Annotated in this window: 56 protein-coding genes and 5 pseudogenes (2 of these 61 only partly in view); 19 read left to right on the top strand and 42 right to left on the bottom strand. The window is 69.4% G+C overall.

What is annotated here, in order from left to right:
* From F7Q99_RS31040 to F7Q99_RS41895, 3 genes are all read right to left on the bottom strand, one after another.
* Positions 1-2,607 carry the 5' portion of an ABC transporter permease gene (locus tag F7Q99_RS31040; protein WP_153467425.1) on the bottom strand. Its footprint begins 3 nt before the window's first position, so 2,607 of the gene's 2,610 nt are visible here — the first part of the coding sequence; the start codon lies at positions 2,605-2,607; its stop codon lies beyond the left edge, outside the window.
* A 74-nt stretch (positions 2,608-2,681) separates the two neighbouring features.
* Entirely contained in the window at positions 2,682-3,452 is a 771-nt protein-coding gene (locus F7Q99_RS31035; RefSeq protein ID WP_326847361.1) for an ABC transporter ATP-binding protein, read from the bottom strand.
* Between the two features lie 169 nt (positions 3,453-3,621).
* On the bottom strand, positions 3,622-3,738 hold the full coding sequence (locus F7Q99_RS41895) for a TerD family protein (protein WP_230211012.1): 117 nt from the start codon (positions 3,736-3,738) through the stop codon (positions 3,622-3,624).
* Between the two features lie 14 nt (positions 3,739-3,752).
* Here F7Q99_RS41895 and F7Q99_RS31030 point away from each other — a divergent pair, with 14 nt between their 5' ends.
* Positions 3,753-4,022, top strand: coding sequence for a hypothetical protein (locus tag F7Q99_RS31030; protein ID WP_153467422.1), 270 nt, complete (start codon positions 3,753-3,755; stop codon positions 4,020-4,022).
* A 307-nt stretch (positions 4,023-4,329) separates the two neighbouring features.
* Here the strand turns inward: F7Q99_RS31030 and F7Q99_RS31025 are convergent, their stop codons facing one another.
* A complete protein-coding gene (locus tag F7Q99_RS31025; protein WP_153467419.1) occupies positions 4,330-5,673 on the bottom strand; it encodes an LPXTG cell wall anchor domain-containing protein in 1,344 nt (447 codons plus the stop codon).
* A 260-nt stretch (positions 5,674-5,933) separates the two neighbouring features.
* Positions 5,934-6,158, bottom strand: a complete 225-nt coding sequence (locus F7Q99_RS31020) for a hypothetical protein (protein ID WP_230211011.1) — start codon at positions 6,156-6,158, stop codon at positions 5,934-5,936.
* Positions 6,159-6,776: 618 nt separating this feature from the next.
* Here F7Q99_RS31020 and F7Q99_RS31015 point away from each other — a divergent pair.
* Positions 6,777-7,367: a hypothetical protein gene (locus tag F7Q99_RS31015; protein ID WP_153467416.1), complete on the top strand. Its 591-nt coding sequence runs from the start codon at positions 6,777-6,779 to the stop codon at positions 7,365-7,367.
* Here the strand turns inward: F7Q99_RS31015 and F7Q99_RS31010 are convergent.
* The 8 genes and pseudogenes from F7Q99_RS31010 to F7Q99_RS41890 all read right to left on the bottom strand — a co-directional run.
* A complete protein-coding gene (locus F7Q99_RS31010; protein ID WP_195911321.1) occupies positions 7,285-8,115 on the bottom strand; it encodes an IS5 family transposase in 831 nt (276 codons plus the stop codon). The genes F7Q99_RS31015 and F7Q99_RS31010 overlap by 83 nt on opposite strands.
* Before the next feature lie 270 nt (positions 8,116-8,385).
* Complete coding sequence (locus tag F7Q99_RS31005; RefSeq protein ID WP_153467410.1) at positions 8,386-8,775, bottom strand: hypothetical protein; 390 nt, start codon at positions 8,773-8,775, stop codon at positions 8,386-8,388.
* Positions 8,768-9,397 (bottom strand): pentapeptide repeat-containing protein, encoded by a 630-nt coding sequence (locus tag F7Q99_RS31000; RefSeq protein WP_230211010.1) that lies wholly within the window; start codon positions 9,395-9,397, stop codon positions 8,768-8,770. The genes F7Q99_RS31005 and F7Q99_RS31000 overlap by 8 nt, the downstream gene beginning before the upstream one ends.
* Before the next feature lie 100 nt (positions 9,398-9,497).
* The gene (locus F7Q99_RS30995; protein WP_153467407.1) at positions 9,498-9,719 is read right to left on the bottom strand and encodes a helix-turn-helix domain-containing protein; all 222 of its coding nucleotides are present in this window, start codon (positions 9,717-9,719) and stop codon (positions 9,498-9,500) included.
* Positions 9,719-10,327 carry a DUF2975 domain-containing protein gene (locus tag F7Q99_RS30990; RefSeq protein WP_153467405.1) on the bottom strand — a complete coding sequence of 203 codons (609 nt, stop codon included), beginning with the start codon at positions 10,325-10,327 and terminating at the stop codon, positions 9,719-9,721. The genes F7Q99_RS30995 and F7Q99_RS30990 overlap by 1 nt, the downstream gene beginning before the upstream one ends.
* Before the next feature lie 296 nt (positions 10,328-10,623).
* Positions 10,624-10,839 (bottom strand): annotated as a pseudogene (locus tag F7Q99_RS30985) (IS5/IS1182 family transposase); the annotation flags it as partial.
* Between the two features lie 42 nt (positions 10,840-10,881).
* Complete coding sequence (locus F7Q99_RS30980) at positions 10,882-11,661, bottom strand: hypothetical protein (protein WP_153467402.1); 780 nt, start codon at positions 11,659-11,661, stop codon at positions 10,882-10,884.
* Positions 11,662-12,022: 361 nt separating this feature from the next.
* Positions 12,023-12,622, bottom strand: a pseudogene (locus F7Q99_RS41890) (IS5/IS1182 family transposase); the annotation flags it as partial.
* A 279-nt stretch (positions 12,623-12,901) separates the two neighbouring features.
* On the opposite strand from F7Q99_RS41890, the gene F7Q99_RS30965 reads away from it, so the two are divergent.
* The 5 genes from F7Q99_RS30965 to F7Q99_RS30945 all read left to right on the top strand — a co-directional run bounded on the left by F7Q99_RS30965 (position 12,902) and on the right by F7Q99_RS30945 (position 17,931).
* Positions 12,902-13,513 (top strand): thioredoxin family protein, encoded by a 612-nt coding sequence (locus tag F7Q99_RS30965; protein WP_153467393.1) that lies wholly within the window; start codon positions 12,902-12,904, stop codon positions 13,511-13,513.
* Positions 13,510-14,028 (top strand): hypothetical protein, encoded by a 519-nt coding sequence (locus F7Q99_RS30960; protein WP_153467390.1) that lies wholly within the window; start codon positions 13,510-13,512, stop codon positions 14,026-14,028. The genes F7Q99_RS30965 and F7Q99_RS30960 overlap by 4 nt, the downstream gene beginning before the upstream one ends.
* A gap of 607 nt (positions 14,029-14,635) precedes the next feature.
* Positions 14,636-14,905, top strand: coding sequence for a hypothetical protein (locus tag F7Q99_RS30955; protein ID WP_153467387.1), 270 nt, complete (start codon positions 14,636-14,638; stop codon positions 14,903-14,905).
* The gene (locus tag F7Q99_RS30950; RefSeq protein WP_153467384.1) at positions 14,898-15,527 is read left to right on the top strand and encodes a DUF6879 family protein; all 630 of its coding nucleotides are present in this window, start codon (positions 14,898-14,900) and stop codon (positions 15,525-15,527) included. The genes F7Q99_RS30955 and F7Q99_RS30950 overlap by 8 nt, the downstream gene beginning before the upstream one ends.
* A gap of 169 nt (positions 15,528-15,696) precedes the next feature.
* Entirely contained in the window at positions 15,697-17,931 is a 2,235-nt protein-coding gene (locus F7Q99_RS30945) for an ATP-binding protein (protein ID WP_326847360.1), read from the top strand.
* A gap of 345 nt (positions 17,932-18,276) precedes the next feature.
* On the opposite strand, the gene F7Q99_RS30940 is transcribed toward F7Q99_RS30945, so the two are convergent.
* Together F7Q99_RS30940 and F7Q99_RS30935 are read right to left on the bottom strand one after the other, a co-directional pair.
* Complete coding sequence (locus F7Q99_RS30940; protein WP_326847359.1) at positions 18,277-18,927, bottom strand: restriction endonuclease; 651 nt, start codon at positions 18,925-18,927, stop codon at positions 18,277-18,279.
* Between the two features lie 113 nt (positions 18,928-19,040).
* Positions 19,041-19,241: a hypothetical protein gene (locus F7Q99_RS30935; protein WP_153467378.1), complete on the bottom strand. Its 201-nt coding sequence runs from the start codon at positions 19,239-19,241 to the stop codon at positions 19,041-19,043.
* Between the two features lie 230 nt (positions 19,242-19,471).
* On the opposite strand from F7Q99_RS30935, the gene F7Q99_RS40595 reads away from it, so the two are divergent.
* Entirely contained in the window at positions 19,472-19,618 is a 147-nt protein-coding gene (locus F7Q99_RS40595; RefSeq protein ID WP_195911332.1) for a hypothetical protein, read from the top strand.
* A 118-nt stretch (positions 19,619-19,736) separates the two neighbouring features.
* Here F7Q99_RS40595 and F7Q99_RS30930 read toward each other — a convergent pair.
* Positions 19,737-20,011, bottom strand: a pseudogene (locus tag F7Q99_RS30930) (ADP-ribosylglycohydrolase family protein); the annotation flags it as partial.
* A 224-nt stretch (positions 20,012-20,235) separates the two neighbouring features.
* Here F7Q99_RS30930 and F7Q99_RS30925 point away from each other — a divergent pair.
* The 3 genes from F7Q99_RS30925 to F7Q99_RS30915 all read left to right on the top strand — a co-directional run bounded on the left by F7Q99_RS30925 (position 20,236) and on the right by F7Q99_RS30915 (position 21,224).
* On the top strand, positions 20,236-20,589 hold the full coding sequence (locus tag F7Q99_RS30925; RefSeq protein WP_230211009.1) for a hypothetical protein: 354 nt from the start codon (positions 20,236-20,238) through the stop codon (positions 20,587-20,589).
* 50 nt (positions 20,590-20,639) lie between these two features.
* The gene (locus F7Q99_RS30920; protein WP_153467375.1) at positions 20,640-20,906 is read left to right on the top strand and encodes a hypothetical protein; all 267 of its coding nucleotides are present in this window, start codon (positions 20,640-20,642) and stop codon (positions 20,904-20,906) included.
* A gap of 66 nt (positions 20,907-20,972) precedes the next feature.
* Positions 20,973-21,224, top strand: coding sequence for a hypothetical protein (locus F7Q99_RS30915; RefSeq protein WP_153467372.1), 252 nt, complete (start codon positions 20,973-20,975; stop codon positions 21,222-21,224).
* A 189-nt stretch (positions 21,225-21,413) separates the two neighbouring features.
* Here the strand turns inward: F7Q99_RS30915 and F7Q99_RS30910 are convergent, their stop codons facing one another.
* The 11 genes and pseudogenes from F7Q99_RS30910 to F7Q99_RS30865 all read right to left on the bottom strand — a co-directional run bounded on the left by F7Q99_RS30910 (position 21,414) and on the right by F7Q99_RS30865 (position 32,577).
* Complete coding sequence (locus tag F7Q99_RS30910; RefSeq protein ID WP_153467370.1) at positions 21,414-22,730, bottom strand: hypothetical protein; 1,317 nt, start codon at positions 22,728-22,730, stop codon at positions 21,414-21,416.
* On the bottom strand, positions 22,727-23,179 hold the full coding sequence (locus F7Q99_RS30905) for a hypothetical protein (RefSeq protein ID WP_153467367.1): 453 nt from the start codon (positions 23,177-23,179) through the stop codon (positions 22,727-22,729). The genes F7Q99_RS30910 and F7Q99_RS30905 overlap by 4 nt, the downstream gene beginning before the upstream one ends.
* 67 nt (positions 23,180-23,246) lie before the next feature.
* Positions 23,247-23,682, bottom strand: a pseudogene (locus F7Q99_RS41885) (IS701 family transposase); the annotation flags it as partial.
* Complete coding sequence (locus F7Q99_RS30900; RefSeq protein WP_153467364.1) at positions 23,651-24,202, bottom strand: hypothetical protein; 552 nt, start codon at positions 24,200-24,202, stop codon at positions 23,651-23,653. The gene F7Q99_RS30900 and the pseudogene F7Q99_RS41885, both read right to left, overlap by 32 nt.
* A gap of 214 nt (positions 24,203-24,416) precedes the next feature.
* Complete coding sequence (locus F7Q99_RS30895; protein ID WP_153467361.1) at positions 24,417-24,590, bottom strand: hypothetical protein; 174 nt, start codon at positions 24,588-24,590, stop codon at positions 24,417-24,419.
* A gap of 179 nt (positions 24,591-24,769) precedes the next feature.
* Entirely contained in the window at positions 24,770-28,852 is a 4,083-nt protein-coding gene (locus F7Q99_RS42810; RefSeq protein WP_153467358.1) for an RHS repeat-associated core domain-containing protein, read from the bottom strand.
* A 137-nt stretch (positions 28,853-28,989) separates the two neighbouring features.
* Entirely contained in the window at positions 28,990-29,718 is a 729-nt protein-coding gene (locus tag F7Q99_RS30885; RefSeq protein WP_195911320.1) for an ATP/GTP-binding protein, read from the bottom strand.
* A 230-nt stretch (positions 29,719-29,948) separates the two neighbouring features.
* Positions 29,949-30,563, bottom strand: a complete 615-nt coding sequence (locus tag F7Q99_RS30880) for a hypothetical protein (protein WP_153467352.1) — start codon at positions 30,561-30,563, stop codon at positions 29,949-29,951.
* Positions 30,564-30,666: 103 nt separating this feature from the next.
* Positions 30,667-31,596: a hypothetical protein gene (locus F7Q99_RS30875; protein ID WP_153467349.1), complete on the bottom strand. Its 930-nt coding sequence runs from the start codon at positions 31,594-31,596 to the stop codon at positions 30,667-30,669.
* Positions 31,597-31,990: 394 nt separating this feature from the next.
* The gene (locus F7Q99_RS30870; protein WP_153467345.1) at positions 31,991-32,212 is read right to left on the bottom strand and encodes a hypothetical protein; all 222 of its coding nucleotides are present in this window, start codon (positions 32,210-32,212) and stop codon (positions 31,991-31,993) included.
* Between the two features lie 62 nt (positions 32,213-32,274).
* Positions 32,275-32,577 carry a hypothetical protein gene (locus tag F7Q99_RS30865; RefSeq protein ID WP_153467342.1) on the bottom strand — a complete coding sequence of 101 codons (303 nt, stop codon included), beginning with the start codon at positions 32,575-32,577 and terminating at the stop codon, positions 32,275-32,277.
* Positions 32,578-33,029: 452 nt separating this feature from the next.
* Here F7Q99_RS30865 and F7Q99_RS30860 point away from each other — a divergent pair, with 452 nt between their 5' ends.
* On the top strand, positions 33,030-34,115 hold the full coding sequence (locus F7Q99_RS30860; protein WP_326846734.1) for an IS630 family transposase: 1,086 nt from the start codon (positions 33,030-33,032) through the stop codon (positions 34,113-34,115).
* Here F7Q99_RS30860 and F7Q99_RS30855 read toward each other — a convergent pair.
* The 13 genes from F7Q99_RS30855 to F7Q99_RS30795 form a co-directional block, all read right to left on the bottom strand.
* Positions 34,112-34,723, bottom strand: a complete 612-nt coding sequence (locus F7Q99_RS30855) for a prepilin peptidase (protein ID WP_153467339.1) — start codon at positions 34,721-34,723, stop codon at positions 34,112-34,114. The two genes, F7Q99_RS30860 and F7Q99_RS30855, sit on opposite strands and share 4 nt — an antisense overlap.
* Positions 34,720-38,256: a LysM peptidoglycan-binding domain-containing protein gene (locus F7Q99_RS42805; RefSeq protein ID WP_153467336.1), complete on the bottom strand. Its 3,537-nt coding sequence runs from the start codon at positions 38,254-38,256 to the stop codon at positions 34,720-34,722. The genes F7Q99_RS30855 and F7Q99_RS42805 overlap by 4 nt, the downstream gene beginning before the upstream one ends.
* Positions 38,256-38,732 carry a pilus assembly protein TadG-related protein gene (locus tag F7Q99_RS30845; RefSeq protein WP_153467333.1) on the bottom strand — a complete coding sequence of 159 codons (477 nt, stop codon included), beginning with the start codon at positions 38,730-38,732 and terminating at the stop codon, positions 38,256-38,258. The genes F7Q99_RS42805 and F7Q99_RS30845 overlap by 1 nt, the downstream gene beginning before the upstream one ends.
* Positions 38,729-39,166 (bottom strand): TadE family protein, encoded by a 438-nt coding sequence (locus tag F7Q99_RS30840; protein WP_230211008.1) that lies wholly within the window; start codon positions 39,164-39,166, stop codon positions 38,729-38,731. The genes F7Q99_RS30845 and F7Q99_RS30840 overlap by 4 nt, the downstream gene beginning before the upstream one ends.
* Complete coding sequence (locus F7Q99_RS30835; RefSeq protein ID WP_326847358.1) at positions 39,163-39,600, bottom strand: TadE/TadG family type IV pilus assembly protein; 438 nt, start codon at positions 39,598-39,600, stop codon at positions 39,163-39,165. The genes F7Q99_RS30840 and F7Q99_RS30835 overlap by 4 nt, the downstream gene beginning before the upstream one ends.
* Entirely contained in the window at positions 39,597-39,851 is a 255-nt protein-coding gene (locus F7Q99_RS30830) for a hypothetical protein (protein ID WP_230211007.1), read from the bottom strand. Before F7Q99_RS30830 ends, F7Q99_RS30835 begins: the two co-directional genes overlap by 4 nt.
* Positions 39,852-39,893: 42 nt before the next feature.
* A complete protein-coding gene (locus tag F7Q99_RS30825) occupies positions 39,894-40,778 on the bottom strand; it encodes a hypothetical protein (RefSeq protein ID WP_153467330.1) in 885 nt (294 codons plus the stop codon).
* Positions 40,775-41,725 carry a type II secretion system F family protein gene (locus tag F7Q99_RS30820; RefSeq protein ID WP_326847357.1) on the bottom strand — a complete coding sequence of 317 codons (951 nt, stop codon included), beginning with the start codon at positions 41,723-41,725 and terminating at the stop codon, positions 40,775-40,777. Before F7Q99_RS30820 ends, F7Q99_RS30825 begins: the two co-directional genes overlap by 4 nt.
* Complete coding sequence (locus tag F7Q99_RS30815) at positions 41,722-43,383, bottom strand: CpaF family protein (protein ID WP_153467325.1); 1,662 nt, start codon at positions 43,381-43,383, stop codon at positions 41,722-41,724. The genes F7Q99_RS30820 and F7Q99_RS30815 overlap by 4 nt, the downstream gene beginning before the upstream one ends.
* Positions 43,370-44,206 carry a hypothetical protein gene (locus F7Q99_RS30810; protein ID WP_153467322.1) on the bottom strand — a complete coding sequence of 279 codons (837 nt, stop codon included), beginning with the start codon at positions 44,204-44,206 and terminating at the stop codon, positions 43,370-43,372. Before F7Q99_RS30810 ends, F7Q99_RS30815 begins: the two co-directional genes overlap by 14 nt.
* Positions 44,206-44,916 (bottom strand): SAF domain-containing protein, encoded by a 711-nt coding sequence (locus tag F7Q99_RS30805; protein ID WP_153467319.1) that lies wholly within the window; start codon positions 44,914-44,916, stop codon positions 44,206-44,208. The genes F7Q99_RS30810 and F7Q99_RS30805 overlap by 1 nt, the downstream gene beginning before the upstream one ends.
* Positions 44,917-45,020: 104 nt before the next feature.
* Positions 45,021-45,962 (bottom strand): hypothetical protein, encoded by a 942-nt coding sequence (locus tag F7Q99_RS30800; RefSeq protein ID WP_153467318.1) that lies wholly within the window; start codon positions 45,960-45,962, stop codon positions 45,021-45,023.
* The gene (locus F7Q99_RS30795) at positions 45,956-46,561 is read right to left on the bottom strand and encodes a hypothetical protein (RefSeq protein WP_153467315.1); all 606 of its coding nucleotides are present in this window, start codon (positions 46,559-46,561) and stop codon (positions 45,956-45,958) included. The genes F7Q99_RS30800 and F7Q99_RS30795 overlap by 7 nt, the downstream gene beginning before the upstream one ends.
* A 763-nt stretch (positions 46,562-47,324) precedes the next feature.
* Here F7Q99_RS30795 and F7Q99_RS43415 point away from each other — a divergent pair.
* Positions 47,325-47,963 (top strand): ParA family protein, encoded by a 639-nt coding sequence (locus F7Q99_RS43415; RefSeq protein ID WP_326847356.1) that lies wholly within the window; start codon positions 47,325-47,327, stop codon positions 47,961-47,963.
* On the top strand, positions 47,963-49,066 hold the full coding sequence (locus F7Q99_RS30785) for a ParB N-terminal domain-containing protein (protein WP_153467312.1): 1,104 nt from the start codon (positions 47,963-47,965) through the stop codon (positions 49,064-49,066). Before F7Q99_RS43415 ends, F7Q99_RS30785 begins: the two co-directional genes overlap by 1 nt.
* Before the next feature lie 315 nt (positions 49,067-49,381).
* Here F7Q99_RS30785 and F7Q99_RS30780 read toward each other — a convergent pair whose 3' ends face one another.
* Together F7Q99_RS30780 and F7Q99_RS30775 are read right to left on the bottom strand one after the other, a co-directional pair.
* On the bottom strand, positions 49,382-49,606 hold the full coding sequence (locus F7Q99_RS30780) for an LAETG motif-containing sortase-dependent surface protein (RefSeq protein WP_153467309.1): 225 nt from the start codon (positions 49,604-49,606) through the stop codon (positions 49,382-49,384).
* Between the two features lie 216 nt (positions 49,607-49,822).
* A complete protein-coding gene (locus tag F7Q99_RS30775) occupies positions 49,823-50,539 on the bottom strand; it encodes an AAA family ATPase (RefSeq protein ID WP_326847355.1) in 717 nt (238 codons plus the stop codon).
* A 765-nt stretch (positions 50,540-51,304) separates the two neighbouring features.
* Between F7Q99_RS30775 and F7Q99_RS30770 the strand changes: the two genes are divergently transcribed.
* The 5 genes and pseudogenes from F7Q99_RS30770 to F7Q99_RS30750 all read left to right on the top strand — a co-directional run.
* Positions 51,305-52,408, top strand: coding sequence for a bifunctional DNA primase/polymerase (locus F7Q99_RS30770; RefSeq protein ID WP_326847354.1), 1,104 nt, complete (start codon positions 51,305-51,307; stop codon positions 52,406-52,408).
* Positions 52,405-54,000: a DNA primase family protein gene (locus F7Q99_RS30765; RefSeq protein ID WP_153467303.1), complete on the top strand. Its 1,596-nt coding sequence runs from the start codon at positions 52,405-52,407 to the stop codon at positions 53,998-54,000. Before F7Q99_RS30770 ends, F7Q99_RS30765 begins: the two co-directional genes overlap by 4 nt.
* Positions 53,997-54,401 (top strand): DUF6009 family protein, encoded by a 405-nt coding sequence (locus tag F7Q99_RS30760; RefSeq protein WP_326847353.1) that lies wholly within the window; start codon positions 53,997-53,999, stop codon positions 54,399-54,401. The genes F7Q99_RS30765 and F7Q99_RS30760 overlap by 4 nt, the downstream gene beginning before the upstream one ends.
* 191 nt (positions 54,402-54,592) lie before the next feature.
* Positions 54,593-55,058: pseudogene (locus tag F7Q99_RS43410) on the top strand (IS630 family transposase); the annotation flags it as partial.
* A gap of 72 nt (positions 55,059-55,130) precedes the next feature.
* Positions 55,131-55,492: the 5' portion of a DUF4241 domain-containing protein gene (locus tag F7Q99_RS30750; protein WP_153467300.1), read on the top strand. The gene runs 379 nt beyond the window's last position; only the first 362 of its 741 coding nucleotides appear in the window; its start codon is at positions 55,131-55,133; its stop codon lies beyond the right edge, outside the window.

Genomic DNA, 55,492 nt, shown 5'->3' with positions numbered 1-55,492 from the left:
CTCGCTCTTGATGGCGCCCAGGATGTCCATCTTCGCCGCCTTGTAGGCGGGCCAGAGGGCGGCCACCAGGCCGACCACGGCGGCCGCCAGCAGGAAGCCGAGGATCTGCAGCGGCGGTACCTCGGTGGTGATGCCCTTGAAGGTGTCCGCCAGGGTGCGCAGGCCCGCCCAGGCGACCACGATGCCGAGGACGACGCCGACCAGCCCGCCGAACAGCGCGATCAGCAGCGACTCCAGTCGGACCATCCGGCGGATGCCGAGCCGGTCCAGGCCGATCGCCCGCAGCATGCCGATCTCCCGGCGGCGCTCGAAGACCGACATCGCCATGGTGTTGACGACGCCGAGCACCGCGATCACCACGGACATCCCGAGCAGCCCGTACATCATGTTCAGGATGCCGGTGACGATCTGGCGGTTCTCCGCCTTGATGTCCTTCTCGCCCTTGACGGCGATCAGCGGGTTGCCGCCGGTCGCGTCGCGCAGCGCCTGCTTCAGCTTCTCGGTCGGGCCGTCGGTGCCCTTCACCAGGACCCGGTTCGGACCGGTGCCGGGTGCCGCGTGCGGGCCGACCACGGCGTCGGGGGCGACGATCCCGGTCAGCGAGGTGCTGGAATCCAGCACGCCGCCGACGGTCAGCGAGCCCTTGGTGCCGTCCGGGTAGGTGACGGCGAGCGTGTCGCCGACCTTGTAGCGGGTGCTCCCGTCGGAGCCGGAGTTGACCAGCAGCTTGCCCTGCTTGAGGGCGTCCGCGGCGCCCTCCTTGACCTTGACGGTGGCCAGCTGGTCGATGGTCGCGGCGTCCACCGCCGTCAGCCACTCGGTGTCCGAGCCATCCGGGCCGTCCGAGCCGTCCGCGCCGTGCGAACCGTTCGCGCCGTTCCCGCCCGTCGTCACCGGGACGGTGCGCTCCACGCTCATCGCGCTGACGCCGGGCGCCTTGGCGATCTGGGCGGCGACCTCGGGGGAGAGCATCGAGTAGTTCTGCATGGTGACCGTGAAGTCGGCCTTGAGGTCGCTCGCGGTCGCCTTGTCCACAGCCTTGTTCACCGAGGCGCCGACCACGGTCAGCGCGGTGATCAGGGTGACGCCGATGGTCAGCGCCGAGGCGGTGGTGGCGGTGCGGCGCGGGTTGCGGATCGCGTTCTCCTTGGCCAGCCGGCCCGGGGTGCCGTACAACCCGCGCAGCAGCGGGGCGAACAGGGCGATCAGCGGCCGTGACAGCAGCGGGGTCAGCACGAACACGCCGATCAGCAGCGCGCCCGCGCCCGCCCCGACCAGCTTGACCTCCTTGTTCGACGCACCCGCGGCCAGCCCGGCCGCGCCGGCCAGGGCGAACACCAGGCCGATGGTGTTGCGGACCACCAGGCTCTTCTGGGTGGCGGGCTGCTCGGCCGAGCTCATCGCCGCCACCGGGGCGATCCGGGAGGCGCGGCGGGCCGGGAGCCAGGCGGCGACCAGGGTCACCAGCACGCCGACCGCGAGCGCGGCGATGACGGTGCTCGGGGCGATCACCAGCGGGCCGTCCGGCAGGTTGGCCTCCAGCGGGCCGTTCAGCAGTGCCTGGAGCCCGGCGGCGATGCCGATGCCGGCCACCAGACCGGCCACCGACGCGGTCAGGCCGACCAGCGCCGCCTCGATCTTGACGGAGCGGGTGATCTGCTTGCGGCTGGCGCCGATGGCGCGGAGGAGGGCCAGTTCCTTGGTGCGCTGGGCGACCAGCATGGTGAAGGTGTTGGCGATGATGAAGATGCCGACGAAGAGCGCGATGCCCGCGAAGACCAGCAGGGCGGTGCTTATGCCCTTGGTGCCCTGCTGGATCATCCGGTCCTGCTTGTCGGCCAGTTCGCGGCCGGTCCTGGCGTCGAGGTTGTCACCGTGCGGGACGGTCTGCTTGACGGCGGCGAGCAGCGCGGAGTCGTCGGTGCCGGGCTTGGCCTTGACGTCCAGCTCGCCGAAGCGGCCCGGGCTCAGGTAGAGCTGCTGGGCGGTGGCGCTGTCGAACGCGGCCAGCGAGCCGCCGGCCACCACACGCGGGTCGTTGGTGCGCAGGGTGCCGGTGAGCTTGAGCTCCATCACCGGGCCGTTGACGGCCACCCGGACGGTGTCGCCGACCTTGTAGCCGCCCTTCTCGGCGGTTTTGGCGTCCAGTGCGATCTCGGTGGCGTTCTTCGGGCCGCGCCCCTCGACCAGCGGGTAGCGCGGGTCGGTGCCGTCGGCGGCCGGCACGTAGTTGGTGCCGGTGGTGGAGAAGCCGTTGCCGATCAGCGCGCCCTTCTTGTCGGCGATGCCGGCGAAGCCGCTGACCACCCCGCGCACGTCGGCCACGCCGGGCAGCGCCGCGACGGCCTTGCGGGTGTCCTCGGTGAGGGTCGGGCCGGTGTGGGCCTTGCTGCCGTGGTCGTAGCTGCGGGCGACGGCCTCCCGGTCGCTGACCGTGACGGCGATGTCGGTGTAGCTCTTGGAGTTCTGGGACCTGAGCGCGCTGGCGAGCGTGTCGGTGAAGACGAGCGTGCCGGCCACGAAGGCGGTGCCGAGCATGACGGCGAGCGTCGTCATCAGCAGTCGGCCCTTGTGGGCCAGCACGTTGCGTAGTGCGGTGCGGAACATGAGGAGGTGTCAGTCCTGGGGTTGCTCGTGGGCGGGTGGCTTCGGGGTTCCGGGGCTGCTGGGCTGCCTGGGTGTCAGCTGGTGCGGCCCTTGGCGTCGAAGCGGCGCATGCGGTCCAGGACGGTGTCGGCGGTGGGGGCCGTCAGTTCGTCGACGATGCGGCCGTCGGCGAGGAAGACGACGCGGTCGGCGTAGGAGGCGGCGACGGGGTCGTGGGTGACCATGACGACGGTCTGGCCGAGTTCGCGCACGGAGTTGCGGAGGAAGGAGAGGATTTCGGCGCCGGAGCGGGAGTCGAGGTTTCCGGTGGGTTCGTCAGCGAAGATGATGTCGGGCTTGCCGGCGAGGGCGCGGGCGCAGGCGACGCGCTGCTGCTGGCCGCCGGAGAGCTGGGACGGGCGGTGGCTGAGGCGGCCGGAGAGGCCGACGGTGTCGACGACGCGGTCGAGCCAGGCCTTGTCGACCTTGCGGCCGGCGATGTCCATCGGGAGGGTGATGTTCTCCAGCGCGGTGAGCGTGGGGAGCAGGTTGAAGGCCTGGAAGATGAAGCCGATGTGGTCGCGGCGCAGCTGGGTGAGCTGCTTGTCCTTCAGGCCGACGAGTTCGGTGTCGCCGATGGTGGAGGAGCCGGAGGAGACGGTGTCGAGGCCGGCCATGCAGTGCATGAGCGTGGACTTGCCGGAGCCGGAGGGGCCCATGATGGCGGTGAACTCGCCCTGGGGGAACGTGACGCTGACGTCGTCGAGGGCGACCACGCGGGTCTCCCCCTCCCCGTAGACCTTGTTGAGACCGGTGGCGCGGGCGGCCGCCCGGCCGGTGAGGACTGCGGTTGCGGGGAACGTCACGTGGACTCCTGGGATGAATCGGATCTTCCTACCGTTCCATCCTCCCAAGCCGTTCGAATGTGACGTGTATGCCGAGGAGGCGACCGACCCCCGCCGACCCGGCGGTGTGACGGGGGCCGTCTCCTCCTCAGGTATGACGCCTCTCCCTGAGGACCAAGTCCCCGGTGGGCTACTCCACCGCGACGCCGAAGGCGGTGGCCAGCCCGGCCAGACCGTTCGTCACCGCGCGGCCCGAGGGCGCGAACTGCCAGCCGTCGTCGGCCCGTCGGAACGCGCCCAGGAGCATCGCCGAGTCTGTGGTTGTACGAACACGTGCTGGTAGTGGAGGTGGATGGTCGCGACTTCGAGTGCCCGCTGCATGAGGTCTCGGTCCGTGACGAGTACTCGGACGGAAGCGGTCACGTCTACGTGGCGCTTCCAGACGGCCGTCGGCAGATGGTGTCCATCTCTCTGGAGGAGACGCCGGAGGCCGAGGTGCGCAGGTTTGTCGTGGCGGTGTTCAACGCCGCCGCCGACGAGAAGATGGCCAGGCTCGAGCGGCAGGCTCTCGTGCCACAGGCCGAGGCCTAGCTACGCGAGGCGAAAGCCGACACGGCCGGCCAAGAACAGGCCGGGGACCGGCTGGCTAAGGTGAAGACCCGTCAGAAATCGGACAAGCGCATCCCACGTGCGCGTCAAGGGCTGGACGCGGCATTCGACCGGTGGGAGCAGCTCACCGGCCACCGCCCGCAGTAGCACGCCCCGCCAGACCGGGTGGCCTGCCGAAACCGGTGACACCGAGGTGAATGCCGCCTCTCACAGTCCCCATCGGGCTGACCCTACGCACGAAGGCCCGTCCGCCCCCGCTGCCTGTCGGGGAACGGGCGGCCTTCCCCTCTCAGCTGCCCTGCGTACCCTTGCGACGACGTGCGACGACCAGGGCGCCCGCCCCGAGGGCGATCGCGGTGGCTCCGGTGATCGCCATCGGCGCGGCGCTCGAACCGCCGCCGGTGGACGCGAGCTGGGAGTCCGTCGCGGCGGCCGGGGCCGTGACCGCCTGAGCACTCGCCGCCTGGCTCGGCGCCGACACGGCGGCCTGTGCGACCGGAACGACCGGAACGGCGGACGGCGTGACCGAGGGCGCACCCGGTGTCGGAGTGGTGACGGTCGGCGTCGGGGCCGAGGTCCCGGCCGCTGCCTCGACCGTAAACTCGGTCTTCGGGCCGAACCCACTGTTCGCGCTCTCACCCGGCCCCGGCTCGCTGCTATCGACCGGCAACAGCGACTCGGCCATGGCGGGCGCGTTCTTGGTGAACGACAGCCGCACATTGACCGTGCGGGTCTCCCCCTTGGGCAGGTTGAGGATGTCAGCGTCCTTGTCGCCCGTCCACCGCGTCATGTAGAGCCAGCCGGAGTGGCCCGAGTCGATGCTGGGGCTGCCTTCCTGCCACCGGCCGCTCGGTGTCTCGTACTCGAACGTGAGCACGTCGGCGGTGAGCTTGGTCTGCCCCTGGAACAGGACGGTGGGGAGGACGCGGAGGTCCTTGCCGGTCCGGTTGGTATAGACCAGCTTGAACTGCTTCGCCTCGCCCCCCGCTGTGAAGGAGGCCGGCACGCCGTCGAGCCTGGCCTCCGGCCGCGCGGCAGGCGTGGGGGCCGGGGTGCTTGGCGTCACCAGCGGGGCGATCGTCAGCCTCAGGGACGGGCCGTTCGCCTGCGAGATGCGCTGCTCCGGCGGCAGCACGGGATCCGACACCACGACGCCGAGATTCGCCGTGAACGAGACGAGGGGGGCGTCCGCCGCCACGGTGAGGCGCAGCCGGTAGGCGGTCTCTGCACCGCTCGCCAGGTGAAGCTGGGTGGCGAATTGGTCCAGCTCCCAGACCCCGCCCCCACCTGCGTCGGTGTTGTTCACCTTGGCGTCCTGCCACTGCGTGGTGCCGGGCCGCTGGTACTCCAGCTTGAGCTGGCTCTGCTTGAGGCCGTCGCCGCGAACACCCGCGACGACGAAGCCGGTCGTCGCGTCGACCTGGTGATCGGCAGTGTTCTTCAGAGTCGCGGTGAGCTCCACCGGCTCGCCACCGGCCTTGACGGTGGCGGGGCCGTTCAGGGTGGTGGTGACCGGCGAGGCCGGCGCCTGCGGGCCCTGGGCGGCCGCGGTGGTTCCCGGGGCAGCGGACACGGCCGGAGCCGTGGCGAGGGCCACGCCGGACACCAGCGTGGCGGCGGCGGCCACGGTCATGAATCCACGGTGCTGAATACGCAACGGAACCTCACGGGAGAATTCGGACGGAACTCATCGGAACGTGAAATCGCGTGCGTGAGAGGCCATTTCTGGCATAGCCGAACCGGTGCTTCGCCCCCCAACGAACAGCGATCGCGGCATCCTACTCCGCCGCACCGACCCCTCAGCGGGCGGGGTACCTCGGCAAGTGCCCCACCTCTCGCCGCCCGTCAGGGCGTCAGGCGGTGCAGGTCACGGGGGAAGAGCGCGGTGCGATGTCAGCCCGCGTGAGGGAGCCGTCCAGCGTTCGAGGCCCAGAGCGAAACCGCCGTGCAGAGGCATGCCGTGGGGGAGCGCAGGTAGGCGGCGTACGGTTCGACGGACTCGCCGCAGGCGGCCAGGGCGGCGAGGTAGTCCTCGTAGCGGTGCAGGCGCTGGCCGCCGGTGACCAGTTCGACGTGGACCTGGCCCTCGCCCGTTCCACCGACCTCGCCGACCACCACGACGCCACCGCCCCCACCTCCAGGCCGCACTGCGCAAGACGACGCTCCGGGCCCGTCTGACCGGCGCGAACCGCGACAACGCCCGCGCCTGCGGCCTGCTCACCGTCCAGGACGCCGTCGCCGAGTACCGCACCGGCGCCGCGCTGGCCGTCACCGCCCCGGAGCGCACCGACATCCCCGGCCTGGCCACCAAGAGCGACGGCCGCTACACCTTCCCGGCGCTGGCACTGCCGCCGCTGCCGTCCGGCAAGAGCGCGCCGGACGGGAAGGGCGCGGCGGCGGCGAACATCGCGGGCCCGACCTGCATGGCAGCAATCCGCGCATATCAAACACCCACTGAACGTCGCGAATTCCGGAAGGGTGCCCGCCTACCGCGACGGGCGACTCGGAGCGATCACTTCGACCTGCCCACCCCGTTCGGAGATCCATGCCTCAAGCTCCGCGCCGGCCAGCTGCTGGGAGGATTCGCCACTGAAGACCGTAATCGGCCCGAAGACTGAGAGCGTGGTGGTGAACCGGCCTGTAGCTCGATGACCTGCAGCTTTCGGGTGGCCGTGGTGTCGGGGTGACCGGCTGCGGGCAGCCAGCGGAGGGTTGGTTTGGTCGTGGAGGTGCGGTGTGCCGTCGGTGATCGCGTTGCTGGAGGTCCGGGAAGCGCGGGCCCAGGAGGATCTGGATTCGTGGCTGGAGGTGTTGCGGGAGGCCGAGGTTCAGGCGGAAGCCGCCCGACAGCGGCTGGAGCACGCGCGGATCGCCCGGGCGGAGGTCGCGCTCATGTTCGCTGAAGGAGTGGTTCCGATCCACGAAGGCGACGAGGTGTCACGTGCGGTGGTCGCGCCCCCGGTTCCCGCTCCCGTGGAGCGGCCGGTGCCTGCGCGCCCGGTGCTGCGGGAGGGGTACGATGCCCGGCCGCCGCAATGGCAGGCCGGGCTGGACGCCGCCGCTTTGTATGGGGCCTATCGGCAGGTCTTCGAGACCACGCTGGCCGCGTCGGGGCCGGTCACGGTGCAGGAGCTGACGCGGGCCCTGGGGCGGGACGCCTCGCGGTTGAACGAGGTGGAGAAGGTGCGTCACCGTGCCTACGCACTGGAGGCGCGTGGCTGGCTCGTGCGTGAGCGGGGCGTGTTCAGGCCGGCCGCGGGTCCAGCCGCTCGGGGCGGAACTCCGGCCAGTGCAGACGTTCTCTCGCCAGCTTCCGCGTCAGGGTGATCAGGCCCGCCCACCACACCATCTGCACGTGGTGGTCGGGCCGGCGCTCGTGGTCGCGGTTCAGCCGCCGGGCCCGCGAGAGCCACCCCAGCGTGCGTTCAACTGTCCACCTGCGCGCGAGGACCACGAATCCCTTGGTCCCGTCGGGGCGCTTGACGACCTCGACCCTGACGCCGTGGGCGGCGAACGCGTCCGCCAGGGCCGGGCCCTGGAAGGCGGTGTCCGCCCAGACCAGTTTCAGCAGCCTTCCGGGCTCGGCCATGAACGCGTCGATCAGTTCCGGGGCGGCGACAGAGTCGTGCACGTTCGCGGGCGTCACGGTGACCTCCAGCAGCAAGCCGCCGGTGTCGGTCAGGACGTGGCGCTTGCGTCCGTCGCGGAGCTTGTTGCCGTCCATCCCACGCGTGGCCGCGGGGCAGGTTTCCGAACCGTCCACCGACTGCGCGTCCATGACGCCCGCGCTCGGCTCGGCCGCCCGCCCCTCCCGCTGACGCTGCAGGCGACGTAGTCGCTGGTAGAGCTCGCGCACATACCCGTGGCGTGACCAGCGGCGGAAGAAGTCGTAGACCTTGCGCGGGGCTGGCAGGTCGACGGGCATCGCCCGCCACTTCGCGCCGTTGTCGACGAGGTAGCGCACCGCGTCGACCATCTCACGGTGGCAGTGAGCCTCGGGGCGTCCGCCCCGGCCCTCCAGCCAGGCCGGCACCGGCATCGAGGCCCTGACCTGGGCCCATTCCGCGTCCGTCATGTCGGACGGGTAGTGCGGTGCCCGCCGTCCCGTCGCGATCGCTCCGTACTGGTGAACGTAGCAGTCACACGGCAGAGTGGCCGAAGTGGCACCGAAGGCATCGTTGATGGTGAACTGGGGCGGCAACGGGCCTCCTGGGCCGGAGGGTTGGTCTCGACAACCGCACTCCTACCAAGAGGCCCGTTCTTCTACGCCCACCGAGCGGCCAGCACGAACGTTCGAGATTTTCTCAGAGGGATGATCTTCGGAGCAGTCTGTCGGTGGACACCATCACGCCCCTGGCGGGATGGCGAACGGGTCGTACTCCTCGGGCATGAAGCAGCCGTAGTCCTGGAGTGGCTGCGGATCGTTCAACACGATGTGCTTGCGCTCGCCCGCAGGTGAGAGTCCGTCTGGGCGGTCCAGAATCCGTTGGCCGGGGAGTCCGGTGGACCCTGGTGCGTTGGCTGCGAGTCGACCGAAGCGGTCCAGCAGAGCCCACACAGCATCGTAGACATCGCGGATGTCCTCGGCCGCTCTCTCCTCGGTGATTTCAGGGGAGGCTTCGCGGTACGCCGCACGGGCCGAAGCGACAAAACGCTCCGGATCGACGATCACTACGTCCTGGCGCGTCCGAACGCTGATCGTCATACCCGCCGTCGGGACTGGAATCTCATCCACCGGCCCACGGTACTGCGTCGGAAGCGCGACCGACCGGCGCATTCGCAAGCCGACCCCACCGAACACCACCCGGTTCACCACCACGCTCTGAGCCTGTCAGGCCACGCACCACCGTAGTGTCATCGACGCTGATCTTGAAGGTGTTCTGAAACAAGACCGCGTCGGTCAAGTCTGCTCCCCTCATATCGACGCCGGAGAGCGAGGCCCCCATGATCTGCGTTCCTCTGAAGCTCGCTCCCGATGCGTCGACCCCTTGCAGTGAAGCTTTGATCATGTTGGCACCGTCGAGCCGTGCCGAACGGAGCACGGCCCCGTCAAGATTCGCCCTGACGAGGTCAGCGCCTGTCAGATCCGCATCGGTGAGATCCGCTGACTGAAGGTCGGCGCGGTAGAAAATCGCTCCCACAAGCCGCACACCCGCTAGGACCGCCTGGGTGAACCACGAGCTCGAAAAATCTCCGCCCGACAGGTCCGCACCTTGGAAGTCGCACTCCACGCCGAAGAGGCTGTATCCCTCTTCCGCAAGCCATTCTTGCAACTGGCGTGTCGCCTCAGGATCGGCCGGTAGCGTCTTCGGCTCCCAGTTCTTACGGGTACCAAATGACATGATCTTCCCAGCCATGGCTTTCAATAGTTGCGCGCCATCTCCCGGCCCCGGTAGCCGCGCTCCTGGCTGCCATCCGGCTCGCGTGCTGGGGGCGATGGGAGGTGTGGGCTGTGGTTCACCGGTTAGAGGAGAGCAGGTCTCCGGGCTGGCAGTTCAGTTCGCGGCAGATGGCGCTAAGGGTGCTGAAGCGGATCGCCTTGGCCCGGTTGTTCTTCAGGATCGAGAGGTTGACGACGGTGACGCCGACCCGTTCGGCCAGTTCGGCGAGCGTCATGCCGCGCTCGTCCAGCAGGCGGTCCAAGTGGCACTCGATCTGATGCGGCTCCTCCGGAGGCATCAGACCAGCCCTTCGGTGTCCGCGCGCATGCGGGTGCCCGCGCGGAACGCCGCAGCCGCCGCGCCGACGAGGACCGCCAGGAACATGGGCTGGACCGCGTAGTTCTTGGCGGGTGTGATCGCCGTCGTCGCCGGCAGCCCGTGCGCGAGCAGGTTCGTCGTCATCATGTCCAGCAATGGCACGAGGAAGCCCATGAGCATGAGGGCGGCGGCGATGACGGTGAGGCGTCGCGTGTTCTGGGGCGCGAAGAAGTCGCCGTCCCGGAAGGTGCGGGCCATCCGCAGGAGGGCCGCGAGGACCACGACCAGCAGCAGGCCGCCCACGAGCCCGGGAAGGGCGAGGAGCAGGCGCTGCCCGAGGCTCGGGTCGGCGAAGGCCAGCTCGGCGTGACCGGAGCCGCGGAGCGTCACGGCTTCGGATACCGCGGTGACGGGCAGTCGTACGGCGTCGTCGACGCGCACCTCGCGCGAGTAGCCGGGCGACAGCGGGCCGTTCACCCCCAGGATCGGGAGAAGGACCCGAAAGAGCCCCACGCCCAGCGCGGCCAGCACCAAAACCAGCTCAAGGACGCGGTCGGCCAGCCGCGTCCACCAAGTCGTGTTGCTCATGTTCCCCACCCATTCAGCGGCATATCGTTTTTCGATGCTATCGAAAAACGATATGCCGCTGTCAAGTGGCTGACACCGCACCAACGCAGCGACCTCCCAACAGAAGAGCTGTTCAAAGCCTTGGACGCCAAGGCCCGCGACCCTGGACGAGCTGCGCACCGCGCTGTCCCGTTACGGCTTGCCCGGCGATCGCGAGGTCTTCGAGCAGGCGCTGACCGCCGCTCTCGCCCCGTCTCCGATCGGTGACCTCGGCGTTGCGCCGAGGTGATCGCCACTTAGACCGACCGGCAAATGGATCACTTGAGGCGTGGGGTGGTGGGTCGGCCGTCCCAGCGGTAGCGGCTCCGTGCTTGGCGGATCAGCATGCGGAGCGTGACGAGAACGGCGGCCAGGTAGAGGTAGAAGTCCACGACCTTGCCGTTTCTCTCGGTGCACCGTCGAAGCTTGCCGTCGTCGTTCATCCACGAGTGCGTGCGCTCGGCTGGCCAAAGCTGCTGTACGCCCGGCGCAGGACGTCGGCGGGGTCGACTTCCTGCGCGTGCGCTTGTCCCTCGTCAGGACGGGTAGACGATCGAGCCCAGCGGTGGGCAGGGGATCAGCATGGTGCCGATGCCCGGGCGTTCGACGAAGGCCCGGGCTGCGGCGGCCTGTTCGCGTCGGGTGTCCAGATCGTCGGCGTGCCAGGCGTCGTGCCTGGCACGGGTGTAGTCCCACGAGTCGTCGATGAGGCTGAGGCTGACGTTGCCGGCGCTGCGCTGGAAGTCCGCCTTCACGGCGGCCTGTCGCAGTGCGGTCTGCGTGGCGGCGAGGTCGAGGCGGGTGATCAGCACGCCGGGGGTGTTCGGCTCACGGGTCGGCATGGGGGCCTGCGGGAGCAGCGAGACCCCGGTGTCGAGGCGGCCGATGTTGTCGACGGTCGCCTGCTGGGCCTCCCTCGCCATGATCTGTATCTCCCGGTGCAGCCAGAGGAACTCGTCGAGGTCGGCCGGGGTGACGCGCATCCGCTCGTACAGGGCCCGGAACCGGGGGTCGGGGTGCAGCGGGCGCACGAGCGGCATGTGGAACGCCACGCAGTCGTTGAACCCGTTCGCCACGGCGGCGTCGAAGTGGAGGAGGCCCTGATCCACCTGCCCCTGTGCGATGGCCAGACCGCCGAGGCCCGAGTGCCCCGACGCGACGAGCCACCTGCCGTCGGGGCCGAGCGCCGAGGCGCGCACGACGATGTCGTGGAGGCCGGCGACGACGTCGACGCCCCGCGGGGTGAGGCCATGGGTCATGACCGCCACCTGAAGATCGTGCACGCGGGCGGTCAGTGACGTGACGGTGTCGGCCATGGATCTCCTCGGTGGTGGTGAGGGTGGCAGGTGCTCAGGCTCGGGCCAGCCAGCCTTCTTCAAGACCGTCAAGGACGAACCCGTTGTCGAAGCGCACCCGGTAGGTCGTCCGAGCGCCCGCTCCGGCGTTGACCGCTCCCACCCGGGCGACGTTCTGGCGGAGGTCATCGATCAGGCTCGCCGCGAACGCGTCGAACCGATGGCCGCGAATTTGCTGATCGAAGCTCGCGAGGTAGTCCTGGCCCGCGCGGCCGGCTTCCGTGGTCGAGCCCATGACCGTTCCCGCCAGGCCCTCGGCGAGGAACAGCGGACCGGGGACGCCGCCCCTGGTCGCGGTGTCACCTGCGGTGACCTGCGCATCCCTGGTCAGCGTGACCCTCGTGCCGGCCTCGTACGGCATGGGTGCCCCCTGTCGTTCGATCTTGGACTCGCAAGGGTAGTCGAATCACCTTGGGGAGAAACGGTGTTCGACGAAGCTCGGGAGCTCTTGTTGCTGTCTTAGCCCCGGTCGAGGTTGACGTTGACGGTTTCCGGCAGCGGCCCGACCTGCTTCTTCGCGGCGTCCAGGGTTGGCCCGAGAAGCGGTGAGTCATGCCGGTTGGCCCCATCGGAGACGATCCCGATCGGGCACCGCGGGCGTCACAGGCAGCGGAGCGCTTCAGGCCTTTGCCCCGGTCGACCGGCGAACGGCCGGCCTTCTCCCCGCCGGACGGGGCCTTGGTGATGCAGCCGTCCACCGAGATCTCGCCCAGGTCGAGGCCGATCATCCGGGCGTAGAGATCCGTTCGTAGCCGAAGCCGTGGACCAGCGCGAGCACCGCATGCTCGAAAACGGTTCGGTCGGGAATCCGGCGGCGATGGCAGCCCAGCGGGTGGCTCACAGCGAACTCCGGCCGGGTGGGCAGGAGTGCGGCGAACTGGTCCCAGAGGGGTTCGAGCAGGCAAGATGGCAGCGCGGGCACGGCCGTCCTTCGTGATCACTGAGCGTAGAGAATTCCATGATCACGCGGACCCGTGCCCGAACTGCTGTCCAGGCCACCTCGCCAGCGCCTATTGCCGGTCGGTCCTACCGCCACCGCTGGTCCTGCACACCGACGAGCAGGCGATGGCCTCCTTGGCCGCACCCATCGGCGGACGGAAATGGAGCCCGGCCCACAAGTCCGTCCACGCCCTGGAGAAGTCGGGGGCTGTGATCCCGCTATCCTCCCTGGGTCAACGATCAACGTGCGGGAGGGGAACCCATGCGGCAGCGCCGCGCCCTGCTTGCCAGCGCCGCCCTGGCGGTCATACTCACCACCGGCTGCGGCTCGGGCGGCAGCGCCACGAGCGGGGCGGCCCCCACGGCCGCTGCGCCGGCCGGGACGGGCACCACGCCAGCCGCGCCGGTGAGTCCGGCGCCGGTGAGTTCCGCGCCCGCGGGCCCGGCGACTACGAGTGCTGGGGCCGGGGCCGGGGAGCTGCCGGACGGGTACGACCCGAACCGGGACGCCGCGGCCGATCTGAAGGCGGCGCTTGCCCTTTCGGCCGGCGATCAGCGGCCGGTGCTGATCGACTTCGGGGCCAACTGGTGCCCGGACTGCAAGGTGCTCGACAAGCTGTTCCATTCCGCAGAGGTCGCCCCGATGTTGCGGGGCGACTACCGAGTGGTGGCTGTGGACGTGGGAAAGTTCGACCACAACCTCGACCTAGCCGCCCAGTACGTCGACCTCCAGCAAAGCGGCATCCCCGCGCTGGTGGTGCTCGCCCCGGACGGCTCCGTGCGGACCGCGAGCAACGACGGCGCGTTCTCCAATGCCCGCAGCATGAACGCGGACACGGTCGCCGCCTACCTCAAGCGCTGGTCGCAGAAGTGAGTCCGGCCGGGCGGCCGCGCGCTGGCTCGGCGGCGGCCGCCGTGCTGCTGCTCGGGGCGGCGGGCTGTTCCGCGAACCCGGCACCGACGGCCGCCGCGGCCGCCACCTACAGCGGCGGCGGCGTCACGGTCACCCTCCGGCTTGCGGCTGGGGAAGACGGGCGGCAGCTGCTCAACGCCACCTTCACCCCCGAGCAGGCCGGGTTCCACCTGTACAGCGTCGACCTGCCGGCAGGCGGGGTCGACGGGCTCGGCCTGCCGACCCGGCTGACGGTGCGCGGCGGCTTGACCGCGGACGGCGCCACACGGGCCGACCGTCCGCTGCGTACGGTGAGTCCCCTGGGCCTCGGTGTGGAACTGCCGGTCTACCCGGACGGCGCGGTCACCATCAGCCTCCCGGTCCGCCGGGCCGACGCGGGGCCGACCGAGGCGGTAGTCAGCTTCGGCGCATGCAGCGAGCAGCGCTGCATGGTCCCTGTCACTGACCAGGTCATCCCCCTCGGCACGGTCGGCTGACGCGGCCGGCCGCTCCAGCCGGATCCGCAGGCGGGGATGCACCGACGCGCGCAGCTCCAATGGACCGAACTCCTGCCCCGCAACCGCCGCCGCTGGCGTCCCGCCGGGTCCTGGAGGACCCGATCATCCGCGACCTCCGTCCCGGTCGGATGGGGCTGATCTGCCGTCACACGCCGGTCCGGCTCCCTACCGTGACCCCAGGCGTGGAACCATGCGCGGGGAGGCCGATCGTGAAGCTCGTCGCTGACACCACGGAGAGTCCCTTCGAGGAGGCCCTGGCCGTAGTCCGCACGGACGCGAGCTGGCCCCCAGCTCGGCGAGCCGCATGGATCCGTGCAGTGGGGGTGCATAGGCGTGATTACTCGGCTGAAGCGTTCCTCTGCAGCGCTGGCGGTGCGGTTCGGTAGCGCTCTGCCCTTTGTGCATGGGGTGCTGTGGCGTGGCAGATGCCGTGCGGAGAGGTGTTCGACTGCCCGTCGGACAGGTCGGCCCCACGTGCCTCGTGATCGCGTATTTGCGGATGGCGGATCTGTAACTCAATTCCCCTGACTCAGCGTCAGGTGTAAACTGCGTAGTCGTTGTAGGCGTGAGATAGACGGAGGAGAGTATGACCCGCGCGTGGGAGGCTGACCCGTCCGCGTTGTTTGAACGGCGACTGGGAAAGTCGGCTAAGGAACTCGGCTCCTCTGACGGCCGCGACGAATGTCCGGATATCTGGCGGCTCGACAACGGCGATATCGCGGTGATTGGCAGGGATCTCACGGATAATTACCGCGGCCACCTTCCCGAAGGTGTCGCCGTGGGGTCGGACGAGCGGCTGGTCATCATCCCCGGAGCCATGCTCAGCGCGGCGAAGGTGGACATCCCGGATGCCTGATCGCCGGGCCCCGGACCTGAGCCCCGAGCGGGGCGAGCGGCTCGTCCGAGAGGACTACAAGCGTGACTTCCGCGAGCGTGATGCGCAGCTCCGGGGCAGGGACTCCTGGAAGCTCGAACGTCTCCAATACTTCGAGGAGCAGGGCAGCCCGAGTCGGGATGCGCTGCGTCGGGGGGATTGGGAGGAGGCGCTGCGGCTTCTGGAGGACAGGCGCGGCGCCTTGCTCGCCATCGGCCGGGAGGACGAGGAGCGCCGTTCCTTCTTTCACCGTGTGCGGGTGATTGAGACGCCGCTGACCGCGTATCTGCAGTGGGAGTTGCATTCGCTGCGGATGCGCGCTGAATGCGGCGAGAGGGTCCGTATTGTCCCCGCCGAGAAGCTGGCTGGCACGGAGGAATTCAGCCCGTTGCCGGAAGTGGTCATTCTCGGCGGGCGCACGCTGTACCAGGTCCTGTATGCGGAGACAGGAATTCCGAACGGTGCGGTCCGCTACACCGATCCCGAGCTTGTCGACCGCTGGGAAAACTACATCAAGGATCTCTACGAGGCGGGCGAAGACGTGCGGACCTACTTCGACCGTGAGGTAGCGCATCTTCCCCCGCCGAGCACAGGGACGGAGTAGGGCGATCGACGAGCACAGTGGGGGCACGGATGGCCCCGGCACCTCGCGTAACGAGCTGTCGGGGTCGTCGCGTGACGTCGTCCAGGCGAGGAACGTCAGCGGGGGAATCCACTTCCACGGCGTTCCCGACCGAAAGAGCCCCCCGACCCCGCGCCAGCTGCCGGCCGATGTGCGCGGCTTCGTCAACCGCGTTGACGAGCTTCAGGAGCTGAACGCGGTCCTGACCGACCAGGACGGGGACCCACTCGTCGTCTCGGTGTTCGTCATCGCCGGCACCGCCGGCGCCGGCAAGACCTCGCTCGCACTGCGCTGGGCACACCGAGCCCGGGAGCGCTTCCCGGACGGGCAGCTCTACGTCAACCTGCGCGGCTACGACCCGGGGCAGCCGGTCACCGCCCAGGAGGCGCTGCACCGGTTCCTGACCTCGCTCGGCGTCCACGCCCAGTCCGTCCCGCAGGACCTGGACGCGGCCGCCGCGCTCTACCGCTCCCTGCTGGCCGAGCGCCGCATCCTGGTGGTCCTGGACAACGCCGCCACGGTAAGCCAGGTCCGTCCCCTGCTACCCGGCAGCGCCAGCTGCCTGGTCGTCGTCACCAGCCGCAGCCGCCTGTCCGGCCTCGCGGTGCGCGACGGCGCCCGCCGACTGACCCTGGGCACACTGCCCGAGCCGGAAGCGGTCGCCCTGCTGCGCGCCGTCACCGCCGGCCACCGATCGCAGGACGACCCGGACAAGCTCACCGAACTCGCCCGGCTCTGCGCCCAACTGCCACTCGCCCTGCGCATCGCCGCCGAGCGCGCCGCCAGCTTCCCCCACATGGGACTGGACAACCTGATCGCCGACCTACGGGACGAGTCCGCCCTGTGGGACGCTCTGAGCGTGGGAGACGACGAGGAAGCCGACGCCGTCCGCACGGTGTTCGCCTGGTCCTACCGGGCCCTGCCCGACCAGGTCGCCCGCCTCTTCCGCTTCCTGGGCCTGCACCCCGGCCCCGAGTTCGGACTCCATGCCGCCGCAGCCCTCGCCCAACTGACCACCAGCCGCACCCGCCAACTCCTCGACTCCCTGGTCGGCGCCCACCTCGTCGAACAGACCGCACCAGACCGCTACCAGTTCCACGACCTCCTTCGCGCGTACGCCACCGACCAGGCCCAGCACGAAGAACCACCCAACGAACGGCAGGCCGCGCTGCGCCGCCTGCTGGACTGGTACCTGCACACCGCCGACGCCGCCCAGAACTGGATCAGCCCCGCCGAAGCCCACCTGCCGCTCACGCCGCCGGCGGACGGTGTCCACCCGCTGGCCTTCCCCGACTACAACGCCGCCGTGGACTGGGCCGAGCGCGACCGCACCAACCTCCTGCAGGCCGTTCGCACCGCAGTCGCCGCAGGATACGACCAGCTGGCATGGCAATTGGCCGCCGTCCTGTGGAACGCGCAGGCCCCCTCAGCGCCAGGCGCGGACTGGCTTGCCGTGGGCCACATCGGCCTGGACGCGGCGGCCCGTCTGGGCGACCGCCCTGCTGAAGGCCAGCTGCTTACGGACCTCGGCATGGGCTACACCCGGATCAACGCCCTTACGGAGAGCCTCGAGTGCCACCGAAAGGCCTTGGCGATCTGGCGTGAACTGGACGACCGACTCAACGAGGCACATTCCCTCAACCTCCTCGGACTGGTCCACCTCCGCAGCAGGCAACTGAGCGACGCCGCACAGTACTTCGAGCAGGCCATCGCAGCCTTCCAGCTCCAGGGCTCCGCTCACTGGCAGGCCACCACGCTCTCCAACCTCGCCAGCGCCCACTACCGCGCCGGACACATGACGCAAGCCGCAGCCACCATCCACCAGGCACTGACGGCACACCGCTCCTTGAACAACCAGCGCGGCGAGGGAAACGTCCTGCGCCTCTTGAGCGACCTCCAGCGCGAAGAAGGCGAACTGGAGGAGGCACTGAGGTCGGCTCACGACGCGCTGGACATCGCCCTCGGCCTCCGCGACCACCGGCTGGAGGGGTTCTGGCTCATCACTCTCGGCGACGCCCAGCAGGCCAACGGTCAGTTCACCGACGCGCTGGAGTCGTATCAGCGCGCCGCGGTCCTCCATCGTCGCCTCGGTGACCGCAGCCGGGAAGCGCTGGCATGGCACGGCGTAGGCGAGACGTACCGCCGACTCGACAGACCCGCGGACGCGGCCAGCTTCCACCGCCAGGCCGCCACGGTTCAGCACGAGCTCGGCGACGCCTGGAACGAGGCCCTGGCCCTCGACGGCCTGGGCACGTCCGTGCACGGTGAGGACCCAGAGGCCGCTCGGTGGCACTGGGCAGAGGCCCTGAGCCTTCTCGCCGACTACGACGACCCGCGAGCGGTGGCGATCCGCACCCGAATCGAACGCCGACTGGAGACGGACTGAACCACGCTGCTCACCCTTGAGCGGGCGGCACGTCCTCTTGCGGTGCAGTCCCGCGCGGGGGCGCCGCGTGAGAGGTAATGGTGGGTGCTTTGGAGATCACGGTGCAGTGGATCAGGACGTAGGAGTCGGTGCCGATCTCGATGATCCACCGTCGACGTCGAAGGCGCCCACGAGCACCTGTGCCACTTCGCCCACCTGATCGTCCAGGGCTGGAAGCCCGCGCTGCCGAACCGATCGGGCACACCGCAGGCGCCAACGTGCGGCTGGCCCGCACGCCGCGCAGAATGCCCCCTGATCAGGGACCCGTCCGTGGGCCGAGGACGGTTCGGGCAGGCCGCTGCCCGGTCAGTTCTGCTGGCCGTTACGAGGGGCGGGGACGTGGGGCAAGACGTTCCACAGGGGCTGGTTACCGGCTGCCCAGCGGGCGAGGGTGTTGCGGTCGACCAGGAGGATGCCCTGCTCGGCGCCCCAGCGTACGGCTTCGCGGGAGAAGCGGCCGTTGGTCACGACGGCGGCGACGTGCGCACGGTGGGCGCGCTGGTAGGTGCCGGCCAGCGCATACAGGACGCCAACACCGACCGCCTTTCCGCCGATGGGGTCCTGCTTGTGCTTGCACTGCACGGCCCAGCGCCGGCCCGTCGGGTCCTCGGCGAGAACGTCCACGCTCTGGTCGTTGGCCCGCCCGACCTTGCGCGCGCGGCAGCCGTCCCGTTGCAGCAGGTCGCGCACCGCGTACTCGAACGCGTCCGGCTTCATGTGGTCGATCCCGCCAGGACCGCTGAGCGCCAAGCGCAGCTGGGCGGCACGGACCTGGTGGTCGCGGGCCGCTAACGCGCGGTTTCGCAGGACGGTCACGGCGGCGGCGCTGGCCGCGAGGGCGAGGGCTGCGGGGATCCACCAGTTCGCGGCCAGCCACCGCAGGACGGCGGCCGCGGCGCTGAGCGCCAGGAACGCCACCAGCGCGTAGGCGAGCCAGGTGGCGTCGTCACGGCGCACGGGCCTGCGCCCTCGGCGCCGACGGGCCGGGGGCCTGCGGCTAGCCACGCGCTGTTCCGGGCCTGTTCACGTCGATGTCCTTCCTGCGGTCGTCTGCCGGGCCGGGGGAGCGATCAGTGGGTGGCGTCGACGGCAATGCCGACGAGCTGGAGGATGGCGTGGCCCCAGGCGGTGGCGGCGATCAGGACGCCGAACACGACGGCGGTGAAGACCGTGAATGCCTCGTCAGTGCGGCTGCGGGACTGAGTTCGGCGCCGGAGCCGTACGACGATGAGGATCGCGATGAACGCCGTCGCGCTGATCGTGTACTGCACTGCCCGCCCCCGACCGTTACTTGACTCTGTGTGAGGCTTCGGCTACCCGGCGCCTGCTGCCATTCGGGTGAGCATGCCAGAACCTCCGGCGGCCCGGGGCCGGTTTGGGAAAATTAGGCGCCTGCGAACGGCCCCGCGCGGCGCCGCCTGCCCGGCGACCATGAGCAGAGCAGGCCCTGACCGCCGCCCTCGATGCCTCCCCGATCGGCGGCCTCGCATCGGTCACCGAGATGATGGCCACCTACCGCCACCGCCTGGTCGTGCGTAGCGACGAACAGGCGATGGCGTCGCTTGCTGCGCCGATCGGGGGCCAGCAGTGGACCCCGTCCGCCGACGTTTTGTCCCGGGTGCGCGTCGCAGGCGGCGGCGAACGGTGACCGACCAGCCGGCGCTGCCGAGCACGCCTTCTCGGCCTGCGATGGGCCGTTCAGGGGCCCAGAGGCGAGTAGTTTCGCCCCCGAAGGAGAAGAACGCCGCCATGAGCCAGCCCGTACATTCCGATGCCGCCCACCGCTGGAAGCAGGCGAAGATGTCCGGCAGATCCAGTCCGCCCCGCTCCAGCAGGGACTCCGCGACCAGGACGGCCATCTGCGTGTCGTCGGTGGCCTCGCCCGGGTCCCAGCCGCCACCTCCGCTCATCTCGTCACCGGCATCACGCACGGGAAACCGCGCAGAGAACGCTCCCGAGGGGCCGAACTCGAAAGGGCCTCAAGGGCGTCACCCACCGCTGAGCCGATGACCGCGCCAGCGGCCCGCTGAATCCGCTTCATTCGCGCAGTTATCTGTGTCGTCTCGGCGGCCGCGCGACTCTATTCGTTCTCTGGTGCCCCGATCATCGGCAGCGAACGCGTCTCGTCCCGCGGAGGTGACCGAGGTGACGCGGTTCACCTCCCCGTACGGGCGGACGTGGGACCAGAACAGCGGGGTCAGGCCGTGTCGGTCGACGGGTGTGAGGAGCTCAGCCCACTCCGGTTCGCCGAGGATATCCTGAAGCATGAGGGTGTTCACATGCTCGCTGAACTTGGCTGCTGGGCGCCTCGACCACCTCGGGGACCTCGATAGAGTCGGGGCGATGACTGGGAACCGAGGCCGCTGGCCGAAGATCGATCAGGACCGTGGCGTCGAGGACGTGACGCTACTCATCCTGGAGTGGCTGGGTGAGCAAGGTGTGAACGCCATGATCAGGGTGGACGCCGAGAGGATGGTTGACAACGCTCCGGCGTGGACGTTCGCCGCCAGCGGCGGCCCATTGGAGGGTGGAATGCGAGCCGACGGGCGGAATGTCCAGCAGTGCATGTCCGCCGCTCTGGCCCAGTTGCGCCAGGCGGGACTATCGGTTCCGTTTTGATCTTCATGCGCTACTGACTTCGATCACGATGTCGCCTCGTCGTCTCAGCGGTGTCCCGAGGGCTGGCCAAAGCCCGGCATACCGAGCTGGACGGCTACCGGCTGTCTCTTCACGAGCGCGTCGACTTGGGCGAGCTTTCGTTGGCTCTGGCCAGGCTGGTCTGCAAGCCCTCGACCTCCCGCGCTGGCCGCCGGGAGCCGTGGACTGTCGACGACGTCCTGGCCCTGCCCGAGGACACCGGCCGGATCGAGCTGGTGGGCGGAGCGCTGCTGGCGAGCGCGAGCTCTGACTCCCGCACCAACGCACCCGGTCCGTAACGAGCCTGATCAGCGAGCCCTTTTCACGCTATTCCAACCAGGCAGTCAGGCCCTATAGTGCCCGCCATGTCTACCCGCGTAAAGAAGACCCTCCTCACCCTCGTCCAAGGTACTGTCCTAACCGCTCTCCTGAGTGTCCATAACCTCACCAAACCCGGACACCTGGAGATCACACCGTGGACCGTCCTGTGGATGGTGGTCTGGGTGGCGATCGCGGGGTACACGTGGTGGTTCTACGGCGACTCAGAGAAGGCGGTCGCGCTGCAGGCGAAGGTCGAGGCGAAGAAGGCCGCGCGCCGTACCAGCCGGCAGGGCTGAGCCCGCGAGGCCCTGTCCAAGGCGCGAGGTTCGGCGGCCGTCACCAGCACTGCGTAGCCATGTAGGCGGCCACCGGGCTGGACGACACTGCATTTCGTCCACGACCGAGCGAGGGTGCGGGTGCGGAGGATCTCCAGGGAACGAATCACGGCCCCGGACCCCTATCGCTGACCCAGCCGCAAGTAGCGGTCAGAGATAGGAGTCCAAGGCTGATCTCGCTGCTCCAGGTCGGCGAGGCAGAGCCCCGCCAACCCCGCCGGCGCGCAGCAGGGAAACGGAAGAGTGCGCTCCCCGTACCGGAACTACCTGCTCATACCTGTGTCGCGGCCGGTTCCCTGATTCGGACGCTGGTACTGCCTTTCCTGCTGCGCGGCTTGGTGCGGTTGACGGTTGGATGCTGATGCCCGAGCGGCCACTCGTGACAGAGGGCGCGAGCAGGGACATGTCGATTCCCTGTACTGTCACGGCCCGACGGGTCACTGCCTCCTCTGCGCGCTGGAGGCTGCTCAGCCCGGCCCGTCGCTGCATCTCGGCGGTGATGGCGGTCACCTCGCCCGCGCGGGTCCGCGCGCGTTGCTGTGCCTCCTTGTATCCCTCCGGGATGGGACCTCCTGCCTCGACTGCCTCGGTCATCCGGTTCAGCTCCCGGTGCGCATTGTTGGACGCTCGGACCGCTTTCTCCCGCATGGTGCTCAACTGGGCCGTGCTCCGCAGCGCGAGCCGCCCGTTGTCCTTCAAGCGGTCGAGCGAGGCGACGGCCGCGGCCTGCGGCAGCGGGTCCAGGCCGGCCGCGAGCCGGGGCTCCAGGTGCTGGGAGCTGGCGGGCGTGATGCGTGCCGCCCAATCGAGGACCGCGGCACGAACGAGCGCAGCCGACTCCTCCTGCACCTGGTATCCGGCGAAGGCCTGGTCAGGCACGTCAGCGACCTGAGAGAGCCTCAGGTACACCTCTTCGGCGAGTTGCTCCTTTGGCACTCCCCGCACTTCTGACATTCCGGTGACGTAGTCCGCGACATAGGAGTCCACCACCGGTTGCCCGAGGTGCTCGGTGAGCGCCACGAGGTCGAGGTAGTCCTTGGCGGCTATTCGGTTCTCGGGAGCCTCCATCTTGTTGTAGAGCAGGTCTCCTATCGCGGCCACTGGCATGCCGTCGACGTCGTGCGACTCGAAGTAGCGCGGCATGCGGGCCATCTGGACCACGACCGAATTCTGCTCGGAGTCGGTCACCTTCAGGTCGGCGCACTGGTCTCCGGCGACAAACGGATGGGAGAACCACGTGCGCGTGACCTCGACCTCGTAGCCGTGCTCGCGCAAGGCCGCGCCCACCCGTTCACGCACGGCTTCGGCGTCCATGATCTTGTCCGTGAACAGGTCGACGTCGTCGGGCTCTCGCGCTCCCTCAACCCCATGCGCGTACTGGGCAAGACTGCCCGCCAACTGGTACCCCTCCTCTTCGCAGACCTTCAGGACCAGGCGGGCGACGGCGAGCTTCTCATCGCGATTCACCGCGCCCCCTCCTGGCGGGCCAGCTCGGGAAAGCGCCCCTCCCATACCCTCATGACCAGACTTGGTGCGAGCTGTTCCGACCACAGCTCTCGCAGCAGGGCGCGGTTCAGCACGGCGGCCTGCTCGGCAGCGCTGCCGCGGGCCAGCAGCCTCCGGTAGAGGAGCAACAGCTGCCACCGGTTCGCCACATTGACGCGAGCAGGCAACTCCCCGTCCACCAGGTGCGCGGGAACGGCTATCTCTCCCATAGCGGGACCAGTGAGGGAGGCGAGGTCGGTGACGACCTCGAAGCCCTGGTACAGCAGCTGATCGCTTGCCGAAGGCGCCGCCATGGCCGCGGCGATGTCGGGCGGGACCAGGCCCTGACGTGCCGCCTGCGCGATCATCGCCTGCTCTGCGCTGCGTTCGCGGGCCACCCGTGCGAAGTTCGGGCGAGGGGTGATATCCATCCGGTGATCTTCCCGTCTCCAGTCGTGCTAAGACTTACGTTAGTACTCCGGCTGTAGATCGTGATCTTCACGTTTGTTGGGCGGCTTGTCGCTGGTAGTGGCCGGTGCGGGATCGTGTTTGGTGTCGGCGCCGCCATGCTGACTAGCGGAGTCGGTGGGCGAGGTCGCGGACGGGCTGGAGCAGGGCTGCGAACAGTCGTTTGATTTCGTTGCAGGTCAGCTGGCCGATTTCGGCTGCCGCTTTGTTCGTGGCGTTCGATGACGGCGGTGACGGCGAGGAAGGCGTGCGCGAGCATGGCCAGGGTGGTCCAGCGTTGCCAGGAGACCCAGCGGCGGACCTGGTGCTCGTCCAGTCCGGCCAGGCCCTTGGCGGCTTGGAAGGTCTCCTCCACCGTCCAGCGGCGTCCAGCCACCTTGACCAGGGAGCTCAGTGGAACCGGGTGGGCCGAGTAGCAGCGGTAGAAAGCGAGTTCACCGGTGCGCCGGTTGCTGCTGGACATGAGTGTTCAGGGGAAAGCTACCTGTTGCTGCTGCCCGCAGACCCTTGGATCGCCTGTCTGGCGACAGTTCCAGCTCTTCCAGAATTGCCAAAATCTTGCGGTAGACCGGATTCTGAGTGAAGGCCGGATACTTTCCAGAAACAAACTCCAGTCCCGCCTCGACAAACAGGCGGACTGCACGCAGGAACTCATCAGTCCTGCAGTGGCCTGGCACGGGGTCCCATGACCGCAGAATCGTCAGACCGAATTCCTTGGGATGGAAGGTGATCGATGTGGGATTATCCGTGAAGTTGACACGCCCCACCTTCCCGCACCCTACATCGTCGGCCGCCTGGAGCAAACAGAGCATGAAGTCTAGGATTGTGGTTCCCGGGAAAGATTCGTCCATGCCTTCTGTGGTGAACCTCACCTCTACCATGAAGTAGCCGTATCGCAGATTCATCTCAGTGACCGAGGGGAGGGAAGCAATCTTCCTCTTGGGCAATTCTCGCATCGAGCTTCGGTCAAAGTCGAGGTGAAACATCGAAATTTCACTCCATAAATACAAAATTCGACACCATGATAGGGTCGCCATGGCGCGTGGCGCCATGACGGCCCTATCATGGAATTTCCGGCTAGGGAATGGTGAATGCAGTCCGGAAGCTGCCGCCCGGGTTGAGTATCATATCGATTCCGCAGGCCTTGTTGTGGGCCATTCAGCAGATCTGCTGGACCGGCACCGTCTACCCGTCCTCAAGCTATGCACCCCAGTCGGGCCGCTGATCCACGGTCGATGGGCGACGAAACATCTTCATCCAGAAGGAAATTTGGGCGGCCTCGGCATCGGCGAGAAACATCTCGTATCCCGATTCCCCAGCATCGATAGTGATCATCGTCAGAGTTTCACCTTGTGCAGCCTGCAGGAACTCCACGAGTGCACGCGTGGTACGAAGATGACTGGCGTTCGAAGGGCTACGACGTAGTCTTCTCTCGTAGATCCGTCGCATGGACTCGATCCGCACGGGTGAGCACTCCACCGAGAATTCGCTGTCGAGGACGCGGGCCACAGCCTGATCGCAAACGCCCTGTGCAATCGCTCGGCGGACAAGGATTACTGCCCGATCCGCGTCCATGGTCCTCCGTTCACGCTGATCTCGGCACCGGTGACGACACCGCCGATCGTGACCTCGAGTTCACTGGCGTAGTCCTCGACATAGACGACACCGGGGACCCGGAAGTAGCCGTTACCGTTGGCGTTGGTTATGCGCAGAACCACACCCGGCCCGTTTCCTTCCCTACTGTAGTCGAGCGCCACGTCCTCGTAGTCGGTGGTCCATGAGGTGTAGGCGCTGTCCCCCGTATTGCCGCCCACGTGCCGCTGAACATCCGTGTTGGTGCCGTTAGGTTCGACTTTGCCTTCGAGGGCGTTTTGATAGGCCCGTTGCCACTCGGCCGGGTCGGTCGCGTCCGCGTAGCTGACGCCACGGAAGAGGTAGGGGGCTTCTGCGGGATCCCAACTGCCGCCGTTCGTTGTCGGAGTGACGGTCTCACTCATGGCGTACGCGGTCACGCGTGGTGCAAGGAGGCCGCTCTTGAGCCAGCGGAATGCGGGGCCCAGGAGGGTTCCTCCGGCGCCTCCGGCGGCGCCGAGGAGGAGGTCCTGGGGGGTGGTGGGCTGGCATTGGACGGTGTTGACGAGCCAGGTGTAGCCGGCGCCGACTCCGGCGTTGACGCTGGCCGAGGTGATGGTGGCGGCGGTGCCTTCGAGGCCGAGGGCGGCGGCTGCAGAGCCGCCGATGGGGGCGAGGAGGCCTGCGCCGACGCCGATCAGGATGCCCTTGCCGGTGGCGGCGGCGAAGCCGGTCCAGCTGAAGTCCCTGCCCTGGTGCTGCCAGGCGTAGACGCCGGCGCCGATGATGCCGCCGCCGATTCCGCCGATGAGGGCGCTGATGCACAGGGGGCAGGCGCCGGAGGGGTCGGTCTGGTTGGTGGGGTCGCCGTTGGCGTAGGTGTAGGCGGAATTGAGGGGCGAGCCGATACCTGAGGTCAGCGGGTCGCGGGTGGTGAAGGTGCCGGTGGTGCTGTCGTACTGGCGGGCCCTCAGGTGGGTCTGGCCCGGCAGGTAGGGGTCGGTGTACTGACCGGTGAAGCCGAACGGGGCGGGTGTGGTGGCGGTGCCGTTCGTCGTGCGGTTGCCGCGGTTGTCGTAGTTGTAGGTGGCCTGGTTGGTCCCAGTGCCGTCGGTCGTGGTGGTGACGGAGCCGAGGCGGTCGTGCTGGAAGTAGAGGCTGCCGGCGGGGGTGTCCATGGACTGCGGCAGTCCGTCGGGGCCGGGGTGGTAGGTGCCGATCGGGGCGCCGGTGGCGTTGGTCTCGGTGGCGATCTGCGGGAAGGCGCCGTTGATGTCCCAGCGGATCGTGCGGTCGGGTGCTCCGTTCTTGCTGGTGGCGGACCGGTTGCCGTCGGCGTCGTAAGTGAAGGCGATGGTGCCGGTGGGGAGTTTCGCGCCGGTCAGACGGCCGACCGGGTCGTACGTGTAGGTGCCGGCCGGGTCAGTGGTGCGGTTTCCGTCGGCGTCGTACTGGTAGGTCGCGTTGGTCGTGCCAGTGGTGCTGGCGGTGAGCTGGTCGGCGGCGTCGAAGGTGTTGGTGGTTTTCGAGCCGTCCGGGGCGGTCACGGTGAGCTGGTTGCCGGCCTTGTCCCAGGTGTAGCTGGTGGTGCTGTTGGATGTGCAGCCGGTCGGGCTGGTGCCTGCACAGGTGCTGGCGAGGCGCCCGGCCGGGTCATAGGTGTAGCTGGTCGCCGGTCGGGGGTTGGGTCCGCTGTCCTGGTACTGCTGGCTGATGACGCGGCCGTTGGCGTCCAGGGTGTAGTTCTTGACGCCGCTGGCATCGCTGGTCGAGGTCAGCCGTCCGGCGCGGTCGTAGGCCCGGGTCTCCGTGACCGGGGTCGTACTGGGAGCGGTCGCGGTGAGGAGGTTGCCGGTCTGGTCGTAGGTGTAGGCGACGGTCTTCCCGGCGACGGTCTGGCCGCTGGTGCGGCTGTCCTTGTCGTAGGTGTAGGCGGTGGCCGTCTTGTCGGGGAAGGTGCGGGCGGTGAGGTTGCCGTCCGTGTCATAGGTGTAGCTGAAGCCCTGGCTCAGGCCGGGGGCGGTGACGCTGGTCAGCCGGTCGGCCCAGTCGTAGCCCAGGGTGCGGGATCCGGTGGCGTCGGTGACGCCGGTGATGTGCCCGGCGGCGTCGTAGGCGTACGTGGCGCCCGGGGTGCCGTCGGAGTAGGCGACCGCGGTGATCTGGCCGGCCGGGTTGATCGTGGAGGTGATCGTCTGACCGCGGGCGTTGGTGACCTTGGTGCGGTTGCCGTCCGCGTCGTACTCGAAGTTAACGGCGCGGCCGAGCGGGTCGGTGATGCTGGTGGTGCGTCCGGCCTTGTCGTAGCCGTAGCCGGTGGCGTGGGTGTTGCCGTCGGAGCGGGCGGTGAGCAGGCCGGTGGTGCTGTCGTAGGTGTTGGTGGTCACCCCGCTGTCGGGGGCGGTGACGGTGACGACGCGGTTGAGGGTGTCGTAGGCGTAGTTGGTGGTCTTTCCTGCCGCGTCGGTCGAGGTCAGCAGGTTGCCCGCGGCGTCGTACGTCGCGCTCTGCTTGTTGCCGAGCGGGTCGGTGACGCTGAGCGGGTGGCCGGCCTCGTCGTAGGCGGTGGTCCAGGTGTAGTCGGCGGGGTTGGCGCCGGTGACATTGCCGCGCGGGTCCACGATCGTGGTCCTGCGGCCGTCGGTGTCGTAGCCGTAGCTCGTGCGCTCGCCCAGCGGTGAGGTACGGGCGGTGAGGTTGCCGTCGGTGTCGAACGAGAAGTTGGTCGTCTCGCTCAGCGGCGTGGTGACCGAGGTGAGGCGGTCCGCCGGGTCATAGCCGAACGTCGTCCGCTGCCACAGGGCGTTGAGGATCGAGGTGACGTTCCCGGCGTTGTCGTACTCAACGGTTCGTGTGTGGGAGAGCGGGTCGGTGACCGCGGTGGGCCGGTTGAGCGCGTCGTAGTCGGTCTTGGTGGTGTTGCCGAGCGGATCGGTGACGGTGGTGCGGCGTCCGGCCTTGTCGTAGCCGTACGTCCAGGTGAACGAAGATGCCGCGGCACCGGGCGCGTTGCCCCGAGGGGTGGTCACCGTCTGCAGGTGACGGGCCTTGTCGTAGCTGTAGGTGGTCTTGTCGCCAGCCGGGTTGGTCCGGGAGTTCACATCGCCCAGGACGTCGTAGGTCTGGGTGGCCTGACGGCCGGCGGGATCGGTCCGGGAGGTAAGCCGGTTGAGGGTGTCGTAGCCGTAGCTGGTGACGGCCTTGGTGGCGTCCGTGACGGTGACCGGATTGCCTGCGCCATCGTACGCCACAGACGTGACGTTGCCCTTGGGCCCCTTGACGGAAGTGATGCGGTCCGCCGCGTCGTAGGTGAAGGCAGTGGTGAACGCGGCCGGGTCGGCGCCGGTGGCGTTCCCCCGGGGGTCAGTGACGGTCAGCAGCCTCCCGGAGGAGTCGAACGTCCTCGACGACTTCTTGCCCGAGGGGGAAGTGACGGAGGTCAGGTTGCCCTGCGTGTCGTAGCCGTAGGCGGTGGTGTTCCCGCCGGGGGTTGTGACGCTCGCCAGCTGTCCAGTCGGCGTGTAAGCCAGGGCAGTGGTGTTTCCGTTGGGGTCCTTGACCGAGGTGAGCAGGTTGCGTGCGTCGTAGCCATAGTTCGTGGTGTGCTGGTTGCCGTCGGTGGCACTGGTGACGTTGCCGTTGCCGTCGAATGACCAGCTTTGTGCACGGTCAACCGGCGGGATGAGCGTCGTCAGATGCCCTGCGGAGTCGTACCACAGGTTCGTGGACATGCCGAGCGGATCGGTGATCGAGGTGCGGTTGCCGGACCCGTCGTAGCCGTAGCGCGTGGCGTTCCCGAACGGGTCGTACTGGGCGAGCAGCCAGTTCCCCGCATACAGGTCGCTCCACACACCGCCGTCGGGTGCGGTGGTGTCGGTCTCGCCGTTCTTGTAGGAGAACGTGGTGGTCGCGCCGGCCGCGTCCTGCTGGGCGGTGACGCGTCCCTGCTGGTCGTAGGTGTTGCGGGTGGTGTAGTTGCCGTGGGGATCGCGGACTGAGGCGAGCCGTCCGGCCGTGTCGTAGGCGTAGGTGGTCGTGGCTCCGTCCAGGGCCGAGACGCTCAACGACGCCGGGTGGCCCCTGGCCCCCGGCGTGAGGTCGCCAATAGGCGCAGGATCACCGGGCGTCGCCCCGACCTCGAGGGCGCAAACCCTCGTCGGGCGCGACGCCGGTGATTACGCTGCTTCCTGCAGAGACGTCCTCAGTTGAGGACCTGGACCTCACCGATGGTCAGTTCGGTCGTCGACGTCTTCTTGATGGGCTGGAGGTCGCCCTGCTGGCCGCCGCCCTCCCAGTGGACGGCCCACGTGGTGGTGGCGCTGACCTGGAACTTGCCGTCGGGCTTGCCTGCGCTGGTCGTGGTGTAGCGGTAGCCGCAGTCCGGGGAAGCTGCGCCGCCCTTGTCCGACGTATACGGGGTGCCGGGAACCGTGCAGGTGCGGGAGCCGCCGTCGCCCATCGACCAGTCGATCTGCGTCACCTGCGCTGTGACTGTCACCGACAGCCCACCGGCAGCCTTGGACTCGCGCCACTGACCCCAGCTCGTCTTCGACGGTGTCGCCCACAGCCACACCGGCATGCCCACCACGCCCTTGCCGCCCTTCTCCGGCGCCGTGCCGATGTCCGGCACATCGAACTTCATCGTGGCGAAGATCTCCTGCGCCAGGGCAGCCGGTGAGACTCCACCGCCGTAGCCCGGCGGGGGAGTCTGCAGCCAGATAAAGCCGCCCTTCGGCCCCTGGGCGATCCCTCCGCCAGCGGCTGCGAGATAGCATGTCCGGCCGTACACCGCGCCGTCACCAGGCTGATGGCCCTGCCAGAGCGGGTCTCCGGCCGGCGGCTGCGGTTCGTACACCTTGTAGTAGCAGCCGTCTTCCGCGTTGTACCAACCCCAGGAGGACGAGCAGGGGACGGCTACCCCGTTGAACATGCACGGTTGGGGGGCACCGCTCCCTCCGGAGTTACCCCCTCCAGAACCGCCCCCACTGGAGCCGTTTCCGCCAGGGCCCCCTCCGCCGGTATCGGTGACGACGATGCACACGTCCGAGGTCATCACGCTGCCGGGCGGGCACTGTCCGCCACCAGCACTAGCCGGCGACGCCGGCAACACGGCTGCCGCCGCGGCCACGGTCGCGGCAGCCAGGGCCACTCTCGGGCGTCTCAGCATGTCCGGCTCCGATCCGGCGTGTACGCGCTGATCCGCCATGTGCTGCCGGTGTTCTGAACGGCTTCGACATTGACGAACAGATGGCCGGGCATGCCGGTGGCAGCCGCATTCGCCCCGGTAGAGGAGAAGACTGCCGTCCAATTCGAGACATCGATGCAGTCCGTGAGGGTCGCCTTCTGCGGCGAGTCGGACAGGTTGAGGGCCGTGACCTGCGGGTGCGTCACCTCGGTACCCTTGTAGACGATCCCTGCCTGCTGCGCCCTGGTGATGTCGCCGGCCAGATTGTCGTAGGCATCTCCTGTCGCCACCAGCAACAGCTTGTCCGGATCTGCGTGGCCAGTGGTCATCGCGGCGACTTTGGCGTCGGTGTAGGCCTGATACACCGCAAGGACATCTGCCGTCGCCTTGGCCGTGGGAACTGTGCTCGGCGTGGCGGTGGCCGAAGTCGGCGACGGCACCTGAACCGACGGAGCAGCAGCCACCTTGTCGGCCTTGCTTGAGCAGGCGCTCATTGCCAGCGCCATTCCCACGCCCAGCACCACGGCAGTCGATCGATGCAGACCGCCGCTGGGTCCCCTGCGGACCACCGCCGTCTGGTTCCGGGTCATCCCGTTGTGCAACCTTGCCCCCGTGTGCTCGTCAAGTGGTGACTCGATGGCCCATCAGGTTACTCATGGGCCCCGCAATTCTCGTCGGCGTCCTCCGATGCCGCTACTCCCTTGCCAGCATTCGCGAGGAGCCACGCGGAGTGCCGACGTGGGTGGCCGGAGTCTTCGGCTGCCCGTCAGCCACGCGGAACCGTTCAGGGCGGTCCAGGCGGGGCGCGGGTGTGAGATCGGGGGAGGGAACGAGGTGCAGAAGCCCCTCGGCGATCTGGTAGTCGGGGTGCTCGAGCGCGTCGAGGTAGCCGGCATCGCGGAGTCCTGGCGCCGCCGCCTCGCATTCCTGGGGCAGGCCGGCGACCGTACCGCGACCGCCAGGGTTGGCGTGGGCAGCCAGGTAGAGGGCTGCGAGGCGCAGGTCAGGCCTGGCCTTTTTGAGGGGCTTGGCCGCCACAACGCGTGAGGTCCAGCCGGACACTCGGGTACGGGTCTGCTTGCCGAAGTGCAACGGGCCTTCGGGGCCGAGGCCGGGGGCGGTGACCGAGATGGCCTGCGACGGATCGCCATTCAGCAGGTCTCCGTCGGGTAGCCAGCCGAGCGTGCCGAGATCGGCGAGGGCCTGGGCCGGATCTTCCAGGCGCAGGGCGCGTAGGTCCTGCCCGATGAAGTTGGCCCGGCCCTCACGAGCTGCCCTGATCGCGACAATGACCGCTAGCAGCCGGGCGTCGAAACTCGTGAGTGGCAACGTGGCGATATAGGCAAGAAGCTGACGTGCCGCCTGCCCTTGGGGGAACGTCAGCAGCCTGCTTTGGCCTGCGGCCTTGGGTTGGTTCGGCTCGGTGTCGGTCCCGCCGCTTGGCGCCTGGGGGCAGGTCGTGGGCTGAGGAGGAAGGAAGGCTGCTGCGGTAGTCCTGTGCGTCGCTTGATTCGACGCGCCGATGTGATCCGCTCGCCCGCTCGGAGTCCGCCTCGCCGGCGCGCCGCCGACGACCTTCGCCCGGGGAATCTGCTCCGCACAGGTCCGGCAGACCTCGCTCAACCGCCAAGCGATACCACTCGGATCGGAGGACAGAACCCGCACCCCGCTGCCGGCACAGAGCGCCTGCGATGGTCCGGGGTGCCATGAGTGGCCTTCGGCACGGCACCGGCAGCGCAGCTGCCCGGGAACGGCCCCAGCCGCCTGGTGATGGTCACCGAGGTGGGCCAGCAGCGCGGCACGCGCCTGCCTGAGGTCAGCAAACGGGCCGAGCCGCGCACACCTCGCACTGAAGCACTGGACAATCCACGAGCCAGAGCGGGCATGTCCGTACGGGGTGATTGTCGCCCCCCACAGCCGCCCACCTTCCGGCGCCATGTCCGCTTCTACCCTCACCATGAGATCTCCCTCATCCGGGTGCTGGTACCGGATCCGGTGGTGCCTGTCGCGTCCGCCCCTAACTGTCCTTCGTCCAGGCCCGGATCGTGTTCGGAGCCACGGCCGTGAGCTCCGTGATCCGCCGGATCGGGAGCTCCATCTCACGTGCGGCCCGGATCAGCGGGCGCAGTTCTGCGTCGAGCTCTTCCAGCTGGGCCAGGAGCTTCATCCGGCGCCGCCCCGGGTCCCGGAGGGTCTGTTCCGCGTCGGCCCTCAGCTGGGCCGGTGTCTTCTGCGTCATACAATTCAGATTGACACAAGGCGCACACTTTACGCAACTCGCGACACCGTAGCAGTCTGGTCCTAGTCGCCGGAGGGCGGCTCCAGCAGGCTGACGCCGTCCTCCGGCGAGCCTTTCAGGCCTCGGCCGGCAGCCTGGTTGTCCTCGTAGAAGGTGACGATCCCAGCCAGCCAGGGCATCTCCAGGCGGAGTCGGTCGGCCACGGATGGCGTCAGCGGTTCGCCGTTGGCCAACAGCTGTCCGCTTGTGCCTACGGCGACAGAGAGCACCTGGCCGTCCGGGGCGACGTGATACTTCGTCTCCGCCCCGTCGTCCATGAGCCCGGCGGCGACTGCCTGATCCCAGGCCCCCAGAACGCGTCTCATCGCTGCTTCCGGAAATGGTGGCATGCCAGTTGCCCGCCTGCGCTTGTCTCGGCGGGCCTGCTTGGCCCGCTTCGCGTCCCGTCCGACGGCCGTGCCTCCTTGCCTGCCTGTGTGGCTCTCTGCCACCAGCGATTCAAGCACACACATCGGGTTCACGACGGCGAAACCGGCGACACCTGTCTGACGGTCAGCCGGTGCTGTCCCCCATTGTTTTGGCAGCCATGTCCGTCGTACGCGGGCCGTTGGTGCTCACAGACCGGATCCCGACATGACCACTTTCGGGCGTCCCTGCACGGATGCCCTTGTTGACGTTTGCCGCCAGCGCGTAGGGCGTGTCCACTGGCTGCTAGTGAGCTGGTTCGGAGTCGGTCCGTCGCCTCATGAGTTGCCGTGCGTACCGACTTCCTGGGAACGGCTGCGGCTTGGGCCTTGGGCGCGGTGTGCTGGGGTGCGTGGGTGACAGCAGGCTGAAGCCGCTTGTGCTCTCCGAGGCGGAGCGGCAGGTGTTGCAGGGCTGGGTGAAGCGCCGGACGACCGCGCAGGGGCTGGCCCTGCGGGCACGGATCGTCCTGGCGTGTGCGGAGGGCGGCAGCAACCTCGCGGTGGCGGCCCGACTGGGCGTGAACCGCGGGACCGTGACGAAGTGGCGGGCCCGGTTCCTGCGCGCACGGCTGGACGGCCTGACAGACGAGCCGCGCCCCGGGGTCCCACGTACCATCACCGATGCCCAGGTGGAGGAAGTGGTCGTGCGAACCCTGGAGGAGGTGCCGGACGGCGGCACGCACTGGTCCAAACGCGAGCTGGCCAGGAAGATCGGCATCTCACCCTCCAGCGTGCTGCGGATCTGGCACGCGTTCGGGCTGCAGCCCTGGCGCACGGAGGTGTTCAAGGTCTCCCCGGACCCGCAGCTGATCGACAAGATCCGGGACGTCGTGGGCCTCTACCTGGCGCCGCCGGCGAACGCGGCGGTGTTCGCGGTCGACGAGAAACCGCAGATCCAGGCACTGGAGCGGACCGCCCCGGTGCTGCCGATGCTGCCCGGGGTGCCCGAGCGCCGCAGTTTCGACTACGTCCGCCACGGCACCGTCGACCTGTTCGCGGCCCTGGACATCGCGACCGGAAAGGTGATCGGGAAGCTGTCGGCTCAGCACCGGGCGGTGGACTTCCGGGACTTCCTCGACGAGATCGACCGCCAGACCGAGCCCGGTCTGGCGGTCCACGTGATCTGCGACAACCTGTCGGCTCACAAGGCGCCCGTGGTGCATCGCTGGCTGCTGGCGCATCCGCGTTTTCAGCTGCACTTCACGCCGACGTACTCGTCGTGGATCAACCAGGTCGAGCGGTGGTTCGCCGAACTGGAACGGCGTTGCCTCGAACGCGGCGTGCACTGCTCGCTGGACGACCTCAAGGCCAGCCTTGAGAACTGGATCAAGGTTTGGAACGAGAGCGCCAAGCCGTTCAGGTGGACCAAGACCGCCGACCAGATCATCGATCGAATCTGCCGCTACTGCTCACGCATCTCCGAACCAGCTCACTAGCGGCCGAACAGCAGCAGCGCCAGGACAGCCCCGCCGTACAGGGACGGGCCGAAGGGGAGCCGGGTGCGGCCGGGCGCCCGGCGGGCGAGGATCTGGACGGTACCGGCGAGTGCCGTGAGGACGAACGCGAGGAACGTGCCGGCAACGACGGCGTACCAGCCGGTCCAGCCGAGCAGCGCACCAATAGGGCCGGCGGCCTTCACGTCGCCCAGCCCCGGGCCGTCCGGCAGTAGCGCGGCGGCCAAGTAGAAGACGAGCGCCGCCACGGCGGCGAGGAGCGCCCTTAGCGCCACACCGGGGTCCTGCACGGACGGGTAGGCCAGCAGCAGCGCGAATAGCGGATAAGCGGGCAGCGTGAGAGCGTCCGGCAGCCGGTGCAGCGCGAGGTCGATGACGCTCAGGGCGCAGCCGAGAGCGACGAACACCAGGTAGGCCGGCAGAAGCGGCGAGGCGCCGAAGCGCCAGGCAAGCGCCGCCCCTGCGGCCACCGCCGCGGCGCCGACCGCGACGGCATGCCTGCGCAGGACCGCCATGCTGTCGCCGTCGAGCCGCAGCCGGCCCCTGGCCGGCTCCGGGGCGTCGGCAGGGGCGTCAGCGGGTGCGGTCATGAAGGCCACCCGGCCAGGCGCGGGTCCGCGGTCAACAGACCATGCAGCAGCTCGGAGGTGGCGGGTTCCATCTGGGCGCCGAGCTGCTCGAGGACGGCTTCGAGCCGGTCCGCGTACCGCTCGACGCTCTCGCGGTCGCCCGCGAGATGGGCGGCTTGCATGGCCAGGCGGTACAGCGACTCGGCCGCGGCCTCGACCCGGATCCCGGTGTCGGCCGCCGCGAGGGCCCCGCGGTGGTCTCGTACCTCCAGGCAGTGCTCGGCCACCTGAGCGGCCGTATCGACGACGGCGGCAATGATCTGCTGTCGGTAGCCCTCCGCCCAGATGTAGCGGCGTAGGGGAACATCGGCGAACGGCCGGTCGGCGACGAGGGCGAGCGCTTGCTGCCGGGCACGGTGGGTGCCCCGGCTGGTGAGCTGAAGGAACCGGTCCCAGTCGGAGGCGACGTGCGGGCCGAACCGCAGGCCCGCGCCGGTGTCCTGGGGCAGGTGCGGGGTGTCGTCGTCGGCGCTGCCGAGCCAGCGCCTCAGCGCGGAGACGAGCCCGGCCGACGAGACGGCGTTCGGGTCGGAGGGGTTGAGGTCGACGGTGAGCTGCTGTATCGCCTGGCCGGGGTGCAGCGCGATCCACGCGGCGACCTCGGTCAGGCGCATGCTGGCGGCCGGCTGAATGGAGCTGGTATCGACGCCCGTCAGGTGAACCGGGCCGAGGACGTTGATCACGGGTCCGGTCGGGTCAGGGAGGTCGGGCAGGTCGACGGGCTCTTCGGCCTCGTGGGCCGCTTCGTCAGCCGTCCCGCTGACCACCTCGTCCGCAGTAGTCGGCAGCACCGGTCCCAGGTCCAGCACCGTGGCAGGCGGTACCGGTCCCAGATCCAGCACGGTAGCCGGCGGTACCGGTCCAAGGTCCACGACGGTGGCCGGCAGCACCGGCCCCATATCCAGCACGGGGGCGGTCGGCACCACCGCGGTCTCGTCCGCTGCCGGCGCCTCGCTCGGCTCGCTCGTGAGGCCGAAGAGCTCCATCAGCGCGTCGAAGTCCTCGTCCGTGATCCGCTGAGGCACCAGGTGCCCGAGGGTGAAACCGCCGATGGTGAGCGGGCCACCGCCAAGCCCGGGCAGTCGCACCACCTGCGGCAGCACGTCGCGGCCGGCCGGGGCGATCAAGGCGCCGCACACGGGATCGGAGTGCAGCTGGCCGGCGTCGGCGACGTCGCCGGTCGTGAGCGGCACGGCGCTGACGGCGATGCGCGGGGTCCACGAATCCGGGGTGGCCGAGGTGGTCCGGGCGTGCCGGACGCTCGGGATGCCGGCGTCGGTAAGGGCCTGGCGGATGACCTGGTTCCAGGACGTCAGATCCGTGAGCGCCTCGGTCAGGGTGCCCACCGGCTGCAGGCGGCCGTAGCCGCTGTCGAGCTGGGCGAGGCCATCGTCGAGACCGGCCAGCAGGACGCCGAGGTCGTCCCGCCAGGGCGCCGAGGCGAGTTCGACGGCGAGCGCGCGGACGAACGGCCGCGCGTCGTTCACGTCGAGCAGGAGGACCCCGAGCGTCTCCAGGTCCACCAGGACGAGGTCATTGCCGTCGCGTCCGAGCGTCGCCAGCGCCGGATAGGGGGCGACGATGTGTCGAGCGCTCTCCGCGTCGAGCAGGTCCGCGCCCACGGCGGGGCACCTCCAGCGCGTCGGGTCCGCAGTCGGGGCGAACGGCGCGATGGGCTGCTCGGCTCCTTCCAGCAGCACCAGGTCGAGCGCGGTCGGGGTGAGCAGCACCGCGGCCACCTTGGGCAGCGGGCGGCCCTGCTCGGCGAGCCTGGCTGCCAGCGTGCGCAGCGCCCGGTCGACGAGATCCGCGCCGACGGGGTCCTCAGTGGCCCGCAGGCGCCGTTCGAGATCCGAGAGCCGGTGGGAGGCCGCCGCGACCGGGTCGACCGGCGCGGGCTGCGTGGGGGCAGCCGGGGCCGCTTGCGGCATGCGGATTCGCTCGCCCCGGCGGCGGCCGCGCTGCTGGAGCATGCGCTTCAGGCCCAGCGCGGACACGATGCCGGCCGCGGCCAGGCCGCCCCAGGTGGCGAGGGCGGCGATGTCGACGGAGGAGCTGCTCTGCACGAGCTCTGCCGAGCTTGCCTGGGGGGCGTCCGCCTTCGGCGAAGCGGTGGCCGGCCCGGCGGGCTGAGGGGCCTCAGCGGTGGCGCTGGCGGAGGGCGCGGCCGAGGTGGTCGCGGACGGGGAGGCTGCCTGCGTGGGAGCTGCCGCGGATGCCGACGGCTGCGCGGGGCTCTGCGCCGGGGCCGGTGTAGTGGTGGGCGTCTGAGCCGTGGCCGACGGCGAGGCGACCGGGTCGGTTGACGGTGCGGTGCTTGGTGCGGCCGAGGGCGCGGTGCTCGGTGCGGTGCTCGGTGCAGCCGAGGGTGCGGTGCTTGGTGCCGTGGTCGGCGCGGTCGACGGCACGGACGGAGCCGGTTGCTGTGCGACGGGCGTTTGCTCCGCCGGCGCCGGGGTCGCCGGTGCCGGGCTCTGGGGCGGCTGCGCGGCAGGCGTCTGCGTGGCGGGGGCCGGGGTGGAAGGTGTCGCCGCGGCGGGGGGAGCCGCCTTGGCGGTCTGCGGGATGGTGATGGTCCACCCCGGGAAGATCTCGTCGGGGTTGCTCATCTGCCGCCCGTCCGGCATGGTGTGCCCGGCGTTGGCCTGGGCGAGCTCAGGGTAGCGGGCGGCGTCGCCCAACTCCCGTTCGGCGATGGACGACAGGGTTTCACCGGCCTGCACGGTCACGGTGTTCGGCGCGCCCGCGGCCTGCGCAGCAGCACCTTCGGCCCCGGCCGCGCTTCCGGGCAGGTAGAGCTGCCAGCCGGGCTGGATGTCGCCTGCGGCACGGAACACGGCGCCGCCGGGCATCGTCCGGCCCTCGTTGAGGGCGGCGATTTCGTGCCAGCGCGCGCCGTCGCCGAGCTGGTGTTCGGCGATACTCCACAGGCTGTCGGCCGGGCTGGCGTCTTTGACCGTGTAGATGTGATCCGACGAGGCCTGGACCGCCGTGCTCTGAACCTGCCCGGCCCCCTGGCCCTGCTGCCCGGCGGCGGCGGACGCGGTGGCCGCCACCCGGGCCTGCGCCGGAACGGGAAGCGTGGGCGCGGCGGTGGCGGCGAACGCGCCCCCCGCCGTGGGCAGCAGGATCAGGATTCCGCCGACCAGGCCTGCGGCAGCCCGCTGGCTCAGCGCGAACCCGCGGATCTTCGGCGCCTTGCGCCCGCGCAGCTGCGCCGGTATCTCCAGCAGTACGGACAGCGCGAACTGCGCCCAGCCGATCCAGCCGATGGCGGCCAGGGCCAGCAGCGCGATCCCGCCGGTGTCCTGCTTGGTCAGCAGGTCACCGGGCGAGCCGAGACTGGCCAGGCCGAGCGGCAGCAGGGCCCGGGTCGTCACGTACAGGCCGATGGGCAAGGCGACGAGCAGGGCCAGCAGCGCGACCAGCGAGACGACCATCCGCAGGAGGTCGGCGAGCAGGTTGCGGCGGCGGACGGCGGGACGTCGGGACATCAGGGGGCCTCCGGTCCGTTCACTCCGTAGACGAGGGTGGCGGTGGCCTCGCCGTGGACGGCGAGTTCGCCGACACCCATCAGCGAGAAGAACTTGGTGCGGTAGGCGGGGCCGTCGACACGCACGAACAACTTCCGGCCGCCGTCCGTGGCGTAGGCGGTACCGGTGGCGCCATTGGCGCTGAGGTAGGACATGGCGGACGCCACGGCCTTGTCGGGGTCGACGACGATCGCCTTGCCAGGGATGGCCTTGCCGGCGTCGAGCTGCTGGCCGCCGGAGCGGGCGGCCTCCTGGGCGATGCGGTTGGCGCGTTCGGTGGCGCGGATCTTGCCGCCTCCGTCGATGGTCAGCCCGATGATCAGCAGGAGGGCGGGCACCAGGATCGCGCACCACAGGCCGATGCTTCCGGCGTCGCGGCCGCCCCCCAACCGGTCGGTCAGGCGCCTGCGGGCGCTCGGCGTCGTACGGTCGGTCATCGGCGCTCCACGAACCGGTCGATGGCGGAGGTGAACGTGCTGCGGATGGTGTGGGTGCCGGGCGCGCCGGGGAAGGCGAGGTCACTCAACGCGACGTCGCAGACCACGGTGGCGGTGACGGTGCCACCCGTTCCTGTGGGGCCGAGGCTGACCGAGACGCTCACACTCGGGTCGCCCTGGCATTGCAGGCCCTGCCGTGCCAGGGTCTGCCGGGCAGCGGACGCGGCGGCCGACGCAGCCGCGTTCGGGTTGCGGACGATGGAAGCGTCGCGGGCGGCGTCCTCGGCGGCCGAGTCGACGGCCTGACCCGCGAGGGCGATCCGCCCGGCCATGAACGCCAGGGCGATGAACAGCATGAGGACCGGGACGAGGATCGCCGCCTCGATGGAGGCGCTGCCCTCGTCCCGGCGACGAGCGAGCTTACGGAGCGTCAACGGGCGGTCCAGTGCTCTCGGGGCGCGGATGCGCTCTGGTCGATGGACAGACCCGACAGGAACGGCAGCAGGCTCGGCGCGTGCCCGGTCACCCGGACGGTGATCCGGTCCGCGGTCGAGGAGACGCTCGCGTCCGCCTGCAGCAGCGAGCTGCCCGCGGTCCGGGCGAGGACCTCCCTCGCCCGCGCGGCTCCCTTGTCCGGCGAGTCCTGGTGGCCGCGCCCGGCCGCGACGCCCGAGCTGGCCGCGGACAGGGCGATCTCCCGGGCGTAGTACCACAGGCCCACCTGGACGACGAGCATGGTGAGAACGATGACCAGCGGGAAGACGATAGCCATCTCGATGGACACGTCCCCGCGGTCGTCGGCGAGGGCGGGCCGCCGCCAGCGGCGGCCCGCTCCCTCGCGTGTGAGGGCATCGCCGCGATCCGTCACTTAGGACCTTGGCTGTTCAGCTTGGACTGGTACTTGGCAACCACCGCAATGATCGCGCCCGCGATCCCCACGGCCGCCGCGATGACCGCCACCCAGATGATGACAGTGGTGATGCTGATGTCACCGCGCTCCGCGTCCTCCTCACGCAGCGCCTTGATCCGGGCGGACAGGACGTCGATCACTGCCAGCATCGGCAGGTTCTCGGGGTCCGCGGCTACTACCTCGCGCACCTTGGTGCCGAACTTGTTCATGGGTTTCCTCCCGTTGATGTGTGCTGCTCGTCCCATGACGGGTCAGCCGTTCAGGATGCGGATGATGGACGGGAACGCGATGAGTGCCATGACCAGGACGGCCATCACGGCGCCCGGTGCCGTCATGGCCTCGGAGGCCGCGTTCGCCTCCTCGGTCTGTCCCGCCATCAACTCCGTGCGCAGGCTCTTCGCCCGGCTGCGGAGCGTGGTGTAGACGGCGGCGCCGTCGTTCGCGGACAGGCGCATGATGTCGGCGACGTCGGCAAGGACCGGCAGGTCGAGCTCGGCGGCGAGCTGACGGAGGCTCTCCCAGGGGGCGATCTTGTCGACCCGGGCCCGGGTGAGCGCCTGCTGAAGACGCACGAAGGCCCAGCTATCGGCGACCGCGGCGGCCTTCTCCAGGGCTTCGGCGGGGCCGGCGTCCCCAGCCCGCTCCAGCGCCACCAGCTCCAGGTAGGCGGAAATGGCATGGGCGAACTCCTGGCGGGCCCGCTTGGCCTGGTCCCGCAGAGCCAGGTCCGGCACGAACCAGAGCAGCGCGGCGAGTACCAGCGACACCACGACCGGCACGGCTATCGGCATGGTCAGCCCGGCGACAGCCCACATCGCGCACACCATGGACGGGATCAGCAAGCCCATGAAAGCCAGCGCCGCCTTGGTCAGCAGAAACCGGCCCGGGCTCTGACCGACCAGGGCCAGGTTCGTCCGGGGGATGCTCACCCCGGGGACCTGCTGGAGGTGTGTCTCCAGCCAGGCACCGACGCGCTCGTCCTGGGTCAGTTCGGTCGTGTCGACGACGCGCGGGTTGTTGACAGCGTCCAGTGTGGCGGCCAGGTGCGGCTGGGGCCGCACAATGGCCCGGACGAACAGGGCCACCCCGCCGCCCGCAAGTGCGCCGCCGATCACGGCGATCGGATTGATCATCATCGGGCGACCACCTCCTGGACCGAGCCGGCCTGCCCGGTGGTCGGGCCCGCCGCCTGCTGGAACTTGACGCTGGAACGCGGATCCGCGATGAGGAAGCGCGGGGTGGGCTTGTAGGAGGCCAGCGAACGCATCCAGCTCAGCACGCCGACGAAACCGAGCAGCAGGACCGCCAGAACAACCTGCCCCAGGAACGTCCCGTACGGCTGCACGTAGTCGGTGGCGAAGCTGCCGAGGACGACGATGGCGACGGTCATCCACGTCAGCCACTTCACAGTGGTGCGGGGCTTGGCGCGCGAGGCCTCAACGTCGCGGCGCTGGCGCACCTCCTCCCGGATGGTGTCGGCGAGGTCGTTGAGGGCCTGCGCGAGACCGGGACCGCGGTCGCTCACCTTGAGGATGAGCGCCGAGATGACCTTGTCGGCCGTCGCGTCGCCGAGGGTGTTGGCGAACGCCCGCAGGGCATCGGCCGGGCGCCACCCGGACAGCAGACGTGCCGCCAGCTCGCCCACCGGCTCCTGCAGCACCACGGGTGCGGTCTTGCGGCTGGAGATGATCGCCTGTTCCAGGCCCATGCCCAGCATCAGTACGTCGGACAGCCGTCGGGTCCACTCGGCGAGCGCGTCCAGCTTCTCGATCTGGGCCTTGTTGTTGCTCGTGGACGCGAGCAGCCAGGGCAGGCCCGCCACCACGAGCACCAGGATCAGGCCGAGGACGAACCAGCCGGTGACGACCCACAGCAGCACACCGCCCACCGCCGAGGCGAGCAGCCGGGCGCGAGCCCGGGCACGGGCGCGTTCGTCGCGCTCGCCGGACGTCAGGGCGGCACGGAAGCGCGAGGCCGGGCCGGGGGCTGGCGCAGCCGTGGTGCCGACGATGCCGACGACGGCTCCCACCAGGCCACCGACGAGGAGCATTCCGGCGACCAGGCCGAACAGAAGACGCGTCACGGCATCCTCACCATCAGGTCGAGTGGCCGGGTCCATGTACCCGCCGGGTTGTCCAGCAGGACGGCGGGGAACCCGACGCGCATCAGGTCTCCGAGGCAGCTGGGGTGCATCAGCGGCACCGCGCGCTCCTCGCCGGTCTCCGGCCGCGGGCCGAAGACCGTGTTGGTGGACGGGCGGCCGTTCTCGCCCATGCCCGTCACCTCCAGCACGTGGCTGACGAAGCGGTGGCGCCGCCCGCCGATGCCGGTCTCGTCGATCATCTTCACGAACACCACGAAGTCCAGGCCGTTGGCGCACTGGCGGTAGGCCAGGTTCTCGGTCATGCCGTGCCCGTACTCGAGGAACAGCTCGGCGATGCGGTCGAAGGTCATGTGCGGCTCGCGGGCGTGCAGGGTGCACAGCGACCCGCCCTCGCCGTTGGTCATGACGCGCAGCATCGGCACGACCTCGGCGCCGCGGACCTCGCCGACGACCATGCGGCGCAGGCTCATGCGCAGCGCCGGGTAGATCAGGTCGCCGACCGTGATCTCGCCGGCCGCGCGGCCGTTGACGCGTTCGCCGTTGCCTTCGCGGGCCTCCATCGGGACGATCTGGCGTTCCTGCCCGTCGTCCTCGTGGAGGAAGAGCTCGAATTCGGTCTCCAGCGTGCCGATCCGCTCCTCCGGGGGGATCTCGCGGGCCATCGCGCGCAGCAGGCTGGTCTTGCCGACACCCTGGGTGCCGACCACCATGACGTTCTTCTTCGCGCGGATCAGGGCGGCCAGGAACGCGGCGAGGGTGGTGTCGATCGACCCGAGTCCGACCATGCCGTTCAGGTCCATGTCCCGTACCCGGTGGCGGCGGATCGTCACGTAGGTGCGCGGGGTGACCTCGCTGATCACCTGCATGCGGGAGCCGTCCTCCAGGCGCAGGGCCAGGAACGGGTTGGCGGTGGAGAGCGTGCGCTCGCCCGAGCCGCTGCGGCGCGCGAGGTCGCGCAGGAGTTCCCGCAGGTCCTCCTCGCTCTCCGCCACCGGCGGCACCTTGACGCGCTGGGAGTCGCCGTAGTCGATGTAGACCCGGTCGTACCCGTTCACGAGGATGTTCTCCACGCGGTCGTCGTCCAGGTACTGCTGGAGGCGGCCGGCGCGGAACAGCAGGTCGTAGACGGCGCCGGACATCCGTCGGGCGGTCTCTGGCGGCACGGGCAGGCCGCTGTCGACCGCTGCGGCGGTCGCCCACACGGCCACGGCCTCGTTGATCAGCGCGCGGCCGCGCTGCATCTGGGTCGCCTGGTCCATCGACGGGTCGCGCTCCAGCTCTCGGGAGAGCCGGTCGGCGACCTGCCGCTTGAGCTGAGCCGCGACGGCGTGGTCGACGTGGTCAACCGGGGCGGCGCGGCGCGCCTGGGGGGCGGGCTGCGCGGGTCGCCGGGCGGCGGCCGGTGCGGTGACGGTCGGTGCCGTCGCGGTCGGCGTGGGCGAACTGGGCAGTGACGGGGCGGCGGCAGGGGCGCGGGTGACCAGTGTCGGCGTCGCCGTGGCAGTCGCCGCCGGAGCGGCCGTCACCGGCCCGAAGCGCAGCCCTGAAGGCAGCGCGGACGGACCGGCCGCCGCAGCGCTCTCCTGCGGCACCGGCTGCACGCTCGGATCGGGGTGAAGAGGCTTACCGCTGAGCATTCGGCTGCCCTCCCTGAGCATCTGGACGAGGAGCGGGAGCCAGCCGGGCACGACGCTGCGCGACCAGGCCGCGGACCCGCTCGGCGCCCGTACGCGCCGCGCGCATCAGGTCCGAGCGCTTGAACCCGCGCCCGCCCTCCTCGCCGTCCGACAGCACGGCCGCCGCCTTCGGCGAATGCGGCAGCGTCATGACCACCGGCACACCCAGCTCGCGCGACACCTCGTCCGCGCCGTAGGGCCCCGCCTCGACCAGAACGGCACCCAGGCCGTCCGAGCCCGGCGAGTGGGCCTCCAGGTCCTCGCGCAGCGCCCGCACCCGCACCTGCGCGGACTGCACGCCCCGCAGGGTGCCGCGCACCACCACCAACTGCACGTCCGCCTTGCGCACCAGCGGCGATGCCAGGCCGAACGCGCCCGAACGCCCGAGGTCCACGATCACGTCGTGACTGGGCAGCACGTTCTCGATCGACGTGAACAGATCTGCCAGCCGCTCCCACGTGTACGCCAGGCCGGCCGCCTGCGCCGGGTCGGTGATCCCCGGCAGCAGCAGCCGGTCCATACCGCCGTCCGACAGGTCGACCAGCTGGCGCCAGAACGCCTCGCCCAGCTGCCCCTGCCGGTCGGCCACCGCGAGGTTGCGCAGCCCGTACGAACCGGGGGTCCGCCCGGACAGCGCCCCCAGCACCACTGACCCGCCGTCCGGGTCGCACTCCGCGAGGATCGCCCGCCGCCCCGGCTCCAGCGGCCACGACAGCAGCAGCGCCAGCGCGGTGGTCGTGGCGCCCGGGGAACCCGTGCAGCCGGAGACCGTGACGACCGCCATCAGCCCTGGCCCTTTGCCGCGACGATGACCGCGATGCGCCCGGTCGCCGCACGGGCGGCCAGCGCCGGCCCGTCGGTGCCGGCCACCGCGAGGTCCACCGTGCGGTTTCCGGTGGTCTCCGGGTCGCCGACCCGCACCACCTTGGCCTTCATCGTGAACGGCGGCGCGGCGTTCGCGGCGTTCGCCGCAGCCGCCGCGGCCGAGTCCTCACCCGGGGTGGACACCACCAGCACCGCCGTGCCCGGGGTCAGCGGCGTCGACGGCAGCTGGCCCGGCTTGAGCAGCACACCCACGAGTTGCTGCCCGGCGGCGATCAGCGGCGCGTCGGTCAGGTCTTCCTTGGTCACCAGGGCGCCGGCGTGCAGGTTGTTCGCCGCCCGCTTGCCGACCACCGCGTCGCGGTTGACGGCGAGAATCGGCTTGATCGCGGCCGGGTCCAGGGTGATCGACGCCTCGGTCAGGTCCGCGTCGGTGATCACCGCGCCCTCGGCCACCGGCTTTGCCAGCGCGACGACCGCCTTGTGCTGCCCGGTCGTCAGCACGGCGAAGGCGCCGAGGAGACCGCCGGCGGCGATCAGGGCCACGGACAGGCCGATCAGCGCCGGACGACGGCGCCGGGCCGTCAGCGCGCGCGGCGGAGCCGCCGGAGCGACAACGGAAGGACCGGCCGGCGCGCCCGCGCCATCAGGCCGGGTGACGGTGCTGCTCAAGAGCTACATCCCCCGAGGAGTAACGAGTAAGTGAATCCGGGCCTGGGCCGACGAACGGCCTGGGCCCCGAGGAGCTGAGCGGACCTCTCATGGAGGACCTGAACCTAGTTGAGGACCTGGACCTCGCCCACGGTCAGCGCCGTGTTCGCGGTCTTCTTGATTGCCGGCAGATCGCCTTGCTGGCCACCGCCTTCCCAGTGCACAGCCCACGTCGTCGTGGCACTGACCTGGAACTTGCCGTCGGGCTTGCCTGCGCTGGTCGTGGTGTAGCGGTAGCCACAGTCAGGCGACTGCGCAGCCCCCTTGTCCGGCGTGTACGGGGTACCAGGGACCGTGCAGGTCCGCGAGCCGCCGTCGCCCATCGTCCAGTCGATCTGCGTCACCTTCGCCGTCAGGGTGACCGACAGACTGCCGGCAGACTTCGACTTGGTCCACGGCCCCCAGGATGCCTCTGCCGGCTTCGCCCACAGCCAGACCGGCATCCCGATCACACCCTTGGCGCCCTTCTCCGGGGCGGTGCCGATATCCGGGAGCTTGAAATCCATCGTGGCGAAGATCTCCTGCGCCAACTGCGCCGGCGTCGGACCGCCACCACCGAAGCCGGGAGGCGGGCTCTCCAGCCACACCGGCCCGTTGGGAGCCGAGTCACCTTCGTAACCGAACGGGCACGTACGGCCGTAGATGGCCCCGTCACCGGGCTTGTGCCCCACCCAGACCCAGCTGGTGGGATCCGGTTGCGGGTTCATCAGGTTGTAATAGCACCCACTCTCGGCGTTGAACCAGCCCCAGTCGGGCGAGTTGCACGGGACGGTCTGCCCCTGCCAGGTGCAGGCGGCAGAGCCACCACCACCGCCTCCCGAGCCGCCTCCGCCGTTTCCGCCCCCGTTTCCGCTGCCTGGCGGCGTGCCCGGCAGATCGACGGAGACGCAGACGTCGTTGATCTTTTCCTTGCACTCACCGCCGCCGGCCTGTGCCGCCGGCGCGGCCACGAACATCGCCAGGCCCACCAGTCCGGCGCCAAACAGCGCGGTCCCACGCCTCAGCATGTGCGCCCCTGCTCCGGCGCATACTGGCTGATCCTCCACGTCCCGTCAGGCACCTGTTCGGCCACCAGATTCACGAAGACATGAGTAGGTGATCCGCTCTCGACGACGCTCTTGCCGGTGGACGCCAGCACCGGGATCCAGTTCGAGGTGTCGAGGCAGTCCGTCATCGTGGCCTTGGCCGGCGAACTAGCCAGGTCGACCGCCGCGACATGCGGGTTGGTGACCGGGGCTCCCTTGAAGATCAGGCCGGCCTGCTGAGCCTTGAACAGGTCAGCGGCAAGCTTCTGATAGGCGGCTCCGGACGCGACGGCAGAAAGCTTGTTCACGTCGCCGTGCCCCGAGGTGAAGGCCACTGTCCGGTAGTCGGTGTACGCCTTGTACGCGGCCAGAACGTCGGTGGTCGCCTTCGCCGTCGGATCCGCCGTCGGGGAGGGCGTGGCAGACGCCGTCGCCACGGGGGTCGGGCTTACCGAAGGGGTTGTCGCCGCTGCGACGGGCTTGTCGGATCCGCTGCTGCACGCGGTAGCGGTCGCCGCCACCGCCAGGACGCCTGCGACGGCGAAGGCCCGCACAGTGGTGCGGCGCGATCGCTTGATCATTTCTGTCCTGATTTGGTCGCTCCTGCCGCGCACCACATCCCCCTTGCGCTTTCTGCGTGCCCAGTTGATTGATCATTAGATCATCACCGTGCCCTGTGATTCTGACGCGCTCCCCCTGGTGAACGCCAGTCCCTTTAGCCAGGCGAGAGGCCTGGTGCCTGCGGTTTGTCGACAAGACCATGAGTCGGCCAAGCCGTCAGGTGGGGGAGTTGTGTTGCTCTTGTGTTGACCTCCAGTCGTCAACCCAGGAGCATGCGATCCAGACATCGCCCAGTGTGCTTCTGAAATGACGCTTATTCAAAAGTATTTGCCCCATGGCCTCATCGCTCTCGCTGGTCCCGTGACTCACTAGGGCGGGTCCTAGGGCGGCTCCGAACGATCTCGACGCAGGCATGGGCCTCCCGGTTCCCATCCGGGACGAAGGGACTCACACCCACCCGGCGGCTCCGCGATGCAGGGCGCGCCAACGCCCCAGTCTGCGGGCTCCGCGATCAGGGCATCGACACCGACGGACCCTTGGAGGCCTTCCTGGGCGAAAACGCTGCCCGACGCGGGTCGCGGAATTTTCCGCGGAAAATCGGCCCCGTGAGCCGGGCACCTGCGCTCCGGCACACGCGGGTCGCGTGACGTACCGGGCCGATCATCTGGAATGCTGTCCCAGTCCGCCGCACGGCTTTGAACGGCGGACATCCGCAGTACCGGGCAGACCCGCCCGGGAAGCCCACGGAGAGAACGGAACATCATGAAGCCATCTGTGCTTGTCGTGTCCACAGACCCCCAGGGATCCGCCGTCGTCTGGGCCGAGCGGGTGGGGGACAACCTGCCCTTCGACTTCATGGCGGCGCACGACCAAGCCGAGCAGCTGGTCCACCTCAAGAAGACCGGCGCCAAGATCCACGTCATCGCCAACCAGAAGGGCGGCGTCGGCAAAACCACCACCACGGTCAACCTCGCCGCCTGCACGTTCGACGTACTCGGCGAGAAGGACGAATACGAACACATCTTCATCGACACGCCGGGCACCCTGGCCGACGAGGAGATCCTGCGCAGCGCCCTGGAGATAGCGGACGACGTCCTGGTCCCGATGATCACCGAGCCGCTCTGCTTCGACCCCACGGCCCGGACCATCCAGAAGGTCATCGAGCCGATGAACATCCCCTACCGGATCGTCATCAACAACTGGGACCCCCGGGACGGCCGGGCCGACCTTGAGGACACCGAGGCGTACATCACCGCGAGGGGGTGGCCGCGGGCCAATACCGTCCTGCGCCGGTACAAAATCCACTCCCGGGCGGTGGCCGAAGGAACGGTCGTCACCCAGTACAAGGAGAGCGGCACCGCCTACCGGGCCCGCGAGGACTTCTTCCGCCTGTCCCTCGAGCTCGGGTACGGGGGCCGCTGATGGCCGGCCGTCGCGTCTCCTTCGCATCGATGGCCGCCGACCCGGTCGTCGACGCCCCGGGCGTGGACAAAGCCCCGGATACCCCGGCCCGGTGGATCCCCACGGCGAACTGCCTCCCCAACCCGCACAACCCCCGCCACGACCTGGGTGACCTCTCCGACCTGGCCAGCATCAAGGACCGCCAGCTGCAGAGCTGCCTCGCCGTCACCCCAGACGCCTACCTCCGCCTCTGGCCGGAGGACCGGGCACAGCTCGGCGCGGGGCCGCAGGACGTGGTCATCGTCAACGGCAACCGTCGCCGGGCCGCTGCCGCGCTGTACGGGCGTGAGCAGCTGCTCGTCGTCGTCGACGACTCGGTGGCCGAGTCCAAGGCGACCCTGCTGCGGGCGGCGCTCGACGAGAACATGGCGCGCAAGGACTTCGACCCGATCGAGGAAGCCAACGCGGTCCTGCTCATCGTGGTGCAGTACAGCACCGCCAAGGAGGCCGCCGAGGCCGAGGGCTGGTCCCAGAGCTGGATCTCCCACCGGAAGAACCTGCTGAAGCTCCACCCTCAGCTCCAGCGGCAGGTCCGGGCCAAGGCACGCGGCGAGGAGGGCATCTCCATCAACGTCGCCCGCCGCCTGGGTTCGGTGAAGGGCATCGAGGACATGTCCCTGGCCGAACAGACCGAGCAGCTGGAACAGCTTCTCCAGGCTGACGCTGACGCCGTCGTGGCCAGGCGCGCAGCGAAGGCGGAGGCTCGGGCGGCAGCCAGCGGTGCGGCTGCGCACCCAGAGCCGCAGACACCCACGGCCGCTCCTGTGCCGCAGCCGCCGGCACCGGCCGCGTCTCCGCGCCCAAGCTCTGAACCGGCTCCGAGCACCAGCCGATTTTCTGCGGAAAATTCCGAGCCCCGCCCGATGCCCGAACAGCGGGCGGAACCGTCACCGGCGGTCCCACCGGCAGCCCAGCCAACGGTCACCCCCGGCAAGACCCTGGCCGCTGTGGACTGGCACGACGTCGAAGAACTGGCGGAAGCGATCTGCCGCACCCTCTCGGCCGACGAGGCCCATCGCCTCGCCGACGCCCTGGCCAACCGGCTGCTGACGCTCCCGAGCTGACGCACACCCGTGGTGCCCGCCTCACCGGTTCGTGAGGCGGGCACCGTCTCATCGCCTCGCCGAACTGGACTGAGCACCGCGTCAGGATCGGAGAACGCGCTGATCCGCAGCCCGGCGGTCGGTGCCCCCTCGCCGCACCTGAACTCACATCCCCAGTCGGCCGCCGTCCTGTACGGCGGCGGCGCTTGGGGAAGACGGCCGGGTCTCTCGCACTTTCGAGTGCGAGAGACCCGGCCGTCAGCGTATGGGTGGGTCGGTTCAGGACCGGGCCGACGCAGGCTCATCGGCCCGATTGGTCCCCATCCCGACGGCGGGTTACGCCGCAGTGATGCCCTTGCGGCAGCGGACGACCACGACGGTAGCGGTGCCCAGCAATAGGACGCCCGCGCCGACGCCCGCAATCACCGGAGTCGCCGAGGAGGAGCCGGTGTCGACGAGGGGGCCGGCGACGGGCAGCTGGGCGCGTTCGTTGCGCGGGATGTTCTGGCCGACCTTGGCGTCGGCCATGCCCGGGAGAGCCGCCACGTCGGCGGCGGTCACCTGAGAGGAAAGAATCTCCGCAAGGGGCTCGGCTCCCCTGATCCCGCGCCCCGGGAGCTCGGAGGTCCACCGCGCTCACGGCAGCTCGGCCCACGTCCCCATCGTCGACTCCAGCGTCCAGATGCGGACCTCGGCCTGCGCCCAGGACGCACTACAGATCCCGCTCGGCGACGATGCTCAGGTCCCCGGTGCGCCAGTTGCTGGCGCACGGCGTGCTCAACCAGGTTCATGGCCGGTCGTACCACCAATGCAGAGCGAGGCCAGGAACGCGCCGTCCCAGGTCCGCTCGTGCAGGACCCAGGGCGCCTCTCCCCGGGAGGTCTTGTCCAACAGGCTCATAAAGACCGAGGCGCAGACACGACGCGCCGTACCGTCCTTGATCTGGAAGACGTGGTTACCGGTCTCGATCACCGTCGCGGTCGGACGCACGAAACCCACCTTGGCCACGCGCGCGGCCTGCGTCGGGTAGAGGCCGTTCTCGACCTCCTCGATCACCAGGTGGCGCTGGGCCTCTATCGGCGCTTCGTCACCGTCCGACACCGGCGCGCTGAGCAGCGCGGTGCCGAAGGCCAGGAAACGCAGCATGCCATCGCTGAGCAGCCGTGCGGGGACGTCCTGGTCCGTGCCGTGGAAACCCCACTCACGTAGCACCAGCTGTACATCGCCAAGCCTCGTGTCGACGCTGCTGATGCCCCGCACGGGGTACTCGGGCATACCTGCCACCAAGTCCGTGAGCCGGTCGAACGCGACAGGGTCGCTCTGACGCAGGTTCTCCACCGCCGCGCTCACGTTGTCGGCGCTGCGCCTGAGTTCCGTGTCGCGGGCGTTGACGTTACGTCCGATCAGCACGGTGAGGTCCTGGAGCGGAAGGCACTGGTCGGTGAAGCTCTTGAAGGAGGTCAGGCGTACCTCCTCCAGATGGGGAGTGTCCACCGGCCAACTCTCACTCACGCTCGGCTCCGACATGGAGTTGTCAGCCCCAGCTAAGCAGCCGTCATCGCGAGCGGTCCAACAGCAGCAGCCGCGCCGACGGCTGCGCGCTTTCGCGGGCGGTTTGAGCACAACAGACCCTGGAAGTTCGGTCGCTTCGGTCGCTGTTTGAACCTTCACAAGCCATCCAAGGCATCCTCACTCTGCGAGCGACCGGAGCTACTGAAGCGACTCAGCGACCGAAACCAGGACGCTCGGGGAGCCCGCAGCCAGCGCGACACGCCGGAGAGGACTCGCGGAGAGACTGAGTCGCTTCAGTAGCTGAGCTTCGGTCGCTGGATAAAAGACCAGGTCAGAGCACGTAAAGACCCTCGATCAGCGACTGAAGCGACTCAAGGTCAGGTATATGACGACATTCCCGCGTGCGTGCGTGTGCGTGTGTGCGTTATAGACCCGAGCTTCAGTCGCTTCAGTCGCTGTTTGCTTTGAAAAGCGGCCCTGACCTGCGAAAATGTCCAGCATCCAAAACCAGCGACTGAACGGTTCGGTCGCTGCCCTCATCTTCGGTCGCTGGGGTTGCCAGCGACTCCGCCGGTCCGGGCCACCGCGTGCTCGCTCGGCTAGTCTGTGTGAGCTATCTTCTGAACTTCGGTCGCTTCAGTCGCTGATCGGGCACTCACCGGCACTCTGACCTGGTTGTTTGCCCAAGCGACGCAGCGAGCGACCAAAGGTTTCGAGCAGCTACCGATCGTGGGGAAAGGGACCAGCGTGACGGCGCCGAAGGCCGTGGGGAGCGACCGAACGGTCCGCCAGCCGGACTCACTGGCCGTGGCCCGCTGGTGTGCCGCCCGGGGCTGGCCCGTCCACCCGCTGGCCCCCGGGCGCAAGACGCCGCCCGCCAACTGCCACCCCTGCCAGGACGCCCGACACGCCCCCACGGACTGCCCCTGCCCCGCGGCCGGTCGCTGGTGCCACGGCTTCCACGCCGCCACCCTCGACCAGGACGTCATCACCGCCTGGTGGCGCGCCAACCCCGACTTCGGTGCCGGTGTCGCCTGCGGCCCGGCAGGCCTGGTCGTCATCGACGTGGACAGTCACACCAGCGCAGTCCCGGCCCGTGACCGGATCCTGCCCGGCATCCCGATCCACGAAGGTGTCAGCCTCGATGGCCTGGAGAACGGCTACCACACGCTCGCCCTGTTGGCGGCTCTCCGTGGTGCCCCGGACCCAGCCACCGATGCCGACACCCTGCGCGTGCGGACCCCCTCCGGAGGCCTGCACATCTGGTACCAGGACCACACCCACCGTCAGTTCACCTGTTCCACCGGCTCTTCCAGCGGCAGAGCCCTTGCCTGGCAGGTCGACGTCCGCGCGCACGGCGGCTACATCGTCGCCCCCGGCACCGTTACAGCCGCCGGCACGTACGAGGCCCTCCCAGGGGCCAGAACGCCCGCTCCGCTGCCCCACTGGCTCAGTGAGGAACTCACCCGCACCGGACACCTCAAGAGCCCTCCTAGCCCCCTTCAGGCCCCTCAGCCGGCCATCCCTGCCCGTGGCCGACAGGCCGTCGTGGCAGCAGGAGGCGGGAAGCGAGGAGCCGAGCGCATCCTCGACACCGTCCTCCAGGACGTAACCGACTGCGCCACCACCCCTGAGGGAGCCGCCTTCACGAGCAAGCTCAACCGTGCAGCCTTCACCGCAGGAGGCCTCGTCTCGGCTGGCCACCTCACCCACGCCACCGCCGAGCGACTCCTCCTGGACGCCGCCCGCACCGCCCGTCCCACTCAGGACAGGCACAGCTCCGCCGTCATCCGCTCAGGCCTTGCCGCAGGCACCCGGCAGCCCCTGCACGTCAGGGAGGCGCGCGGATGAACGACAGCACCCGCAAGAGGACGGTCTTCGATCCCGTGGCCGCAGCCCAGCAGATCCTGGAGTACCCCCCGGTCCCCAGCCCCTCCCCGCCGCCCCGGCCCGGCACGGTCGTTCAGGAGAGCCTCCTCGACACCGCGCCCGCCGGCCTGCCCCAGCCAGCCCCGAAGGCCGCTGTACAGGCCACCGGCGGCCCCGAGGCGAGCCCGCTCGGCCTCCTGCCCGACTCCCTCTCCGACCGCGGCAACGCCAAACTCTTCGTCCACCTCTACGGACGCGACTACCGCCACGTCCCCGGCATCGGCTGGTACCGCTGGGCCACCCACCGCTGGCAGCTCGACGAGGACGACACCGTCGTGTGGGCCGCCGGCGAGATGGCCGAGAACATCGCCACCCACGACCCCCGCGGCCTCTACACCAACACCGACCTTCGCCGACACCGCCGGCGAGCCCTGTCCACTTCGGGCATGAACGCCATGCTCGCCCAGGCCAAGTCCGCCCCCGGCATGGTCCTCAACGCCGCCCTCCTGGACGCCGACGCCTACGCCCTGTGCACCCCAGGTGGGGTCGTCGACCTGCGGACCGGCGCCGTCGTTGCGCCGGACCCCAAGATCCACCACCACTCGCGATCCACCACCCTGGCCCCCGCCCGCATGCCCACCCCGCGCTGGGACCGCTTCCTCACCGACACCTTCGGCGACGACAAGGAAGGCCGCCAGACCCGCGACTTCCTGCACCTGCTCCTTGGCTACTCGATCAGCGGCGACGTCGGCGCCCAAGTCATGCCCTTCCTCTACGGCCAGGGCAAGAACGGCAAGTCCGTCCTCCTGGACGTCATGATCCAGCTCCTCGGCGACTACGCGGACGCGGCTCCGCCCGGCTTCCTCATGGCCAAAACCTTCGACGGTCACCCCACCGACCTCGCCGAACTCCACGGCCGCCGCATCATCGTCTGCTCCGAGCTCAAGCCCGGCGACCGCTTCGACGAGGCCCGGGTCAAGCTCCTCACCGGCGGCGACAAGATCAAGGCCCGTCGGATGCGCCAGGACTTCTTCTCCTTCGAGCCGACCCACAAGCTCTGGCTGCTCGGCAACCACCGCCCCGAGGTCGGTACCGGCGGATTCGCCTTCTGGCGCCGCATGCGGCTGATTCCGTTCGAACGGGTCGTCCCCGAGGAACGCAAGATCGACAACCTGGCCCACGTCCTCGTCGCCGAGGAGGGCCCGGGCATCCTCGCCTGGCTGATCGACGGCGCCCGCCGCTACTTCGCCGGCGAGAAGGACCTAGCCGGTCCCCAGCGCGTCCAGACCGCCACCACCGCCTATGCCGAGACCGAGGACCACGTCGGCCGCTTCCTCAAGGAGTCTTGCGCCACCGGTGAGGGCATGCGCGCCGAGCAGTCCCAGCTCTTCGGCGCCTACACCCGCTGGTGCGGCTTCGAAGGCGCCAATCCCGTATCCGGCCGTGCGTTCGCCGCACGAGTTCGGGAGACACTGGGTATGACCTCTCCCAAAGAGATGGTCCTGTCCAATAGCCGCAAGTACTACCCGGGCATCGGCCTGATCACCGACGACACAGAGGAGCAGAACGCGTGAGCGCGCTGATCGACCCGGCCGAGCTCGCCCACGAAACCGACCTCGTCTGGCTTGAAGACACCGCCGGCCTCGACTACGTCCGCCAGTCCCTTGACCGGCTCACCACCCGCCGCGGCCGCCCCGCTTACCACCGCGACGGTCGCATGGTCGGCTACGCGACCCTCGGCCCCGACGCCAAGTCCTCCCGCGCCTCCGGTACCTTCCGCCGCCGCGTCTTCTGGCTCCTGCCCCACGACCGCGACCAGGATCCCGAAGGCCTCTACTCCACCGGCGCCCCCTCCGAGGCTGTCGACCCGCGCACCGTCGCCCCGGGCGTCAAGGGCTACAAGACCGAGCGCTCCGAGGGCGGCCCGGCCTCGCCGGCCATGCTCGAACTGGGGATAACCCTCCCGAAGGCGTGACGACGCCAGCGGGGGTACAGCCAGTTCCAGGCTGTACCCCCGCTGGCGGTGCTCGGCGTAGGTCCACCGGGTTGGTGCTGGCGGGCCCTCGGCCGGTTGGATGTCGTGGGACGTTCAGCTCGGAAGGGTGCGATGGCGGAGCCGGTCAGGGTTTGCAGGCTCACGGATCATGAAGGCCGGCAATTATAGCGGATCGTGCGCCGAGGCAGTACCAATACCACCGCACCCACGGCGTCACCTACTTCCAACAGCTATTACTCGATCGGCGACGACACCCTGGCCGCGCTCAGGTAGATCGGGGCCGCCCGCCCGGACGGCGTCCCGGTCTACGTGATCCTGGACAACCTCTCCGCCCACAACGGCAAGATGGTGCTCCGCTGGGCTAAGAACAACAACGTCCACATGTGCTTCACCCCGACCAGCGCCTCCTGGGCGAACCCGTTCGGGGCACACTCCGGCCGACCGCGGCAGTTCACCCTCGCCAACTCGAACCACCCGAGCCACACGGTCCATACCCGCGGACGGCACGCCTACCTGCGCTGGCGCAACGCCAACGCCTGCCACCCCGACGTCCTCGACGCCCAACGCCGAGAACGCGCCCGCATCCGCAGCGAGAAGGGCATCCGCTGGGGTGGACGGCCGTTGGTGGCGTCTTGATCAGCAGGGCCTGTGCGGCCACCGGGGTACCGGCGCGCGGACTGTGTCGTTGCGACCCACTATCGTCGGCGCATGGGCCATGCAGCAGATGTCCGGCTTGCCGCCGGGCCCGAGGAGACCTGGTATCTGGAAGCGGTTTTCACACCGGGGACACGGCTTGGAACGCGTCCCGATGATCCGACGACGTTCGTCCAGGTCGCCGAAGTGAGAGAAGTGACCACGATCCGCATCCCCAGCGGCCGTCTCATCGTCGACTCACCATGGCCGGAGGATGACGACCCGGAGCTGACGGTGCGAGTCGGCCGGGAACTGGCGGAGCGGATCCCACCTGGCAACTACCGGGTGGAGGCCGCTTGGACGCAAGCGCCATACGAGTTTATGGGCGAGCGTTTCGACGGCCGGGAAGTAGCCGCCATCCGCCTGTGTATTACTGA

The organism is Streptomyces kaniharaensis, from assembly GCF_009569385.1.
GTDB lineage: Bacteria > Actinomycetota > Actinomycetes > Streptomycetales > Streptomycetaceae > Kitasatospora > Kitasatospora kaniharaensis.
This window is presented reverse-complemented; position numbering and strand designations above follow the sequence as displayed.

What these genes read in the sequence shown, in the direction of transcription:
- F7Q99_RS41895 (WP_230211012.1), bottom strand. Translation starts at nt 3,738, where the DNA reads ATGCTCCTGGGCGCGTTCCGACGGGCCGACGACGGCTGGCAGTTCGCG.
- F7Q99_RS30995 (WP_153467407.1), bottom strand. Translation starts at nt 9,719, where the DNA reads ATGCCTCCGGAGGAGCCGCATCAGATCGAGTGCCACTTGGACCGCCTG.
- F7Q99_RS30925 (WP_230211009.1), top strand. Translation starts at nt 20,236, where the DNA reads ATGAGGGTGTTCACATGCTCGCTGAACTTGGCTGCTGGGCGCCTCGAC.
- F7Q99_RS30785 (WP_153467312.1), top strand. Translation starts at nt 47,963, where the DNA reads ATGGCCGGCCGTCGCGTCTCCTTCGCATCGATGGCCGCCGACCCGGTC.
- F7Q99_RS30870 (WP_153467345.1), bottom strand. Translation starts at nt 32,212, where the DNA reads ATGACGCAGAAGACACCGGCCCAGCTGAGGGCCGACGCGGAACAGACC.
- F7Q99_RS30795 (WP_153467315.1), bottom strand. Translation starts at nt 46,561, where the DNA reads ATGATCAAGCGATCGCGCCGCACCACTGTGCGGGCCTTCGCCGTCGCA.
- F7Q99_RS30990 (WP_153467405.1), bottom strand. Translation starts at nt 10,327, where the DNA reads ATGAGCAACACGACTTGGTGGACGCGGCTGGCCGACCGCGTCCTTGAG.
- F7Q99_RS30830 (WP_230211007.1), bottom strand. Translation starts at nt 39,851, where the DNA reads ATGAACAAGTTCGGCACCAAGGTGCGCGAGGTAGTAGCCGCGGACCCC.
- F7Q99_RS30810 (WP_153467322.1), bottom strand. Translation starts at nt 44,206, where the DNA reads ATGGCGGTCGTCACGGTCTCCGGCTGCACGGGTTCCCCGGGCGCCACG.
- F7Q99_RS31010 (WP_195911321.1), bottom strand. Translation starts at nt 8,115, where the DNA reads ATGACGGACGCGGAATGGGCCCAGGTCAGGGCCTCGATGCCGGTGCCG.
- F7Q99_RS30950 (WP_153467384.1), top strand. Translation starts at nt 14,898, where the DNA reads ATGCCTGATCGCCGGGCCCCGGACCTGAGCCCCGAGCGGGGCGAGCGG.
- F7Q99_RS30825 (WP_153467330.1), bottom strand. Translation starts at nt 40,778, where the DNA reads ATGATGATCAATCCGATCGCCGTGATCGGCGGCGCACTTGCGGGCGGC.
- F7Q99_RS30900 (WP_153467364.1), bottom strand. Translation starts at nt 24,202, where the DNA reads ATGTTTCACCTCGACTTTGACCGAAGCTCGATGCGAGAATTGCCCAAG.
- F7Q99_RS42805 (WP_153467336.1), bottom strand. Translation starts at nt 38,256, where the DNA reads ATGTCCCGACGTCCCGCCGTCCGCCGCCGCAACCTGCTCGCCGACCTC.
- F7Q99_RS30845 (WP_153467333.1), bottom strand. Translation starts at nt 38,732, where the DNA reads ATGACCGACCGTACGACGCCGAGCGCCCGCAGGCGCCTGACCGACCGG.
- F7Q99_RS31025 (WP_153467419.1), bottom strand. Translation starts at nt 5,673, where the DNA reads ATGACCGTGGCCGCCGCCGCCACGCTGGTGTCCGGCGTGGCCCTCGCC.
- F7Q99_RS30765 (WP_153467303.1), top strand. Translation starts at nt 52,405, where the DNA reads ATGAACGACAGCACCCGCAAGAGGACGGTCTTCGATCCCGTGGCCGCA.
- F7Q99_RS31000 (WP_230211010.1), bottom strand. Translation starts at nt 9,397, where the DNA reads ATGGCTGGGAAGATCATGTCATTTGGTACCCGTAAGAACTGGGAGCCG.
- F7Q99_RS30915 (WP_153467372.1), top strand. Translation starts at nt 20,973, where the DNA reads ATGTCTACCCGCGTAAAGAAGACCCTCCTCACCCTCGTCCAAGGTACT.
- F7Q99_RS30865 (WP_153467342.1), bottom strand. Translation starts at nt 32,577, where the DNA reads ATGAGACGCGTTCTGGGGGCCTGGGATCAGGCAGTCGCCGCCGGGCTC.
- F7Q99_RS30980 (WP_153467402.1), bottom strand. Translation starts at nt 11,661, where the DNA reads ATGGCCGACACCGTCACGTCACTGACCGCCCGCGTGCACGATCTTCAG.
- F7Q99_RS30905 (WP_153467367.1), bottom strand. Translation starts at nt 23,179, where the DNA reads ATGGATATCACCCCTCGCCCGAACTTCGCACGGGTGGCCCGCGAACGC.
- F7Q99_RS30885 (WP_195911320.1), bottom strand. Translation starts at nt 29,718, where the DNA reads ATGTTCAACGGGGTAGCCGTCCCCTGCTCGTCCTCCTGGGGTTGGTAC.
- F7Q99_RS40595 (WP_195911332.1), top strand. Translation starts at nt 19,472, where the DNA reads ATGATGGCCACCTACCGCCACCGCCTGGTCGTGCGTAGCGACGAACAG.
- F7Q99_RS30965 (WP_153467393.1), top strand. Translation starts at nt 12,902, where the DNA reads ATGCGGCAGCGCCGCGCCCTGCTTGCCAGCGCCGCCCTGGCGGTCATA.
- F7Q99_RS30880 (WP_153467352.1), bottom strand. Translation starts at nt 30,563, where the DNA reads ATGACCCGGAACCAGACGGCGGTGGTCCGCAGGGGACCCAGCGGCGGT.
- F7Q99_RS30955 (WP_153467387.1), top strand. Translation starts at nt 14,636, where the DNA reads ATGACCCGCGCGTGGGAGGCTGACCCGTCCGCGTTGTTTGAACGGCGA.
- F7Q99_RS30855 (WP_153467339.1), bottom strand. Translation starts at nt 34,723, where the DNA reads ATGACCGCACCCGCTGACGCCCCTGCCGACGCCCCGGAGCCGGCCAGG.
- F7Q99_RS30800 (WP_153467318.1), bottom strand. Translation starts at nt 45,962, where the DNA reads ATGCTGAGGCGTGGGACCGCGCTGTTTGGCGCCGGACTGGTGGGCCTG.
- F7Q99_RS30815 (WP_153467325.1), bottom strand. Translation starts at nt 43,383, where the DNA reads ATGCTCAGCGGTAAGCCTCTTCACCCCGATCCGAGCGTGCAGCCGGTG.